54 protein-coding genes (2 of these 54 running past the window's edge) are annotated in these 56,758 nt (G+C 71.3%); 40 read left to right on the forward strand and 14 right to left on the reverse strand.

The genetic code is table 11. The features are described from left to right. Both ACFXOM_RS11510 and ACFXOM_RS11515 read right to left on the reverse strand, forming a co-directional pair. On the reverse strand, positions 1–274 hold the 5' end (the start) of the coding sequence (locus tag ACFXOM_RS11510) for a response regulator (protein WP_384936071.1). Its footprint begins 398 nt before the window's first position; only the first 274 of its 672 coding nucleotides appear in the window; its start codon is at positions 272–274; its stop codon lies beyond the left edge, outside the window. A gap of 142 nt (positions 275–416) precedes the next feature. Then, positions 417–1,226: a RecB family exonuclease gene (locus ACFXOM_RS11515; protein ID WP_385037872.1), complete on the reverse strand. Its 810-nt coding sequence runs from the start codon at positions 1,224–1,226 to the stop codon at positions 417–419. A gap of 233 nt (positions 1,227–1,459) precedes the next feature. On the opposite strand from ACFXOM_RS11515, the gene ACFXOM_RS11520 reads away from it, so the two are divergent. The 3 genes from ACFXOM_RS11520 (at position 1,460) to ACFXOM_RS11530 (ending at position 4,384) form a co-directional block, all read left to right on the forward strand. Further along, positions 1,460–2,710 (forward strand): site-2 protease family protein, encoded by a 1,251-nt coding sequence (locus ACFXOM_RS11520; RefSeq protein WP_384936068.1) that lies wholly within the window; start codon positions 1,460–1,462, stop codon positions 2,708–2,710. 18 nt (positions 2,711–2,728) lie between these two features. Beyond that, on the forward strand, positions 2,729–3,616 hold the full coding sequence (locus ACFXOM_RS11525) for a tRNA (adenine-N1)-methyltransferase (RefSeq protein WP_384936066.1): 888 nt from the start codon (positions 2,729–2,731) through the stop codon (positions 3,614–3,616). Between the two features lie 195 nt (positions 3,617–3,811). After that, positions 3,812–4,384, forward strand: a complete 573-nt coding sequence (locus ACFXOM_RS11530; RefSeq protein WP_385037759.1) for a hypothetical protein — start codon at positions 3,812–3,814, stop codon at positions 4,382–4,384. Positions 4,385–4,399: 15 nt separating this feature from the next. Here ACFXOM_RS11530 and ACFXOM_RS11535 read toward each other — a convergent pair whose 3' ends face one another. Next, positions 4,400–4,678 carry a ferredoxin gene (locus ACFXOM_RS11535; protein ID WP_384936059.1) on the reverse strand — a complete coding sequence of 93 codons (279 nt, stop codon included), beginning with the start codon at positions 4,676–4,678 and terminating at the stop codon, positions 4,400–4,402. Positions 4,679–4,934: 256 nt separating this feature from the next. Here ACFXOM_RS11535 and arc point away from each other — a divergent pair, with 256 nt between their 5' ends. The 5 genes from arc to prcA all read left to right on the forward strand — a co-directional run bounded on the left by arc (position 4,935) and on the right by prcA (position 10,663). Beyond that, positions 4,935–6,701: a proteasome ATPase gene (gene arc, locus ACFXOM_RS11540; protein WP_384936057.1), complete on the forward strand. Its 1,767-nt coding sequence runs from the start codon at positions 4,935–4,937 to the stop codon at positions 6,699–6,701. 247 nt (positions 6,702–6,948) lie between these two features. After that, positions 6,949–8,460 carry a depupylase/deamidase Dop gene (gene dop, locus ACFXOM_RS11545; protein WP_384936054.1) on the forward strand — a complete coding sequence of 504 codons (1,512 nt, stop codon included), beginning with the start codon at positions 6,949–6,951 and terminating at the stop codon, positions 8,458–8,460. Between the two features lie 135 nt (positions 8,461–8,595). Next, positions 8,596–8,814, forward strand: coding sequence for a ubiquitin-like protein Pup (locus tag ACFXOM_RS11550; RefSeq protein WP_011027899.1), 219 nt, complete (start codon positions 8,596–8,598; stop codon positions 8,812–8,814). Positions 8,815–8,987: 173 nt separating this feature from the next. Then, entirely contained in the window at positions 8,988–9,833 is an 846-nt protein-coding gene (gene prcB / locus ACFXOM_RS11555; RefSeq protein ID WP_384936051.1) for a proteasome subunit beta, read from the forward strand. A gap of 65 nt (positions 9,834–9,898) precedes the next feature. Then, positions 9,899–10,663: a proteasome subunit alpha gene (gene prcA / locus ACFXOM_RS11560; protein ID WP_384936049.1), complete on the forward strand. Its 765-nt coding sequence runs from the start codon at positions 9,899–9,901 to the stop codon at positions 10,661–10,663. A 695-nt stretch (positions 10,664–11,358) separates the two neighbouring features. Here prcA and ACFXOM_RS11565 read toward each other — a convergent pair. Continuing rightward, complete coding sequence (locus ACFXOM_RS11565; protein WP_384936046.1) at positions 11,359–12,384, reverse strand: LacI family DNA-binding transcriptional regulator; 1,026 nt, start codon at positions 12,382–12,384, stop codon at positions 11,359–11,361. 126 nt (positions 12,385–12,510) lie between these two features. Here ACFXOM_RS11565 and ACFXOM_RS11570 point away from each other — a divergent pair, with 126 nt between their 5' ends. The 11 genes from ACFXOM_RS11570 (at position 12,511) to ACFXOM_RS11620 (ending at position 23,747) form a co-directional block, all read left to right on the forward strand. Further along, complete coding sequence (locus tag ACFXOM_RS11570; RefSeq protein ID WP_384936044.1) at positions 12,511–13,782, forward strand: MFS transporter; 1,272 nt, start codon at positions 12,511–12,513, stop codon at positions 13,780–13,782. A gap of 9 nt (positions 13,783–13,791) precedes the next feature. Continuing rightward, entirely contained in the window at positions 13,792–15,153 is a 1,362-nt protein-coding gene (gene pafA / locus ACFXOM_RS11575; RefSeq protein WP_384936041.1) for a Pup--protein ligase, read from the forward strand. Between the two features lie 103 nt (positions 15,154–15,256). Next, entirely contained in the window at positions 15,257–16,189 is a 933-nt protein-coding gene (locus tag ACFXOM_RS11580) for an FKBP-type peptidyl-prolyl cis-trans isomerase (protein WP_385037762.1), read from the forward strand. 43 nt (positions 16,190–16,232) lie between these two features. After that, positions 16,233–16,607 carry an FKBP-type peptidyl-prolyl cis-trans isomerase gene (locus ACFXOM_RS11585; RefSeq protein ID WP_384936036.1) on the forward strand — a complete coding sequence of 125 codons (375 nt, stop codon included), beginning with the start codon at positions 16,233–16,235 and terminating at the stop codon, positions 16,605–16,607. Between the two features lie 153 nt (positions 16,608–16,760). Further along, complete coding sequence (locus ACFXOM_RS11590; protein WP_384936032.1) at positions 16,761–17,717, forward strand: helix-turn-helix transcriptional regulator; 957 nt, start codon at positions 16,761–16,763, stop codon at positions 17,715–17,717. A 16-nt stretch (positions 17,718–17,733) separates the two neighbouring features. Further along, on the forward strand, positions 17,734–18,690 hold the full coding sequence (locus ACFXOM_RS11595; RefSeq protein WP_384936030.1) for a helix-turn-helix transcriptional regulator: 957 nt from the start codon (positions 17,734–17,736) through the stop codon (positions 18,688–18,690). 58 nt (positions 18,691–18,748) lie between these two features. Further along, the gene (locus ACFXOM_RS11600) at positions 18,749–18,994 is read left to right on the forward strand and encodes a hypothetical protein (protein ID WP_384936027.1); all 246 of its coding nucleotides are present in this window, start codon (positions 18,749–18,751) and stop codon (positions 18,992–18,994) included. 16 nt (positions 18,995–19,010) lie between these two features. Further along, complete coding sequence (locus tag ACFXOM_RS11605; protein WP_384936025.1) at positions 19,011–19,208, forward strand: hypothetical protein; 198 nt, start codon at positions 19,011–19,013, stop codon at positions 19,206–19,208. A gap of 222 nt (positions 19,209–19,430) precedes the next feature. After that, positions 19,431–19,721 carry a Sec-independent protein translocase subunit TatA gene (gene tatA / locus ACFXOM_RS11610; RefSeq protein WP_384936022.1) on the forward strand — a complete coding sequence of 97 codons (291 nt, stop codon included), beginning with the start codon at positions 19,431–19,433 and terminating at the stop codon, positions 19,719–19,721. A 42-nt stretch (positions 19,722–19,763) separates the two neighbouring features. After that, entirely contained in the window at positions 19,764–20,714 is a 951-nt protein-coding gene (gene tatC / locus ACFXOM_RS11615) for a twin-arginine translocase subunit TatC (protein WP_384936020.1), read from the forward strand. A gap of 201 nt (positions 20,715–20,915) precedes the next feature. Further along, complete coding sequence (locus ACFXOM_RS11620) at positions 20,916–23,747, forward strand: DEAD/DEAH box helicase (protein WP_385037765.1); 2,832 nt, start codon at positions 20,916–20,918, stop codon at positions 23,745–23,747. Between the two features lie 193 nt (positions 23,748–23,940). On the opposite strand, the gene ACFXOM_RS11625 is transcribed toward ACFXOM_RS11620, so the two are convergent. The 5 genes from ACFXOM_RS11625 to ACFXOM_RS11645 all read right to left on the reverse strand — a co-directional run bounded on the left by ACFXOM_RS11625 (position 23,941) and on the right by ACFXOM_RS11645 (position 27,726). Continuing rightward, entirely contained in the window at positions 23,941–24,129 is a 189-nt protein-coding gene (locus tag ACFXOM_RS11625) for a hypothetical protein (RefSeq protein WP_384936015.1), read from the reverse strand. A 93-nt stretch (positions 24,130–24,222) separates the two neighbouring features. Next, positions 24,223–25,041 carry an anti-sigma factor domain-containing protein gene (locus tag ACFXOM_RS11630; RefSeq protein ID WP_384936012.1) on the reverse strand — a complete coding sequence of 273 codons (819 nt, stop codon included), beginning with the start codon at positions 25,039–25,041 and terminating at the stop codon, positions 24,223–24,225. Further along, positions 25,038–25,622 carry a sigma-70 family RNA polymerase sigma factor gene (locus tag ACFXOM_RS11635; protein ID WP_384936010.1) on the reverse strand — a complete coding sequence of 195 codons (585 nt, stop codon included), beginning with the start codon at positions 25,620–25,622 and terminating at the stop codon, positions 25,038–25,040. The genes ACFXOM_RS11630 and ACFXOM_RS11635 overlap by 4 nt, the downstream gene beginning before the upstream one ends. 293 nt (positions 25,623–25,915) lie before the next feature. Then, complete coding sequence (locus ACFXOM_RS11640) at positions 25,916–26,758, reverse strand: siderophore-interacting protein (RefSeq protein WP_384936008.1); 843 nt, start codon at positions 26,756–26,758, stop codon at positions 25,916–25,918. Positions 26,759–26,805: 47 nt separating this feature from the next. Beyond that, positions 26,806–27,726 carry a 5'-3' exonuclease H3TH domain-containing protein gene (locus ACFXOM_RS11645; RefSeq protein ID WP_384936255.1) on the reverse strand — a complete coding sequence of 307 codons (921 nt, stop codon included), beginning with the start codon at positions 27,724–27,726 and terminating at the stop codon, positions 26,806–26,808. 254 nt (positions 27,727–27,980) lie between these two features. Between ACFXOM_RS11645 and ACFXOM_RS11650 the strand changes: the two genes are divergently transcribed. The 4 genes from ACFXOM_RS11650 (at position 27,981) to ACFXOM_RS11665 (ending at position 32,293) form a co-directional block, all read left to right on the forward strand. Next, positions 27,981–29,066: a glycine betaine/L-proline ABC transporter ATP-binding protein gene (locus ACFXOM_RS11650; RefSeq protein ID WP_384936005.1), complete on the forward strand. Its 1,086-nt coding sequence runs from the start codon at positions 27,981–27,983 to the stop codon at positions 29,064–29,066. Further along, the gene (locus ACFXOM_RS11655; protein WP_384936002.1) at positions 29,059–30,879 is read left to right on the forward strand and encodes an ABC transporter permease/substrate binding protein; all 1,821 of its coding nucleotides are present in this window, start codon (positions 29,059–29,061) and stop codon (positions 30,877–30,879) included. The genes ACFXOM_RS11650 and ACFXOM_RS11655 overlap by 8 nt, the downstream gene beginning before the upstream one ends. Before the next feature lie 140 nt (positions 30,880–31,019). Further along, entirely contained in the window at positions 31,020–31,571 is a 552-nt protein-coding gene (locus tag ACFXOM_RS11660; protein WP_384935999.1) for a helix-turn-helix domain-containing protein, read from the forward strand. Next, a complete protein-coding gene (locus ACFXOM_RS11665; protein ID WP_384935996.1) occupies positions 31,568–32,293 on the forward strand; it encodes a helical backbone metal receptor in 726 nt (241 codons plus the stop codon). The genes ACFXOM_RS11660 and ACFXOM_RS11665 overlap by 4 nt, the downstream gene beginning before the upstream one ends. Here the strand turns inward: ACFXOM_RS11665 and ACFXOM_RS11670 are convergent. Continuing rightward, positions 32,232–33,368 carry a TDT family transporter gene (locus ACFXOM_RS11670; RefSeq protein ID WP_384935993.1) on the reverse strand — a complete coding sequence of 379 codons (1,137 nt, stop codon included), beginning with the start codon at positions 33,366–33,368 and terminating at the stop codon, positions 32,232–32,234. The genes ACFXOM_RS11665 and ACFXOM_RS11670 overlap by 62 nt on opposite strands. Before the next feature lie 70 nt (positions 33,369–33,438). Between ACFXOM_RS11670 and ACFXOM_RS11675 the strand changes: the two genes are divergently transcribed. Next, complete coding sequence (locus ACFXOM_RS11675) at positions 33,439–34,362, forward strand: LysR family transcriptional regulator (protein ID WP_384935990.1); 924 nt, start codon at positions 33,439–33,441, stop codon at positions 34,360–34,362. Positions 34,363–34,444: 82 nt separating this feature from the next. Here ACFXOM_RS11675 and ACFXOM_RS11680 read toward each other — a convergent pair whose 3' ends face one another. From ACFXOM_RS11680 to ACFXOM_RS11690, 3 genes are all read right to left on the reverse strand, one after another. Beyond that, the gene (locus ACFXOM_RS11680) at positions 34,445–35,122 is read right to left on the reverse strand and encodes a gamma-glutamyl-gamma-aminobutyrate hydrolase family protein (protein WP_384935988.1); all 678 of its coding nucleotides are present in this window, start codon (positions 35,120–35,122) and stop codon (positions 34,445–34,447) included. A gap of 31 nt (positions 35,123–35,153) precedes the next feature. Further along, positions 35,154–36,599: an ethanolamine permease gene (eat, locus tag ACFXOM_RS11685; RefSeq protein WP_385037768.1), complete on the reverse strand. Its 1,446-nt coding sequence runs from the start codon at positions 36,597–36,599 to the stop codon at positions 35,154–35,156. A gap of 90 nt (positions 36,600–36,689) precedes the next feature. After that, entirely contained in the window at positions 36,690–37,418 is a 729-nt protein-coding gene (locus tag ACFXOM_RS11690; protein WP_384935982.1) for a FadR/GntR family transcriptional regulator, read from the reverse strand. A gap of 78 nt (positions 37,419–37,496) precedes the next feature. Between ACFXOM_RS11690 and ACFXOM_RS11695 the strand changes: the two genes are divergently transcribed. From ACFXOM_RS11695 to ACFXOM_RS11710, 4 genes are read left to right on the forward strand one after another with little or no spacing between them, the layout of a single operon-like run. Continuing rightward, entirely contained in the window at positions 37,497–38,858 is a 1,362-nt protein-coding gene (locus tag ACFXOM_RS11695; protein WP_384935979.1) for a glutamine synthetase family protein, read from the forward strand. Positions 38,859–38,866: 8 nt separating this feature from the next. Then, on the forward strand, positions 38,867–40,237 hold the full coding sequence (locus ACFXOM_RS11700; RefSeq protein ID WP_384935976.1) for an aldehyde dehydrogenase family protein: 1,371 nt from the start codon (positions 38,867–38,869) through the stop codon (positions 40,235–40,237). A gap of 5 nt (positions 40,238–40,242) precedes the next feature. After that, complete coding sequence (locus ACFXOM_RS11705) at positions 40,243–41,028, forward strand: 3-oxoacyl-ACP reductase (protein WP_384935974.1); 786 nt, start codon at positions 40,243–40,245, stop codon at positions 41,026–41,028. 31 nt (positions 41,029–41,059) lie between these two features. Further along, complete coding sequence (locus ACFXOM_RS11710) at positions 41,060–41,962, forward strand: DUF2510 domain-containing protein (protein WP_384935971.1); 903 nt, start codon at positions 41,060–41,062, stop codon at positions 41,960–41,962. A gap of 214 nt (positions 41,963–42,176) precedes the next feature. Here ACFXOM_RS11710 and ACFXOM_RS11715 read toward each other — a convergent pair whose 3' ends face one another. Next, positions 42,177–43,379, reverse strand: coding sequence for an amino acid deaminase/aldolase (locus ACFXOM_RS11715; protein ID WP_384935969.1), 1,203 nt, complete (start codon positions 43,377–43,379; stop codon positions 42,177–42,179). 1,147 nt (positions 43,380–44,526) lie between these two features. Here ACFXOM_RS11715 and ACFXOM_RS11720 point away from each other — a divergent pair. The 12 genes from ACFXOM_RS11720 to ACFXOM_RS11775 all read left to right on the forward strand — a co-directional run. Continuing rightward, entirely contained in the window at positions 44,527–45,366 is an 840-nt protein-coding gene (locus tag ACFXOM_RS11720) for a hypothetical protein (protein WP_385037771.1), read from the forward strand. After that, positions 45,363–46,589: a type VII secretion-associated serine protease mycosin gene (gene mycP, locus ACFXOM_RS11725; RefSeq protein ID WP_384935964.1), complete on the forward strand. Its 1,227-nt coding sequence runs from the start codon at positions 45,363–45,365 to the stop codon at positions 46,587–46,589. The genes ACFXOM_RS11720 and mycP overlap by 4 nt, the downstream gene beginning before the upstream one ends. Before the next feature lie 144 nt (positions 46,590–46,733). Continuing rightward, on the forward strand, positions 46,734–47,465 hold the full coding sequence (locus ACFXOM_RS11730) for an SseB family protein (protein ID WP_385037774.1): 732 nt from the start codon (positions 46,734–46,736) through the stop codon (positions 47,463–47,465). Positions 47,466–47,489: 24 nt separating this feature from the next. Then, positions 47,490–47,876, forward strand: coding sequence for a DUF1844 domain-containing protein (locus tag ACFXOM_RS11735; protein WP_384935959.1), 387 nt, complete (start codon positions 47,490–47,492; stop codon positions 47,874–47,876). Positions 47,877–48,194: 318 nt separating this feature from the next. After that, positions 48,195–48,860: a translation initiation factor IF-3 gene (infC, locus tag ACFXOM_RS11740; RefSeq protein ID WP_384935956.1), complete on the forward strand. Its 666-nt coding sequence runs from the start codon at positions 48,195–48,197 to the stop codon at positions 48,858–48,860. 103 nt (positions 48,861–48,963) lie between these two features. Beyond that, positions 48,964–49,158, forward strand: coding sequence for a 50S ribosomal protein L35 (rpmI, locus tag ACFXOM_RS11745; RefSeq protein WP_017945471.1), 195 nt, complete (start codon positions 48,964–48,966; stop codon positions 49,156–49,158). A 105-nt stretch (positions 49,159–49,263) separates the two neighbouring features. Next, positions 49,264–49,650 (forward strand): 50S ribosomal protein L20, encoded by a 387-nt coding sequence (rplT, locus tag ACFXOM_RS11750; RefSeq protein ID WP_066950970.1) that lies wholly within the window; start codon positions 49,264–49,266, stop codon positions 49,648–49,650. Positions 49,651–49,812: 162 nt separating this feature from the next. Next, positions 49,813–50,661 carry a TrmH family RNA methyltransferase gene (locus tag ACFXOM_RS11755; RefSeq protein WP_384935953.1) on the forward strand — a complete coding sequence of 283 codons (849 nt, stop codon included), beginning with the start codon at positions 49,813–49,815 and terminating at the stop codon, positions 50,659–50,661. 96 nt (positions 50,662–50,757) lie between these two features. Next, on the forward strand, positions 50,758–51,876 hold the full coding sequence (locus ACFXOM_RS11760) for an ATP-binding protein (RefSeq protein WP_384935950.1): 1,119 nt from the start codon (positions 50,758–50,760) through the stop codon (positions 51,874–51,876). A 125-nt stretch (positions 51,877–52,001) separates the two neighbouring features. Next, positions 52,002–53,123, forward strand: coding sequence for a phenylalanine--tRNA ligase subunit alpha (gene pheS, locus ACFXOM_RS11765; protein WP_384935947.1), 1,122 nt, complete (start codon positions 52,002–52,004; stop codon positions 53,121–53,123). After that, positions 53,123–55,699, forward strand: a complete 2,577-nt coding sequence (pheT, locus tag ACFXOM_RS11770; protein ID WP_384935945.1) for a phenylalanine--tRNA ligase subunit beta — start codon at positions 53,123–53,125, stop codon at positions 55,697–55,699. The genes pheS and pheT overlap by 1 nt, the downstream gene beginning before the upstream one ends. A 609-nt stretch (positions 55,700–56,308) precedes the next feature. Next, a protein-coding gene (locus tag ACFXOM_RS11775) for a transcriptional regulator (RefSeq protein ID WP_384935943.1) crosses the window boundary here: on the forward strand, positions 56,309–56,758 show its start. The gene runs 891 nt beyond the window's last position; the window shows 450 of its 1,341 coding nt (coding positions 1–450); it begins with the start codon at positions 56,309–56,311; the stop codon falls past the right edge of the window.

Below are 56,758 nucleotides of genomic sequence, written 5' to 3' on the forward strand. Positions count from 1 at the left end.
ACTCGTCGAGGTCGAAGGTGGTCAGCACCAGCACCTTCGCCGGGCCGTCCCGCTCGGGGCCGGTGATCTGCCGGGTCGCTTCGACGCCGTCCATCCGGGGCATCCGGATGTCCATCAGCACCACGTCGGGCTGTAGCGCCCGCACCTGGTCCAGCGCCTGGAGGCCGTCCCCGGCCTCACCCACCACCGCGATGTCCTGCTCCGCCTCCAGGATCATCCGGAAGCCGGTGCGCAGCAGTGGTTGGTCGTCGACCAGAAGGACGCGGATCGTCACGGGATCTCCTCAAGAGTCTGGGCCGGCCCCATTCTGCCCTGACCGCCCGGAGCTCCGGCCGGGAGCACCCGTGGCGTCCGGGGCGCACCGGCGTCCCGTCCGGGTGCGGCCGCTCGGCCGGCAGCCCCGCTGGGCACACGCCCTACTCCGGCCGCGGCGGAACCACCGGCAGGGGATACACAGGAGGCGTGCCGCCGAACTCGGGGCACACCGATTGGTGGTCGCACCAACCGCAGAGCTTCGTCGGGCGGGGCCGCCATTCCCCCGTCCGCGTCGCCTGCGAGATCGCCTCCCACAGGGCCAGCAGCTTGCGCTCGACCCGGGCCAGGTCGGCCTCGACCGGGTCGTACGTCAGGACCTCCCCGCTGCCGAGGTAGACCAGCTGCAGCCGGCGCGGCACCACGCCCTTGAGCCGCCACACCACCAGCGCGTAGAAGGTCATCTGGAACAGCGCGCCCTCGCTGTACTCGGGGCGGGGTGCCTTGCCCGTCTTGTAGTCGACGATCCGCACCTCGCCGGTCGGCGCCACGTCCACCCGGTCGATCACCCCGCGCAGCCGCAGTCCGGACTCCAGCTCCGTCTCCACGAGCAGCTCGCGCTCCGCGGGCTCCAGCCGCGTCGGGTCCTCCAGCGAGAACCACCGCTCGACGAGCTGCTCCGCCTCGGACAGCCAGCGGGCCAGCCGCTCGCCGTCCCCGTCCTGTGCGAACAGCTCGCCCAACTCGGGCTTCGACTCCAACAGCCGATCCCACTGCCGGGGAACCAGCGCCTTCGCCCGGGGCGGCGTCCGCTCGGCGGCCGGGGCGTCGAAAAGCCGCTCCAGCACGGCGTGCACGAGCGTGCCCCGCGTGGCGGCCTCGCTCGGCTTCTCCGGGAGCCTGTCGATCACCCGGAAGCGGTAAAGCAGGGGGCACTGCATGAAGTCACTGGCACGCGAGGGCGACAGGGACATGGGGGGTCGCCCGTCCGAGGGGGACGCCACGCCGTCCTGCGGGGGCGGACGGCCGTCCGCGGCGGCGGGCAGGTCACCGGAAGCGGGCGGTGGGCCTTCCGGAACGGGCGGCTGACTCGTACTCATGACTCAGACCCTACGACCCGCCACTGACAGCGAGCGGCATACCATCGAGGTCAGATCCTCTCGCACTGCACGAACGAGTCAGCCAGCCCCGGCGATGAAGGGAACCCGTGAACAAGGACGACGAGAGCGGCGAGCGTACGACGCGGCCGCAGTCCGGCGCGGGGGGGACGGACCCCGGAAAGGGCAAGCCGCAGGGCTCCGCCGAGCCCGGTGGCGGCATTCTCATGGGGCGGCCCTTCGGCGTGCCCGTGTACGTCGCCCCGAGCTGGTTCCTGGTCGCCGCCCTCATCACGTGGGTCTTCGGCGGACAACTCGAACGGGTGCTGCCCGAGCTCGGCGGTGCCCGCTACCTGGTCTCGCTGTTCTTCGCGGTGGCCTTCTACGCTTCGGTGCTGGTGCACGAACTGGCCCACACGGTCGCCGCACTCCGCTACAAGCTGCCCGTGCGCCGCATCCAGCTCCAGTTCTTCGGCGGCGTCTCGGAGATCGAAAAGGAGGCCGAGACCCCAGGCCGTGAATTCGTCCTGGCCTTCGTCGGCCCGCTCCTGTCGCTCGTCCTGGCGGGGGTCTTCTACCTGGCCATGTACACCGTCGAGCCCGGCACCGTGCCCGGTGTCCTGCTCGCCGGGCTGATGATCTCCAACCTCATCGTCGCCGCGTTCAACCTGTTGCCCGGACTGCCCCTCGACGGCGGCCGGATGCTGCGCGCGGTGGTCTGGAAGCTCACCGGCAAGCCGATGAGCGGCACCGTCGCTGCCGCCTGGGTCGGCCGGGCGCTGGCGGTCACCGTCCTCGTCGGACTCCCCCTGCTCACCCACACCGGTGCCCTCGGCAATGCGACCGAGGACATCAGCGGCATGGACACCGTCACCGACGCCCTGCTCGCCGCGATCCTCGCCGCGATCATCTGGACCGGCGCCGGCAACAGCCTGCGCATGGCCAGACTCCGGGAACACCTTCCGGAGCTGCAGGCCCGCACGCTCACCCGGAGGGCCGTCCCCGTCGAGTCCGCAACACCCCTGTCCGAGGCCCTGCGGCGGGCCAACGAAGTCGGTGCCCGAGCGCTCGTGGTGGTCGACGGCCACGGCGATCCGACGGCCCTGGTGCGCGAGAGCGCCATCGTCGGCGTTCCGGAACACCGCCGTCCGTGGGTCGCCGTCAGCGGACTCGCGCAGGAGCTCACCGAGGGCATGAAGGTCCCCGCCGAGCTCGTCGGAGAGGCCCTTCTCGACCGCCTCCGCGCGACCCCCGCGACGGAGTACCTGGTCGTCGAGGAGTCGGGCGAGATCTACGGGGTGCTGTCCACGGCGGACGTCGAGCGGGCCTTCGTCCAGGCCATGGCACGACCGTCCTCGTAACCCCGGTACTCTGGTCACATGTCCGAACCGACCGGTGCCGCCCGCCGTCGCGGGCCCTTCAAGGTCGGGGACCAGGTCCAGCTCACCGACCCCAAGGGACGCCACTACACGTTCACGCTCGAGGCCGGGAAGAACTTCCACACCCACAAGGGTTCCTTCCCGCACGACGAGCTGATCGGTGCTCCCGAGGGCAGTGTTGTCCGTACCACGGGAAACGTCGCCTACCTCGCGCTGCGCCCCCTGCTCCCCGACTACGTCCTGTCCATGCCCCGCGGTGCCGCCGTGGTCTACCCCAAGGACGCGGGGCAGATCCTGGCGTTCGCCGACATCTTCCCCGGCGCCCGCGTCGTCGAGGCCGGGGTCGGGTCGGGCTCGCTCAGCAGCTTCCTGCTCCGCGCGATCGGCGACGAGGGCATGCTGCACTCGTACGAGCGGCGCGAGGACTTCGCGGAGATCGCCCAGGGCAACGTGGAGCGCTACTTCGGCGGTCCGCACCCCGCGTGGACCCTCACCGTCGGTGATCTCCAGGACAACCTCTCGGACACCGACGTCGACCGGGTCATCCTCGACATGCTCGCCCCCTGGGAGTGCCTGGAGGCCGTCTCCAAGGCGCTCGTTCCCGGTGGCATCCTCTGCGCCTACGTGGCCACCACCACGCAGCTCGCGAGGACCGTGGAGTCGATCCGGGAGATCGGCTGCTACGCCGAGCCGCAGCCCTGGGAGTCCATGATCCGCAACTGGCACGTCGAGGGCCTGGCCGTCCGGCCGGACCATCGCATGATCGGCCACACGGGCTTCCTGGTCACCGCACGCCGACTCGCGGACGGCGTGGAGCCCCCGATGCGCCGGCGCCGGCCCGCCAAGGGCGCCTACGGTGAGGACTACGAGGGCCCCAACAAGGGCTGACCCGTCATCAGGGCCGAGGCCCCCACAACACGGTGGTGCCGTCACGGAGTTCCCGCAGGACAAAACGGAACTCTGTGGCGGCATCTTTGCGTTGGTGCACCGCGCGGAGGTTCGCACCCTGCTGTTCCCGCACGCTGTGACGTGTGGCACCATGCGGGACACCCCCCAGCACCGCTGTTCACAGGAGACGCCTCAGTGCAGACCTCCGCCGTCCCGGAACTCGCGCACACCCACGCCCGACCGGTCCACTGGCTCGCCACCGCGACGGCGATGGCCGCGGTCGTCGCCGGGGCCGGGCTGTTCCAGCCGGACCCCGCCAAGGCCAGCCAGTCCGGGGCCGGCATCACCACGGCCGCGGCGCCCGCGCCCGACGCGGGAGCCGTCGAGCTGCCGCTGGAATGCGGTGCGGTGCCCGTCCAGGTGGTCAGGAAGGCCTCGGGGGACCTCGACGGGGACGGCAGTGCGGAGACGGTCGTGGTGGCCCGCTGCGAGGCCGGCATGGGGACCCCGCCCAGCGGCGTGTACGTGCTCGCCCGGTCGACGGCGGGCGCCCCCCGGGTCGTCGCGGCCCTCGTGGAACCCGCCCAGAAGCTGAGCGTCGGGGACCTCGCCGTACGTGACGGGGTCGTCACGGCGACGCTCCTCGGTTACTCGTCGCCCGACGTGCCGCGGTGCTGCCCGGATCGGCGGGACGCGGTCAAGTGGCAGTGGCGCGGTGGGAAGTTCGTACAGACCGACCAGGGCGCCGCGGGTGCGGGGAGTGCGTGACCGGTCACCTTGCGTCTACTCGGCGTCGGGGCCGTAGACCTCGACCTTGTCCGCGACCCGGCGCACGTGGATGCAGTCGCCCGGGCACTCCTTGGCCGAGTCGATGACGTCGGTCAGCAGCGGCAGCGGCACGGCCGTTGTGGCGCCGGGCTGCTGCAGCAGCTCGTCGTCCGGGCTCTTCACGTAGGCCAGCCCGTCGATGTCGAGTTCGAAGACCTCGGGGGCGTACTGGGCGCAGATTCCGTCGCCGGTGCAGAGGTCCTGATCGATCCAGACTTCGAGAGCCTCGTCCATGTCGCCGTCCGTTCCTGCGCGGTGTGCATCAAGGGGTGTGCATCAATAAGTGCCACCCTTGACGGGTGTTGACCGGTCCGACCTTACAACCGCCCGCTTTCCGATGTTGATGGGTGGGTATTCACCTGGCGTGAGGGAGGGCGCAAGGGTGAAGATCGGACACACCCCTTCCGTCTTTGTGATCTAGGGGTTTCAATCACCACCCACCCAGGTAGGGTCAGGAAGCGTCCAGCTCCCCTTGGAGGAGGTGAGGACCGTGGCAGCCCACGACGACGACAACAACCGCGGCTTCCGGCCGGGGCGGGGGTCTGAAGACCCTGCCGGCCAGGTTGCCTATCTTGAGCAGGAGATCGCCGTCCTGCGCCGCAAGCTCGCCGACTCTCCGCGTCATACGAGGATTCTCGAGGAGCGGATCGTCGAGCTGCAGACAAACCTGGCCGGCGTGTCCGCTCAGAACGAACGACTGGCGAACACGCTCCGTGAGGCCCGCGACCAGATCGTGGCCCTCAAGGAAGAAGTCGACCGGCTCGCCCAGCCGCCGGCCGGCTTCGGTGTCTTCCTGCAGGCCAACGAGGACGGCACCGTCGACATCTTCACCGGGGGCCGCAAGCTCCGGGTGAACGTCAGCCCCAGCGTCGAGCCGGACGAGCTCAGGCGCGGCCAGGAAGTGATGCTCAACGAGGCCCTCAACGTGGTCGAGGCCATGGAGTTCGAGCGCGCCGGGGACATCGTCACCCTCAAGGAGGTCCTCGAGGACGGCGAGCGCGCCCTGGTGATCGGGCACACCGACGAGGAACGGGTGGTGCGGCTCGCGGACTCGCTGCTGGACGCCACCATCCGCCCCGGCGACGCCCTGCTGCTCGAGCCCCGCTCCGGATACGTCTACGAGGTGATCCCGAAGAGCGAGGTCGAGGAACTGGTCCTCGAAGAGGTCCCGGACGTCGATTACGACAAGATCGGCGGCCTCGGCGGCCAGATCGAAATGATCCGGGACGCCGTCGAGCTCCCGTACCTCCACCCGGACCTCTTCAAGGAGCACGAACTGCGGCCCCCGAAGGGCATCCTGCTCTACGGTCCGCCCGGCTGCGGCAAGACGCTGATCGCCAAGGCCGTCGCCAACTCCCTTGCCAAGAAGGTCGCCGAGGTGACCGGTCAGCCCGCGGGGAAGAGCTACTTCCTCAACATCAAGGGCCCCGAGCTCCTCAACAAGTACGTCGGTGAGACCGAGCGGCACATCCGTCTCGTCTTCCAGCGGGCCAGGGAGAAGGCGAGCGAGGGCACGCCCGTCATCGTCTTCTTCGACGAGATGGAGTCCCTGTTCCGCACCCGCGGATCAGGGGTCAGCTCGGACGTCGAGAACACGATCGTTCCGCAGCTGCTCGCGGAGATCGACGGTGTGGAGGGTCTCGAGAACGTCATCGTGATCGGTGCCTCCAACCGGGAGGACATGATCGACCCCGCAATCCTGCGGCCCGGCCGGCTCGACGTCAAGATCAAGATCGAGCGTCCGGACGCGGAGGCCGCGAAGGACATCTTCGCGAAGTACCTGACGCCTTCGCTCCCGCTGCACGCGGACGACCTGTCCGAGCACACCGGCTCCAAGGAGGCGGCGGTCCACGGCATGATCCAGTCGGTCGTGGAGCAGATGTACGCGGAGAGCGAGGAGAACCGGTTCCTCGAGGTCACGTACGCCAACGGGGACAAGGAAGTCCTGTATTTCAAGGACTTCAACTCCGGCGCCATGATCCAGAACATCGTGGACCGGGCCAAGAAGATGGCCATCAAGGCCTTCCTCGACCACGACCAGAAGGGGCTCCGCGTCTCCCACCTCCTCCAGGCATGCGTGGACGAGTTCAAGGAGAACGAGGACCTGCCCAACACCACCAACCCGGACGACTGGGCCCGCATCTCCGGCAAGAAGGGCGAGCGGATCGTGTTCATCCGCACGCTCGTCACCGGAAAGCAGGGCGCGGACACCGGGCGCTCCATCGACACGGTGGCGAACACCGGGCAGTACCTGTAGATCGCGGACCGGCTGCGGATGTCCGGAGGGCATCCGCAGCCGCCTGCTTTCCGAGGCTCCCGGACGGGTAATCCCACCACACAGAGCAATGACCGGATTGATCTCCCCACCTCGCGCAGAGGCGTTCTAGGCTCTTGGATACCGCCGAGTCGCGCAGTGCGGGGACGGGCACCGCACACGCATCGGGGAACGAGCGGTACTTGAGCGCCGCAACCGAAGGGGAGCGCCGCCGGGCAAGGAGGGCCGCATGACCGTACGGCGAGTAATGGGTATCGAGACGGAGTACGGGATCTCCGTCCCCGGCCACCCGAACGCCAATGCCATGCTCACCTCGTCCCAGATCGTCAACGCGTACGCGGCGGCGATGCACCGGGCGCGACGTGCCCGCTGGGACTTCGAGGAGGAGAATCCGCTGCGGGACGCCCGCGGCTTCGACCTCGCCCGCGAGGCCGCCGATTCCAGCCAGCTCACGGACGAGGACATCGGTCTGGCGAACGTGATCCTCACCAACGGGGCCAGGCTCTACGTCGACCACGCCCACCCCGAGTACAGTGCCCCCGAGGTCACCAATCCGCGTGACGCCGTGCTCTGGGACAAGGCGGGCGAGCGGATCATGGCGGAGGCGGCCGAGCGGGCCGCCCAGCTCCCCGGCGCCCAGCCCATCCACCTGTACAAGAACAACACCGACAACAAGGGCGCGTCCTACGGCACGCACGAGAACTACCTGATGAAGCGGGACACCCCCTTCTCGGACATCGTGCGGCACCTCACCCCGTTCTTCGTGTCCCGCCAGGTGGTGACCGGCGCCGGTCGCGTCGGCATCGGCCAGGACGGCCACGAGCACGGGTTCCAGATCAGCCAGCGGGCGGACTACTTCGAGGTCGAGGTCGGGCTGGAGACCACGCTGAAGCGCCCCATCATCAACACCAGGGACGAACCCCACGCGGACGCGGAGAAGTACCGCAGACTGCACGTGATCATCGGCGACGCGAACCTGTCGGAGATCTCGACGTACCTGAAGCTCGGTACGACCGCCCTGGTGCTGTCCATGATCGAGGACGGCTTCATCAACGTGGACCTCGCCGTCGACCAGCCGGTGCGCACGCTGCACCAGGTCTCCCACGACCCGACGCTCCAACACCTGATCACGCTGCGCAGCGGTCGGACGCTCACCGCGGTCCAACTGCAGATGGAGTACTTCGAGCTGGCCCGTAAGTACGTGGAGGAGCGCTTCGGAGCGGACGCGGACGAGCAGACCAAGGACGTGCTGGTCCGCTGGGAAGACACCCTCAACCGGCTGGAGGGTGATCTGATGAGTCTCTCCGGGGAGCTCGACTGGGTCGCGAAGCGGGAGATCCTCGAGGGGTACCGGCGCAGGGACGGCCTGGGCTGGGACGCCGCCAGGTTGCACCTCGTGGACCTCCAGTACGCGGACGTGCGCCCCGAGAAGGGCCTGTACAACCGTCTGGCGGCCCGGGGCAAGATGAAGCGGCTCCTGGACGAGACCGACGTCGAACGGGCCGAGAGCAAGCCCCCTGAGGATACGAGGGCGTATTTCCGCGGCCGCTGCCTGGAGCAGTACGCGGACGACGTCGCTGCGGCCTCCTGGGACTCCGTGATCTTCGATCTGCCCGGACGTGACTCTCTGCAACGGGTGCCCACGCTGGAACCGCTGCGTGGTACACGCAACCATGTGAAAGAGCTGCTGGACCGGTGCCGTACCGCGGAAGAACTGGTCCGCGTCCTGTCCGGGGGCTGAAATGGCCCGCGTCCGGGAATCATGAAGATGGCCGCCGGACGTTGAGCAAAGTGCGGGGCCGATGTCGGACCCTGCTTGTAGGGTCTGATCTTGAGTGAGCCGAACCAAACGGGCAAACCGAGCGGGGTGAGGGATATGGCGACCAAGGACACCGGCGGCGGACAGCAGAAGGCCACGCGCTCCACGGAGGAGGTCGAGGAGCAGGCGCAGGACGCGCAGGCTTCTGAGGACCTCAAGGAGCGTCAGGAGAAGCTCTCGGACGACGTCGACTCCGTGCTCGACGAGATCGACGACGTCCTCGAGGAGAACGCAGAGGACTTCGTCCGGTCATTTGTCCAAAAGGGCGGCGAGTAGCGGCCCCAACTTCGCTCAGCGCACCACCCGTTGTCCGTTCCGGTCCCGCCGTCCCCAGGGGCGGCGGGCGCCGGAGCGGATGACCGGCGACGGCACGGGTAAGGTCCGTGCAATGCATGCAAGATCGGCCCGCGGCCCCTCAAGCGGGCCGCCGCCTATTCGGAAGGAATCGCGTGGAAGCCAATCCTCGTAGCACCGGGCGTCTGCCGGCAGCCTTCCTGACGCCCGGCTCGTCGTCGTTCATGGACTTCCTGGGCGAGCACTCGCCGGAGCTGCTCCCGGGCAAGCGCGTCCTACCGCCCGTCCAGGGCGCCGTCGAAGCACCGCACGGTACGACGATCGTCTCCGTCTCGTTCCCCGGTGGCGTGGTGCTCGCCGGTGACCGCCGCGCGACCATGGGCAACGTCATCGCCCAGCGCGACATCGAGAAGGTGTTCCCCGCCGACGAGTATTCGGCCGTGGGCATCGCCGGCACGGCCGGTCTCGCCGTGGAGATGGTGAAGCTGTTCCAGTTGGAGCTGGAGCACTTCGAGAAGGTGGAAGGCGCCCAGCTCTCCCTCGAGGGCAAGGCGAACCGTCTCTCCACGATGATCCGCAGCAACCTCGGCATGGCGATGCAGGGCCTCGCCGTGGTCCCCCTCTTCGCGGGCTGGGACGTCGACCGCGAGAAGGGGCGCATCTTCTCGTACGACGTCACGGGAGGACGTTCCGAGGAGCACGGCTACGCGGCCACCGGCTCCGGTTCGCTCTTCGCCCGGGGGGCGATGAAGAAGCTCTACCGCAACGACCTGACGGAGGAGCAGGCCGTCACGCTCGTCGTGCAGGCGCTGTACGACGCCGCCGACGATGACTCCGCGACGGGCGGGCCGGACATGGCCCGCCGCATCTATCCGATCGTCACCGTCATCACGGACGAGGGCTTCCGGAAGCTGACCGACGCCGAGTCCTCCGAGGTCGCCCGCGCGATCCTGGAGCGCCGCCTGGAGCAGCCCGACGGCCCTCGTGCCGCGCTGCTGTGATGTCTCCCCAGCCACCACCGCAGGGCGGTGCCCCCACGCCACTGACAGAAAGGGACGGATAGCCGGTGTCGACGCCGTTTTACGTCTCACCCCAGCAGGCCATGGCCGACCGGGCCGAGTACGCCCGCAAGGGCATCGCCCGCGGCCGCAGCCTGGTCGTCCTCCAGTACGCCGACGGCATCGTCTTCGTCGGTGAGAACCCGTCCCGGGCGCTGCACAAGTTCAGCGAGATCTACGACCGGATCGGTTTCGCTGCGGCCGGAAAGTACAACGAGTACGAGAACCTCCGGATCGGCGGCGTCCGTTACGCCGATCTGCGTGGATACACCTACGACCGCGATGATGTGACGGCCCGTGGGTTGGCCAACGTCTACGCGCAGACGCTGGGCACGATCTTCTCCAGCGCCGGCGAGAAGCCCTACGAAGTGGAGCTGGTCGTCGCCGAGGTCGGTACCTCACCCGAGGGCGACCAGATCTACCGCCTCCCGCACGACGGGTCGATCGTGGACGAGCACGGCTCGGTCGCGGTCGGCGGTAATGCGGAGCAGATCAGCAGCTTCCTCGACCAGCGGCACAGGGACGGGATGTCGCTCGCCGAGGCGTTGAAGCTCGCCGTGCAGGCGCTCTCCCGTGACACCAACGGTAGCGAGCGGGAGATCCCCGCCGAGCGGCTCGAGGTCGCCGTTCTGGACCGCACGCGCCCGCAGCAGCGCAAGTTCAAGCGCATCGTGGGACGGCAGCTGTCGCGGCTGCTCCAGGCCGACGACGCCGCCTCCACGCCCACGGAGGTGCCGTCCGACACGGAGGAGAACGAGGCGGAGGAGAAGTAACCGCTCGCGTTCCGCGGAACTGCGACCGGGGCGCGTCGGTGGACCGGGGCGCAGACGTGTGCGGGAGTCGGCCGTCGCACCCTTCGGGGACCGCGGGCCCGTGCAGCTGGTGCTCCGTCCAGCTTCCGTGCGGGAGCGGCGCGCCCGGTGCGTGCAGCTCAGCCGGTGCGTGCCGGCCGGTGGGAGGCGCCCTCGAGGTCGTCGCCCGGTCGGCCGCGCACGGCTTCCAGGGCCGCCGTGCGCGCCAGCCGGTCTCCCGTGCCGTCCGCCGGGCAATCCGGCGGACGTGCCGTCCGTTCGCCCGGCGCCGGACCGCCCGCCACCCGCTTCCCCTGCGGGACGGTCCACCGGCCGGGGCGGGTGCCGAGCGGACGGGCGCGTCCGCCGGTAGCGGTGCGCCACGGGAAAGGCCACGGAGCCCGTGCCGGCGCGCTGTGCGGGCCGTGGCGGGGCTCGAACCGTTCGTAGCCGACAGCACGGCGCGGGCCCGATTCAGGAGGCCGAGCGGGGAGAGCACCTGCTGACCGGGGTCGTGACGCCGGCCGCCCCGTGGGACCGGCACGCAGCCCCTGCGATCCACGCAGCGGAACCGGGGCGCACCGGCCCGTCGCGCGGGCCACCGTGGGGCACCCGCCCTCCCTACGCGCCGCGCGGGGTCCTCCGGGTGGCAGGGCCGCTCCCGCCGCGGGCCGGTGTCAGGACGCGACGGGTCCCGTGGTCCCCCGGGGGACCAGGGTCACCGGGAGGTCGCCCGGCGTCGGGGTGCGGCCTTCCAGCACCGCGAGGAGCGCCGACATTCCCGTCTCGCCGATGCGTTCCGCCGGCAGCCGGACCGTGGTGAGTTCCGGCTCCAGCGCCGTAGCGAGGGCCAGGTCGTCGAAGCCGGTCACCGAGATGTCTTCGGGGACCCGCAGGCCGAGACGGCGGACGGCCTTGCACGCACCCGCCGCGAGGACGTCGTCGTCGCAGACCAGGGCGGTCGGGCGGGCGCCCGGTGCGGTCAGGGCGCGCTCGGCGGACTCCCGGGCGCTGCCCACGTCGAGGGGTGTCGGGACCGTGCGCAACCGCGCACCCGGCACCGCGCGCAACGCCGCGCCCAGGGCTTGCGCCCGTACCTCGAAGGTCCAGGACGGAACCGCCGAGGCGAGGTGGACGAAGTCGCGGTGTCCCAGGCCGAGCAGATGGTCCGTCACCTGCCGCATCCCGTCGGCGATGTCGAGGTTCACCTGGGCCGCGGACACGGGGTCCGACGGGTCGCTGTCGAGCATCACGAGCGGCAGGTCGGAGCCGCGGATCGCGTCGAGCGCCCCGGCGGCCATCGAGGAGGCGATCACCCCGTCCAGCGCGGCGCGGGCGGAGGCGAAGGGGTCCTTGGCCGGTCCTACGCCTTCGGGGGAGGGGTACAGGACCACCCCGAAGCCGTGTTCGGCGGCCACGGCGGCCGCGCCCGCGTACACGCGCGCGAAGAACTCGTTGGACAGTGCGGGCACCACGAGCAGCGCCGTACGGGTCCGGCCCAGCCGTAGGTTGCGGGCGGCGAGGTTCGGTCGGTACCCCAGGTCCTTCGCGGCCTCGCGCACCAGTCCCGCCGTGCGCTCGGACACCCGCCCCTGCCACTTGTCGCCCAGCACCAGTGACACCGTGGCCTGTGAGACCCCGGCCGCACGTGCGACGTCCCTGCTGGTCGGCCGCGCACCACCGGCCGGCTCCCGGGTTTGCACACTCGCCTCCGCGTCGGGTTTCCGCGTACCGCGGGAGTGGACTCGCGGTCTGGAGACATGGTACGTATAACTGAGTTAGTTATACGTACAACTGCCCGTGGCGGGCCGAACGAACGAGGCGGATCGATGGGCGCCGGACTCTCCGGTTACGCGGACATCCTCAAGGCACCGCACGCGGCGAGGCTGCTCGCGGGCACGCTCGTGGGGCGCCTGCCCAATGCCACCGCGCACATCGCGATCGTGCTCTTCACCCGTGCGCAGGGCGGCAGCTACACCCTGGCCGGTGCCCTCGCAGCCGTCTACGGCCTGGCCACCGCCGTCGGCCAGCCGCTCCTCGGCCGGGCCGTCGACCTGCACGGCCAGCCCCGCGTCCAGCTCCCGGCAGCCGTCGTGTCCGCGCTGGGCATGGCGCTGTTCGCGGTCGTCGGCATCGGCCACCTCCCGCCGGCCTACGCGGCCGTCGCCGTCGCCGGGTTCTTCACACCGCCCCTCGAAGGCGGTCTGCGCGCCTTGTGGCCCAGCGTCCTCGGGCGACAGGAGGAGCGGGTGCACCGCGCCTACGCCATGGACGCGGTCGCCCAGGAAGTGATGTTCACCGTCGGTCCGTTGCTGGTGACGCTGCTCGTCTGGCTCTGGTCGCCCGGTGCCGCGCTGCTCGTCATCAACGCCGTCGGCGTCCTGGGGGCGCTGTCCGTGGTGCTCTCCGGTCCTTCCCGTGCCTGGCGTTCCGCGCCCCGGGCGGCCCACTGGCTCGGCGCCCTCCGCTCGCCCGGCCTGCTCGCACTGCTCGGCTCGTTCTTCTTCGTCGGCCTCGCCCTCGGGTCCATCACGGTCGCGGGCGTCGCCTACGCCGACGACCACGGCCGTGCGTCCGTGTACGGCTGGCTGATGGCCGCCCTCGGTCTGGGCGCCCTCGTCGGGGGCGTCGGCTACGGCGCGCGCCAGTGGGTCGGGGCACCCGAGCGGCGGCTGACCGCCATCGTGGGCCTGCTCGCCCTGGGCTACCTGCCGCTCGTCCTCACGCCCGGGGTGCCGGCCATGACGGCGCTGGCCGCCGTCGCGGGTGTGTTCCTGGCGCCGGCGATCGCCTGCGCCTTCATCGTGGTCGACCGGCACGCGCCCTCCGGCACCGTCACCGAGGCCTTCTCCTGGCTGGTGACCACGTTCGGCGTCGGGGCGGCCGTCGGTACCGCCGCCGCAGGACCGGCCGTGGAACTCGGCGGGACCACCGCGGGCTTCGCCGTCGCCGCCGCCGGCGGGGTGGCCGCGCTCCTGGTGCTCCTGGCGACCGGACGGGTCATCGCGGCTCCCGTGCGCAGGGCTCATATCGCGTCGACGGACGAAAATGATCGAAGCGGTGCTGCCGAACCCGGTTTCAGCTCAGGCCATCGGGCGTAATGTTCCTTCATGGACCGCCGCATTTTCGGGCTGGAGAACGAGTACGGCGTCACGTGCACGTTCAGGGGACAGCGCCGACTGTCTCCTGACGAAGTGGCGCGCTACCTCTTCCGCCGAGTTGTGTCATGGGGCCGCAGCAGCAACGTCTTCCTGCGCAACGGCGCCCGCCTCTACCTCGACGTGGGTTCGCATCCGGAATACGCAACGCCCGAGTGCGACAACGTGACCGAACTGGTCACGCACGACAAGGCGGGCGAGCGCATCCTCGAAGGCCTGCTCGTCGATGCCGAACGCCGCCTGCACGAGGAGGGAATCGCGGGCGACGTCTACCTCTTCAAGAACAACACCGATTCGGCGGGAAACTCCTACGGCTGCCACGAGAACTACCTCGTCGCGCGCCACGGAGAGTTCTCCCGGCTCGCGGACATCCTCATCCCGTTCCTCGTCACCCGCCAGCTGCTCTGTGGTGCGGGCAAGGTGCTGCAGACGCCTCGCGGGGCGGTGTACTGCGTCAGCCAGCGCGCCGAGCACATCTGGGAGGGCGTCAGCTCCGCCACGACCCGCTCCCGGCCCATCATCAACACCCGGGACGAACCGCACGCGGACGCCGAGCGCTACCGCCGCCTGCACGTCATCGTCGGCGACTCGAACATGTCCGAGACGACGATGCTGCTCAAGGTCGGTGCCACCGACCTGGTCCTGCGCATGATCGAGGCGGGCACGGTCATGCGCGACCTGACCCTGGAGAACCCGATCAGGGCCATCCGCGAGGTCAGCCACGACATCACGGGACAGCGCAAGGTGCGGCTGGCCAGCGGGCGCGAGGCATCGGCCCTGGAGGTGCAGCGCGAGTACTACGAAAAGGCCGTCGACTTCGTCGACCGCCGCGGTATCCGCACCGGCACGGTCGCCCAGGTCCTGGAGCTGTGGGGTCGCACACTCGACGCGGTCGAGCAGGAGGACCTCGACCGGATCGCCACCGAAATCGACTGGGTGATGAAGTACAAGCTCATCGAGCGGTACCGGGCGAAGCACAACATGACGATGTCCCATCCGCGGGTCGCGCAGATAGACCTCGCCTACCACGACATCCACCGCCGCCGGGGCCTCTACTACCTGCTGGAGAAGAAGGGCCAGGCCGCCCGGATCTGCAACGACCTGAAGATCTTCGAGGGCAAGTCAGTGCCCCCGCAGACCACCAGGGCGCGGTTGCGCGGCGACTTCATCCGCCGCGCCCAGGAGCAGCGGCGCGACTTCACGGTCGACTGGGTGCACCTCAAACTCAATGACCAGGCCCAGCGCACCGTGTTGTGCAAGGACCCCTTCCGATCCGTCGACGACCGCGTGGAGAAGCTGATCGCCGGAATGTAGCTTTCCGCAGGAGTGGAACGGGCCCCGTACGTTCTCGTGCGGGGCCCGTGGCACGGCCTAGAGTGTCGAGCGACCGATGTGCCGTCTGAGATCTGAGGAACACGTGCGCCGACTTGCCGGCCTTCTCGTCGTCCCCCTGCTGCTGCTCACCGCCGTGGCGTGCGGGGACGACAAGGCCTCCGATTCCGCCTCGTCCTCGAACGGACTCCCCGCCATCAGTGCGGGGGAGAAGTTCGGGGAGAAGCCCACCCTCGCCAAGGGCGAGGGCAACCCGCCCAAGGACCTCAAGATCAAGGTCATCAGCGAGGGCAAGGGCCAGCAGCTCAAGAAGGGCGACCAGGCCCAGGTGGACTACCTCGGGCAGGTGTGGGACGGGGACAAGCCCTTCGACAACAGCTTCGACCGTGGCGAGCCGTTCGCGGTGACCATCGGTGGCGGCGGTGTCATCGAGGGCTGGCAGAAGGCGCTCGACGGCCAGAAGGTCGGCAGCCGCCTGGAGGTGTCGATCCCGCCGACCCTCGGCTACGGAGCGCAGGGCCAGGGCGACATCCCGCCCAACGCCACGCTCGTGTTCGTCATGGACATCGTCAAAGGTGTGACCATCCCGACGGCGGCCAAGGGGACCCCGGTCGCCCAGGACAACATCAACCTGCCGAAGGTGGGGACGAACACGGACGGCAAGGCCCCGTCCGTCACGGTGCCCAAGAAGCCGGCCCCGACCAAGCTCGTCTCGAACTACATCATCGAGGGCACCGGCCCCGTGGTGAAGGCCGGTGACACGGTCTCCGTTCAGTACAAGGGCGTGCTGTGGAAGGACGGCAAGGAGTTCGACAGCAGCTACTCCAAGGGCGCGCCGGTGACGTTCCCGCTCGCCAACGTGATCCCTGGGTGGCAGAAGGGCCTGGAGGGCAAGAAGGTCGGCAGCAGGGTGCTGCTCGTCGTGCCGCCGGACATGGGCTACGGCGACCAGGGTCAGGGCCCCATCCCGCCGAAGTCCACGTTGGTCTTCTCCGTCGACATCCTCGCGGTTCTGTAAGACTGTCCCGGTTGACTCGCACAAGGAACGCAAGGAGCAACACGTGAGCATCGACAAGCCCGAGATCGACTTCCCGGGCGGCGAGCCGCCGGCCGACCTGGAGATCAAGGACATCTGGGAGGGCGACGGTCGCGAGGCCAAGGCGGGCGACACCGTCTCCGTCCACTACGTGGGTGTGGCCTTCTCGACCGGCGAGGAGTTCGACGCGTCCTGGAACCGCGGCACTCCGCTGCAGTTCCAGCTTGGTGTCGGCCAGGTCATTCCGGGCTGGGACAAGGGCGTGCAGGGCATGAAGGTCGGCGGGCGCCGCCAGCTGACCATCCCGGCGCACCTCGCGTACGGCGACCGCGGCGCCGGTGGCGGCCGGATCAAGCCGGGCGAGACGCTGATCTTCGTCTGCGACCTGGTCGCCATCTGATCGCAACCGGTCGGAACGGGGCCCGTGCTCCCCCGGACTGCGTCCGGGGGTTCCTCCAGTGGGGGGCGCGGGCCCCGCGCTTTTGTCCTGACACGCCGTAGCGGTAGGTTCGACGACCAGAAGGACTGCGAGGGAAGGGCGGGAAGGTCGTCGATGGCGATTGCCAAGGCCGAGCGGCTGATGAACCTGGCGCTGTGTCTGCTCGGGACACGGCGGCCGCTCAGCAAGCGGGAGCTGCGCGGCTCCATCGAGGCCTACCTGGAAGCGAGCTCGGACGACTCCTTCAACCGGATGTTCGAGCGCGACAAGGACGATCTGCGGGAACTCGGCCTGGTCATCGCAACCGTGGAGAACATCGAGGGCGAGACGGGCTACCTGGCCCGCCGCGACTCCAACCGGCTGCCGCCCATCACCCTCGACGCCGAGGAGGCCGCCGCGCTCGGACTCGCCGCCAAGGTGTGGCAGTCGGCCCGGCTGGCCGGGGCCGCGAGCGGCGCGCTGCAGAAGCTGCGGGCGGCCGGCATGCCCGAAGCCGAGGACGCGTTCGAAACGCAGCAGAGCGCTCTCGAACCGCGCATCCCCGTCCACGAAGCCGCATTCGAGCCGCTGATGCTCGCCTGCCGGGACCGTCGGCCCGTCACCTTCGACTACCGCAAGTCGAATGCCGTGCGCCCGGAGACCCGCCACGTGGAGCCGTGGACGCTGGAGTGCTGGCGCGGACACTGGTACCTCGCCGGCTGGGACCGTGACCGGGGGGCCGAACGCGTCTTCCGGCTCTCGAGGATCACGGGCAAGGTCCGGTCCCGCGCGGGAAGCTTCACCGCGCCGGTGCCCGACGTGGTGACCGTGCGGGAGACCGTGGAGAGCTGGGCGGGGGAGACCGCGACCCGTTCGGCGTTGATCAGGCTCAGGTCGGGAGCCGGCTACCCGCTCCGCGCCCGCGCCTCCGCCGTCCGGGAACTCGGCGACGGCTGGGACGAGTTGGAGATTCCGTACGGCCACGGCCTCGATGCCTGGCTCGTCGAGTTCGGCCCGGACGTCGTGGTGCTGGAGCCCGCCGACCTGCGGGCCGACGTGGTGGACCGGCTGCGTGCCGTGGCCAAGGGCTGAGGGGATGCGGAGGACCATGGCCGCGAACGCCATCGACCAGACCCGGCGGATGCTTTCGCTGGTGACCTATCTGCGTGAGCGCCCCGGTGCGCGCGTGGGGGACGTCGCCCGCGCCTTCGGGATCACCGAGGACGAGCTGATCTCCGACCTCGACGTGCTGCCCATGTGCGGGACCAGTTTCCGCGGCGGCGACCTGCTCGACATCGACACCGACGGCGACCGCATCTGGTGGCACAACCCCGATGACGTCGCCGAGCCGCTCCGGCTCGCGGCCGACGAGGCGACGGCGCTGCTCGTCGCGGCACGTGCCGTCGCCACCCTGCCGGGGCTGCGCAAGGGCGACCGGGAGGCCCTGCTGCGGGCCACCGCCAAGCTGGAGGCGGCCGCCGGCGAGGCGGCGGGCGCCAGCGCCCGCCTGTCGGTCACCTTCGAGTCCGAGGGCGGGGTCTTCGCCGAGGTGGACCGGGCGATCTCCGAGCGCCGCAGACTGTGGCTGCGCTACTACTCCCCGGCACGGGACGAGCTCACCGAGCGTGAGGTCGACCCGATCCGGCTGTTCGCCGTGGGCCACACGTACATGGAGGCGTGGTGCTACCTCAGCGAGGCGCGCCGTACCTTCCGTCTCGACCGGGTGGCCGAGATCCAGCTGCTGGACGAACCGTCCGCGCCGCCGGAGATCGAGCTGCGCGATCTGTCGGAGGGGCTGGTGCAGCCCTCGGCGGGGGATCCGCAGGTCGTGGTCGAGGTGGGGCCCGGCGGCCGCTGGGTCGCCGAGTACTACCCGCACGACAGTGCGCAGGAGCTGCCCGACGGCGGCCTGCGCATCACCCTTCGCACGCCCGACCCCGCGTCCCTGCGGCGGCTCGCGCTGCGACTCGGCCGCGACGGTCGCATCGTCGCACCCCAGGACCTCGCGGAAAACGCACGGCAGGCGGCGCGTGAGGCGCTCGCCGCGTACGACGGCCAGGACTGACGACGATGGGGAGCACCCAGGCGATGACCGCGATCCGAGACATACCGGGGGCGCATCGATGGTGACCGGTACACCGCTGTCCACGGTCCCCGTGCTGTTCAAGGCCGCCTGCCCGGACTGCCGCGCCCGCTTCGAGCTGTCGGCGAACGCCCTGCGCCTGGCGATCGGGGCGAGCAGGCGCACCACGTTCTACTCCTTCACCTGCCCGGAGTGCGGGGCCGCCGTCCGCAAGCCCGCCGGGGAGCGGATCGTGGAGCTCCTCACGGGCGGCGGTGTGCGGACGCTGCGCCTCCACTCCCTCTGACCCGAAGGCTCGCACCATGCTCTGGCCCATGCTCGCCATCGCCCTGGGATTTCTGGGCATCGCCGTCCTCGGCGTCCTCGGGATCCGGGTCTTCCTGGAGGCCGAGCGACTCGGCCGCCAGGTGGCCAGGACCACGGACCGGGTCAACCGCGCCGCGGAGGACTTGGAGCGGGCGGCTGCCGACCTGGCGCGCACCGGCGAGGCGCTGCGGTAGCGCACCGCGCGGAGAGCGCGGTCTCCTGTCGTCGTGGCCCGAGGGGTACCCTGCGGGTAACGGCCCAGACAGTGACGTACGGGCCGCAATCGTGAGTACGCTCCGGCATTGCCCTGCGTTTACTCCGGCGGGTTACGATCGCATTCAAGCTGGTGATCGGACGCCTGTCCGACCGACAGAGCAGCCCGCCCCACAGCCGCCTCAGTGAGAAGGAAGTCGCACATGATCGGCAATCTGAAGCCCCTTGAGATCCTTCTGATCATCGTGGTGATCCTGTTGCTGTTCGGTGCCAAGAAGCTGCCCGACATGGCCCGTTCCCTCGGCAAGTCCGCTCGCATCCTGAAGAGCGAGGCCAAGGCGATGAAGAAGGACGACGAGCCGGCTGCCGGTTCCGGGACGCCCAACGGGCAGACGGCGCAGCAGGACGCCGCCCCCCGTACGATCCAAGCCGCGCCCGGTGACGTGACCAGCAGCCGTCCGGTCTCGGAGCCGAACCGCACGACGCAGAGCTGACCTGGTTCCCCGACGGTTTTTCGTACGAGACGAGGAAGTGGGTTGCTCAAGTCTGCCCGCAAGCAGGAGAAGGACGCCGAGGGGCGGATGTCTCTCGGCGAGCACCTGCGTGAGCTGCGCAACAGGCTGCTGAAGTCGGTCCTGGCCATCGCCGTGGTCACGGTCGCCGCCGCCTTCTTCCAGAAGGAAATCTTCCACTTTCTGATGCAGCCGATCCTGGAGTCGGTCGGTTGCGTCGACGGCGCAGAGGTCATGCGCAACGGCAGGCCCTGCGCCGAGATGACCACCCAGGGCCTGCTCTCCCCGTTCACCATCGCGCTCAAGGTGGCGCTGACGGCGGGTGTGCTGGCGTCCTCCCCGATCTGGCTCTACCAGCTGTGGGCGTTCGTCGCCCCGGGCCTGCACGCGCACGAGAAGCGCTACGCACTGAGCTTCGTGGCCGCCGGCGTCCCGCTCTTCCTCGGCGGCGCCTACCTGGCGTACACGATCCTCCCGCAGACGGCGGAGATCATGCTCGGCTTCACGCCGGAAGGCGCGAAGAACCTCTTGCCGCTCGACGACTACCTGGACTTGATCACCCGCATGGTGATCGTCTTCGGCCTCGCGTTCGAGCTGCCGCTCTTGCTCATCCTGCTCAACCTGACCGGCGTGCTCAGCGGACGACGGATGCTCGGCTGGTGGCGCGGGATGATCGTCGGGCTCACCGCCTTCGCGGCCATCGCCACCCCCGGTGGCGACCCGATCTCCATGCTGCTGCTGACCGGGCCGCTCGCCGTGCTGTACTTCCTGGCCGTCGGCCTCTCCCTCGCCAACGACGCACGTCGCGGGCGGCGGAACCCGGACGCGGGCCTGGGCGACGACGAGGCCTCGAAGCTGGACCTCACGCCCGAGGACATCGGCTCCGTCGAGACGATCCCCGCCGCACGGGTACTGCCCGAGCAGGCGAGTGGGCCCGATCGGGACCGGATCAACGGCTACGACGACATCACCTGATCACGTGGCGGGGCGCTCACGGCACGGTCCCGGGGACCGTACTGACGGCGGGTGCCGCTGAGGGGCGGACGGGAGCCCACGGCGGGTTCCCGTAGGTGACGGAGCGCCAGTGGCCGGCGACCTGCACGCCCCGGCCACTGGCGCTCCGTTGAACAAAGATCGCGCCCCTTGTCAGAGGGGGCGGGTAGTCTCGACAGCAAGATGACACAGGACCTCTCCCCAGCTGAGCGCTACGCCGCTGCCCGGATCCGCGCCGCCGAGCAGGCCACCGCGTTCGCCCCCTTCCGCGACATGTACGAGTTCGATCTGGACCCCTTCCAGGTCGAGGCCTGCCGCGCCCTGGAGGCCGGCAAGGGCGTGCTCGTCGCGGCGCCAACCGGGTCGGGCAAGACCATCGTGGGCGAGTTCGCCGTGCACCTCGCGCTGACGCAGGGGCGCAAGTGCTTCTACACGACCCCGATCAAGGCGCTGTCCAACCAGAAGTACTCGGACCTCGTGAAGCGGTACGGTCCGGAGAAGGTCGGACTGCTCACGGGCGACAACAGCGTCAATTCCGAGGCGCCGGTCGTCGTGATGACCACCGAGGTCCTGCGGAACATGCTGTACGCCGGCTCGCAATCGTTGCGCGGCCTCGGGTACGTGGTCATGGACGAGGTGCACTACCTCTCGGACCGCTTTCGCGGAGCCGTCTGGGAGGAAGTGATCATCCACCTCCCGGAGTCCGTGACCTTGGTGTCCCTGTCCGCCACCGTCTCCAACGCGGAGGAGTTCGGTGACTGGTTGGACACGGTGCGTGGCGACACCGAAGTGATCGTCTCCGAGTCCCGGCCCGTCCCGCTGTGGCAGCACGTCCTCGCCGGGCGCCGGATGTACGACCTGTTCGAGGAGGAGACCGACCACGGCGGACGCGGTGCCGCCCGGCGCGAGGTCAACCCCGATCTGGTCCGGCTGGCCCGCATGGAGAACTCCCGGACGTACAACCCCCGCGACCGCCGCCGGGGCAAGGTGGTGCGCGAGGCCGACCGCGAGCGGGAGCGCCGTCAGCGCAGCCGCATCTGGACGCCCGGCCGCCCCGAGGTCATCGAGCGGCTCGACGCGGAAGGGCTGCTGCCCGCGATCACCTTCATCTTCAGCCGGGCCGCCTGCGAAGCCGCCGTACAGCAGTGCCTGTACGCCGGTCTCCGGCTCAACGACGAGGAAGCACGCCAGCGGGTCCGCACGCTCGTCGAGGAGCGCACGGCCACCATCCCGGGTGAGGACCTGCATGTCCTCGGCTACTACGAGTGGCTGGAGGGTCTGGAGCGCGGCATAGCCGCCCATCACGCCGGCATGCTCCCGACCTTCAAGGAGGTCGTGGAGGAGCTCTTCGTCCGGGGGCTGGTGAAGGCCGTCTTCGCCACCGAGACCCTCGCGCTCGGCATCAACATGCCGGCCAGGTCGGTGGTCCTGGAGAAGCTCGTCAAGTGGAACGGCGAGCAGCACGCCGACATCACCCCCGGCGAGTACACGCAGTTGACCGGTCGGGCCGGCCGGCGGGGCATCGACGTCGAGGGCCACGCGGTCGTGCTGTGGCAGCGCGGAATGGACCCGGGAGCGCTCGCGGGCCTCGCCGGGACGCGGACGTACCCGCTCCGCTCCAGCTTCAGACCGTCGTACAACATGGCCGTGAACCTGGTTTCGCAGTTCGGGCGGCACCGCTCGCGCGAGTTGCTGGAGACGTCCTTCGCCCAGTTCCAGGCCGACAAGTCGGTCGTGGGCATTTCGCGGCAGGTGCAGCGCAACGAGGAGGGACTCACGGGTTACCGCGAGGGCATGACGTGCCACCTCGGTGACTTCGAGGAGTACGCGGGGCTGCGCCGCGACCTCAAGGACCGCGAAACCGAGCTGGCCAAGCAGGGCGCCGCGCAGCGTCGTGCCGCCGCCGCGGACTCGCTGGAAAAGCTCAAGCCGGGCGATGTCATCCACGTGCCGACCGGCAAGTTCGCCGGCCTGGCGCTGGTGCTCGACCCGGGACTGCCGGCCGGCCGGGCGGGCGGTCACCGCGGCGGGTACGAGTACCACGACGGCCCCCGTCCGCTGGTGCTGACCGCCGAGCGTCAGGTGAAGCGACTCGCGTCGATCGACTTCCCGGTGCCGGTCGAGCCCTTGGAGCGTATGAGGATCCCCAAGTCCTTCAACCCCCGTTCCCCGCAGTCACGTCGTGACCTCGCGTCCGCGCTGCGGACGAAGGCGGGTCACATCGTGCCCGAGCGGCACCGCAAGCCGCGGTCCTCCGCTGCGGACGACCGAGAGATCGCCGGGCTCCGCAAGGAGTTGCGAGCGCACCCCTGCCACGGTTGTGACGAGCGGGAGGACCACGCCCGTTGGGCCGAGCGCTACCACCGGCTGCAGCGCGACACCCGCCAGTTGGAGCGTCGTATCGAAGGCCGGACGAACACGATCGCCCGCACCTTCGACCGCATCGTCGCGCTGCTGACCGAGATGGACTACCTCCGCGGTGACGAGGTCACCGAGCACGGCAAGCGGCTCGCGCGGCTCTACGGCGAGTTGGACCTGTTGGCGAGCGAGTGCTTGCGCGACGGAGTGTGGGAGGGTCTCAGCCCGGCCGAACTGGCTGCCTGCGTATCCGCGTTGGTGTACGAGGCGAGGCAGGCCGACGACGCGGTCGCGCCGAAGCTCCCGTCGGGGAAGGCGAAGGCCGCCCTCGGTGAGATGGTGCGCATCTGGGGCCGGCTCGACGCCCTGGAGGAGGAGTTCCGCATCAACCAGGCGGAAGGCGTGGGACAACGCGAGCCGGACCTCGGATTCGCCTGGGTCGCGTACCAGTGGGCGTCGGGCAAGGGCCTCGACGAGGTCCTGCGCGAGGCGGAGATGCCCGCCGGGGACTTCGTGCGCTGGTGCAAGCAGGTCATCGACGTGCTGGGGCAGATCTCGGCCGCCGCTCCTCCCGAGGGATCCACGGTGGCCCGCAACGCCCGCAAGGCCGTGGACGCGCTGCTCAGGGGTGTCGTCGCGTACAGCTCGGTCGGCTGAGTGCCCCACCGGCGGGCAATGCGCACGGCCTGCGCGCACGGCGCCCGTGGCCCGACGACGCAGGCCCGATGGATCCGGACGGCGCACGTGCCCCCGGCACCCCACCGTGACGGGCCCGTCCGCATGCCGACGTGGAGACACTCCTCGCCGGCAAGGAGACGGGGGCGGCCGACCGGTGTCGCGCCCGGGCCGGTCAGAGGGTCAGATCCTCGACCAGGGACGCCAGTTCGGCCGCCCGTAGGGCTACCCGGTAGGGCAGCGGCGCGGAGGGGTCACGCACGACCGGCGCACCGCGGACCCATGTCCGTGCGGACCCCGGGGCGCCGAGCCCCGGCCGTGGCGCGCCGAGCCGGGACGACAGCCGTGCGTCGCCGCCGGCCACGGCCGGTGTTCCGTCGTGGCGGAGCCGGGAGCGGACCAGGGCCGTCCCCGGCCCACCCGCGCACGCTGGGGAACGCCGCGACGACCTGACCCGCTAGCCGTTCTGTCCCGGCAGACTGACCAGTGCCAGCGGCTTGGACGTCGGCGAGGGCGAGCCGCCGGCCGGTTCGACCGTGACGCCCATGGCCGTCGCCCGCCCCACCGGACCGTCCATCAGCAGTGCCTCCGCCGACCCCTTCGAGCCCAGCAGGCCGGCCGGTCGCATCGTCCCGTGGTCGGCGAACCACAGCTGGTACACCTTGCCGCCGGCCGGTTCCGGCAGTCCGGACGCCACGAACACCGCCTTGTCCCGGCTGTGTGAGAGGGCGACCGTGCCCGTCGCCCCCCGGCCCAGGGCGGTGCTCGTCGTCCGCACGTCGGGTGCCGTCAATACCGACGCGAGCGCTTCGGTCTGTTCCCTGGCCTGCCGTACCGCGCCCCGTGCCTCGGTACGGGCCTCCTCGGCGACGCGCTGCTGCCACACCGTGGTGCCGCCGAGCGTCGCCGCGGCCACGAAGCACGCGGCGAGGACGAACCCGGAGAGCCGGCGCCGGCCGGCCGCTCGGGCGCGGCGACCCGGAGGTTGCAGGAGGCGGGTCTCCGGCAGCACCACCTTCGGCGGTTCCTGCCGCACCGCCGCGATCTGTCCCAGCACGTGCGCCTTCATGCCGGGCGGTGGCGTCTCGGAGACGGCGAGTCCCAGGCGTCCCGCCGTGGCGCTCAGCTCCCGTACTTCCTGGGCGCATGCCGCGCAGACCTCCATGTGCCGCTCGAACCGGGCGCGTTCGCGGTCCCCGAGTGCGTGCAGCGCGTACGCGCCCGTCAGCGTGTGCAACTCCGCGTCCCGTCCCGGTCCCTTCCCTGCGGTGCTCATGCGTTCACCCCCAGGCAGTCGCGCAGCCGTATCAGCCCGTCGCGCATGCGGGTCTTCACCGTGCCCAGCGGTACCGACAGCAATTCCGCGACCTCGCGGTAGGCGAGCCCCCGGTAGTAGGCGAGCGTCACCGACTGGCGCTGGAGTTCGGTCAGCGTGCGCAGGCAGCGGCGCACCTGTTCCCGTTCGAGCCGCGCCTCCACCTGCTCCACGACGTTGTCGAACGCCGGCGTCCCGCCGAGTCGGGCGGCCTTCTGCTCGCGTTCGGTGGCCGCCTGCACGGAGCGCACCCGGTCCACCGCGCGACGGTGTGCGAGCGTCAGGGTCCAGGTCAGGGCCGATCCGCGGGAGGGTTGGTAGCGCGCCGCCGTGCGCCACAGCTCGACCAGCACCTCCTGCGTCACCTCCTCCGACTGGGCCGGGTCGCGCAGCACGCTGCGGACCACGCCGAGCACGGGTCCGCACACCGCGTCGTACACCCGGGAGAAGGCCTCCTGGTCGCCGCGAGCGACCCGTACGAGCAACTCGTCCAACCCCGGACCCGCCGGCGGTGCTCCGGTGATGTGTACGGCTTCCCTCACGCGCTCTCCCCTCGCCCTGGCTCCTTCCCATATACGGAGCCGGAGCGTGCCTTGACTGCTGTGCGGAGCATATTTTTTCGCGCGGTTCTCCGGCGGGCGGCGGGGGGCCGTCGGGTGCGGGGGAGCGGTGCCGGCGCAGACCACCGGTTCGACGCGGGAACAGCTGCTGCAACGTGGGGAGTTACCGTTCGCCCAGCGGGGGATGCTGGTGCCGGGGGTCGAGCGGACCCGCAGGCGGAGCCCGGGTGGAGGTGGGCGGCCGGCCCGGGTGCGGGCCGGCCACTCCGAGCGGATCAGCCCTGCGCCTCCTGCTCGCGCTCCACCTCTGCGTTCCACTCGCGCTTGATCGCGCGCCACGCCTCGTCGGACTTGCCGAGCCGCCAGTAGCCCGAGATGGAGAGCCGCTCCAGCGGAACGCCGCGCTCCACCCGCAGATGGCGGCGCAGCTCCTTCACCACGCCCGCCTCGCCGTGGACGAAGGCGTGTACGGCGCCCTCGGGGAACGCCAGTGCACGGACGGCGGCGACCAGGGCCGCGCCGACCGGCTGGTCACCGCGGTGCAGCCAGGCGACGGTGATGCCGTCCGGAGTCGCGATCTTCTGTTCCTCTTCGGGGCCGGCCACCTCCACGAAGGCGTGGACGGCCGCGCCGGGCCGCATCTGCTCCAGCGACGCCGCAATCGCGGGAAGCGCGCTCTCGTCGCCCACCAGGAGGTGCCAGTCCGCCTCGGGGGCGGGTGCGTATCCGCCGCCGGGGCCGATCAGCCACACCGTTTCGCCCGGCTGTACCCGGGCGGCCCAGGGTCCCGCGAGGCCTTCGTCGCCGTGCACCACGAAGTCGATCACCAGCTCGCGGTGGACCGGGTCCCACGCCCGCACCGTGTAGGTGCGGTTGCTGGGCCACTGCTCGCGCGGGAGCTCCTCGCGGATGCGGGCCATGTCGAACGGTTCGGGGTACGTCACTCCGGGCACCGGGAAGACGATCTTGACGTAGTGATCGGTGAACCCGTCCGTGGCGAAGGCGGAGAGCCCGTCACCGCCCATGACGAGGCGCACCATGTGCGGAGTGAGCCGCTCCGTGCGCAGGACCCGTGCCTGATGGACCTGTGGTGCCCTGCGGGCCGGTGTCTCCGCCATGACGATCTCCCCTGTGTGTGACTGCTTAGGCTTGCCTAAGCTAACACTCAGGGGGTGGATCCCGCGGCGCCGAGTTCCACCTGGAGCCGGTGGACGGCGCGCCCCAGGCCCCAGTGCAGTGCCAGCTCCTCCAGTCGGCCCGGATCGCGCGGTTGCTTCGGCAGGGCGGGGTCGAACGCGGGGAGCGGCACGTCCCCGGCGACCCGTACGACCTTGGGGGCGACGGCCACGTAGGCGCGCGAGTCGTCCAGCCGCTTGCGCTGCGACGGGGTCAGCTTGGACGCCGGATCGTCGACGGCCGCCATGATCCCGGCGAGGTCGCCGAATGCGTCCAGCAGCTTCGCGGCCGTCTTCTCGCCGATCCCGGGCACCCCCGGCAGTCCGTCGCTCGGGTCCCCGCGCAGCAGTGCCAGATCGGCGTAGCCGGGGCCGTCCACCCCGTACTTCTCCCGGAGCACGGCCTCGTCGGTGGTCTGCATCATGCCGACGCCCTTCAGCGGGTAGAGCACGCGCACCCCGCGGGCGTCGTCGACCAGTTGGTAGAGGTCCCGGTCGCCCGTGACGATGTCCACCGGGCCCGGTGCCCTGCCCGCCAGGGTGCCGATGACGTCGTCCGCTTCGTACCCCGCGACCCCGATCCGGGCGATGCCGAACGCGTCCAGTACGTCCTCGATGATCGGGACCTGCGGGGAGAGCGTGTCAGGGACCTCCTCCTCGTCCGGGCCCGCGTCGGTCTCGACCGCCACCCGGTGCGCCTTGTACGACGGGATCAACTCGACCCGCCAGTGCGGTCGCCAGTCCGCGTCCATGCAGGCGACCAGCTCGTCGGGGCGGTGGTCCTGGATGAGCCGGGTGATGAATTCCAGCAGTCCGCGCACCGCGTTGACCGGCGTACCGTCCGGGGCGCGCACGGAATCCGGTACCCCGAAGTAGGCGCGGAAGTAGAGGGAAGCGGTGTCGAGCAGCATCAGTCGTCGGGTCACGTTCCGCATGATGCCGCACCCCACCGACATCGGCCGGGTCGCCGTCGCCGGATGGTGGTGTGCGTGAGTTGGGTCACGTGTGCGTTTGTGTCCGGAGGTGTCGGGGCAGACGCGATCCCGGAGCGGGCCCCCATGTCTGCCTAATTCGGGCAAACCGGGGGAAGCGGGCCGAACCCGTCCGCTCCACGGTCCGTCGGCGGGGGCGCGGGCCGTTTTTCGGTTCAACGCGTGAGGTGTATGTGTCCAGGCTTCAGGCCGAACACGTGTACAAGGTGTTCGGTGGACGATCCGATGAGGCGGTGAGCAGGCTCGAAAGCGGAGCGAGCCGCGACGAGCTGCGTGCGGACGGGACGACCGCAGCGGTGATCGACGCCTCGTTCGGTGTCGAGCCCGGCCAGATCTTCGTCGTCATGGGTCTTTCCGGTTCCGGTAAGTCCACGTTGTTGCGCATGCTCAACGGCTTGCTGGAGCCGACGGCCGGACGCGTCCTGTTCGACGGTCAGGACCTCACCGCCCTGAGTGCGCGTGACCTCCGCCAGGTGCGCGCCCACCGGATCAGCATGGTCTTCCAGCACTTCGCGCTGTTCCCCCACCGCAACGTGCTGGAGAACGCGGCCTACGGGCTCGAGGTCCAGGGCGTCGCCCGTGCCGTGCGGGAGGAGCGCGCCGCCGAGGCCCTGGATCTGGTCGGCCTGGCCGGCTGGGAGCAGTCCTGGCCCGACGAGCTCTCCGGCGGCATGCAGCAGCGCGTGGGCCTCGCCCGCGCGCTCGCCACCGACGCGGATCTGTTGCTGATGGACGAGTCCTTCAGCGCCCTCGACCCGCTGATCCGCCGCGACATGCAGGACCAACTGCTCGAGCTGCAGAAGCGGCTGAAGAAGACGATCGTCTTCATCACCCACGACCTCAACGAGGCGATGCGGCTCGGCGACCGGATCGCGGTGATGCGCGACGGGCGCATCGTGCAGCTCGGCACCGCCGAGGACATCCTCGTGCGTCCCTCCGACGACTACGTGGCCTCGTTCATCCAGGACGTGGACCGCTCCCGCGTGCTCACCGCCGAGGCCGTGATGACCGGGCCCGAGGGGCCCGGTGCGCACGAATGCGGCTGCGAAACCGTCACTCCCGACACCTTCGTCGCGGAGCTGTGCGCCGTCAGTGCACGCGTTCCGCATCCGGTGGTCGTGAAGGACACCGACGGCAGGGTCGTCGGCGTCGTACCGCAGTCCAGGCTGATCGGCTTCGTCGGGGACGAGCCGGGCGGGCCGGTGGCCTGCGTGCCCCGGACGGGTGAGGAGACGAAGGCGGTGACCACCCATGCCTAGGCTCCACCTCGGCGACTGGGTCGACAGCGGAGTCGACTGGCTCCAGTCCCACCTCTCCTGGCTGTTCGACGTCATCAGTTCCGTCGTCACCGGTATGTACGACGGCATCGACGCGGTGCTCTCCGCGCCCGAGCCGCTGCTCTTCGCGGGCGTCCTCGCCATCGTCGCCTGGTGGCTCCGCGGGCTGCTCGCGGGCGTACTGGCGTTCGGGGGATTTGCCTTGATCGACTCCATCGAGCTGTGGGGCGACGCCATGTCGACCCTCTCGCTCGTGCTCGTCGCGACGATCGTCACCCTCGTGATCGCGGTGCCGCTGGGCATCTGGGCGTCCCGCTCCCAGGCGGTCAGCGCCGTCACCAGGCCCGTCCTCGACTTCATGCAGACGATGCCGGCCATGGTGTACCTGATCCCCGGCATCATCTTCTTCGGGGTCGGCGTCGTGCCCGGCATCATCGCGACCATCGTCTTCGCCTTGCCGCCGGGCGTCCGCATGACGGAACTCGGCATCCGTCAGGTGGACGACGAGCTGGTGGAGGCGGCCGAGGCCTTCGGCACCACCCCGCGCAACACCCTGGTCCGCGTCCAGCTGCCGCTGGCGCTTCCCACCATCATGGCCGGCATCAACCAGGTCATCATGCTGGGCCTGTCCATGGTGGTCATCGCCGGCATGGTCGGCGGTGGCGGTCTCGGTGGCGCCGTCTACCGCGCCATCGGCAACGTCGACATCGGCCTCGGCTTCGAGGCGGGCATCTCCATCGTCATCCTGGCCATGTACCTGGACCGGATGACCGGGGCGCTGGGCCGCCAGGTCTCGCCGCTGGGCCGTCGTGCGCTGGCCAAGGCGAAGACCGCGGCCGGTGGCCTGAAGCTCTGGAACCACCGCCCGCAGCCCGTCGTGGCCGTCGCGGGTGTCGTCGTCCTCGCGCTCGTCGCGGGCGCCGTGGGAGTGTTCGGCGGGCCCACGTCCGGTGCCTCCGCGGCGGGCAAGGTCGGCGACGGAAGGAAGATCTCCTTGGGGTACATCCCCTGGGACGAGGGCATCGCCTCCACGTTCCTGTGGAAGGAGCTGCTGGAGCGGCGCGGCTTCGAGGTCGATACCAAACAGCTGGAGGCGGGCTCGCTCTACACCGGTCTCGCCGGTGGTCAGATCGACTTCCAGACGGATGCGTGGCTCCCCGTCACGCACGCCCAGTACTGGGAGAAGTACCGGAACAAGCTGGAGGACCTGGGCTCCTGGTACGGGCCGACGTCGCTGGAGCTGTCCGTGCCGTCCTACGTGAAGGGCGTCGACTCCCTGGCGGACCTGAAGGGGAAGGCCGGCCAGTTCAAGGGACGGATCGTCGGTATCGAGCCGAGCGCCGGAATGATGGCCATCCTCAAGGACAAGGTCCTCAAGGAGTACGGCCTGGAAGGCGAGTACCAGGTCGTGGACGGTTCCACGCCGGGCATGCTCGCCGAACTGAAGCGCGCCTACGACAAGAAGGAGCCCATCGTCACGACCCTGTGGTCGCCCCACTGGGCGTACAGCACCTTCGACCTGAAGAAGCTCAAGGACCCCAAGGGGACCTGGGGCAAGGGCGACGGTGTGCACACCCTGGCCCGCAAGGGGTTCTCCGAGGACAACCCGGAGGTCGGGAAGTGGCTCAAGGACTTCTCGATGACCGAAGCCCAGCTGACCGGCCTCGAAGCGGAGATCCAGGAGACCGGCAAGGGCAAGGAGCAGCAAGCCGTGCGCGCCTGGCTTGAGGAGAACCCCTCCTTCGCCGACAAGTGGACCCCGACGGGGAAGGCCGGCACGTCCGCCACTCCGTGACAGACCAACGGAATACCCCCACCGGTGAGGGCCCCGTCACATCCTGTGGCGGGGCCCTCACCGGTTACGGCTGGGGCAACCAGGGGTTGCCGGGCCCCGAACGTGCGTAAGGTACAGGGAGGAGGGAGGGAGCTCGAGTCATGGGTGACAAGGAAACACTCCGCGTGGGCTCCGCCGTGCGACGGCGGCGCAGGGCCCTGGACCTCACGCTGGCCGCCGTCGCCGGGCGCAGCGGCCTGTCCGTGCCCTTCCTCAGCCAGATCGAGAACGAGCGTGCCCGTCCCAGTAGGCGTTCGCTCCAGCGGGTCGCCGACGCCCTGGAGACGACGGCCGACGAGCTGCTCGCCGCTGCGGATTCGGCCCGCGTCGTCGCCGTGGCCCGCGCGGTCGACGACGCTCCCGGCACGGGCGCGGGGGTGCGCAACCTGGTGCCGGGGCACCACCAGCTGCACGCCGTCGAGTTCGCGGGCGAGCAGGACACCGGAGGCGAGCATCAGCACAACAACGACGAGCTGTTGTACGTGGCCGACGGGGCCGCCGAGGTCGAGGCCGAGGGCCGGGCCTACCGCCTGGAGCGCGGTGACGGCCTCTTCCTGTCCGGGGGTGTGCGCCACCGCTGGCGGGCCACCATGCCGGGCACCCGCCTCCTCGTCGTCGCCGTGGCCGACCACATCGAGGCCACCGCGCCGTGAAGCAGTCCGGCCCTACGGTCCGGCGGGTCGTCTCGCTCGTGCCGTCCCTCACCGAGGCCGTCGCCGCCAGTGCTCCCGGGCTGCTGACCGGGGTCACCGACTGGTGCAGCCACCCCGGGGGACTGGACGCCCACCGCATCGGAGGCACCAAGAACCCCGACGTCGAGAAGGTCGTGGGGCTCCGGCCCGACCTCGTGATCGCCAACGAGGAGGAGAACCGCGGCCAGGACCTCGACGCCCTGCGCTCGGCGGGGCTCGACGTTCTGGTGACCGAGGTGAGGACGCTGCCCCAGGCCTTCGCCGAGCTCGAACGGGTACTGGGGGCCTGCGGGATGCCCCGGCCCCGCTGGCTGGACGAGGCGGAGGCGGCCTGGGAAGAGGTCGAGCCGGGGCGACGGCGGCGGGCCGTGGTGCCGGTGTGGCGGCGGCCCTGGATGGTCCTCGGGAGGGACACCTTCGCCGGAGACGTGCTCGCACGTCTCGGCGTCGACAACGTGTACGCCACCCATCCCGACCGCTATCCCCGCGTCCCGCTGGACGAGCTGAACGCCGTGGGCGCGGACGTCGTCGTCCTGCCCGACGAGCCGTACCGCTTCACCGCGGAGGACGGCCCCGAGGCCTTCCCCACCCTCCCCGCTGCGCTCGTGGACGGCCGGATGCTCACCTGGTACGGGCCGTCGCTGGCCGTGGCGCCCCGGGCGCTGCGAGCAGCTCTCCGTTGAGCAGGCCGCGCAGCGTTCCGGTCGCGGCCGCGATCCACGCCGTCACCAGCAGCGCGTACAGCGCGAACGCCAGCCACTCCAGGGCCACGAGACCGGTGTGGGCCGCCAGGCCCGCGGACGCGGTGACGCAGGTGCCGACCGGAAAGGTGAACGCCCACCACGTCATCGAGAACGGCATCCCCTTGCGGGCGGCGCGCCCCACCATGACGCCGGCGAGCGTCAGCCACAGCAGGGCGAACCCGAGCACGGGAACGCCGTAGACCACGGCGAACACCGCGAAGCCGGTCGCGTACGAGGCCTGGACGGCGGACGGCGCCACGTCGGCCAACCGGTTCACGGCCGTCGTGGACTGGCCCAGCGGGCCGAGGACGAGGAACAGCGTCGGGGTGAGCGCGAGCGGCAACGGGCCGTGGTGCAGGAGCCGCCCGAAGAGCACCGGCAGGATCAGCAGCACGGCCAGCAGGCTCAGCCCGAACATCGCGTAGCAGGCGAGCAGCATCGCCTCCCGCCATTGACCGGCGGGCAGCCGGGGCACCAGTTGCGCCCCCAGCGTGGCGGCGACCATCGGGGCGACCACGGGCAGCAGCCACACCGGCGAGGCGGTGCCACGGGCCACGCTGTGGTGGGTGATCATCAGGTACGGGACCGCCACCGCGGCCGCGAGACCGGTGGCCGTCCCGATGGCGAAGAGGGCCGCGCCCGCGACCGTCGCCCACTGTTCCCCGACGAGGTCTCCACCGAGCGCGAGGGCGCCGATCCCGACCGCGAGGAACGCCATCGACAGACAGCCGTAGAACGGGGCGACGGACGGGTCGAGCACATGGGCCCGGGCTTGGTCACGGTGGTGGATCCAGTGCGCGGCGCGCGCCGTCACCAGGACGGTCAGCATCATCGCGGACAGCACCCACACGGCCGTGCAGACCGTGCGGAGGCCCGGTGGCTGCCCCGGCAGTGCGGAACCCGCGGTCGCGACGATCGCGGTGCCCATGACCGTCGCGTACCAGTTCGGCCCGAGGTCGCGGAGCGAGGGGCGACGCAGGGCAGCAGCAGGGCGGGGGCGGACGGCGGTGACCATGGCCCAACTCTCCGTCGCCGGAGCACCGGCCGCCAGAGATCCCGTACCTATGTCCCCATAAGCTGGATTTATGAGCGAAGGAGAACGAGGGCCGATCGCCCATCGAGTGCCGGACCTGGCCGCGCTGGAGCTGCTGCTCGCCGTCGCCCGGCACGGCAGCCTCGGGCGGGCGGCGCGAGAACTCGGCATCACCCAGCCCGCGGCCAGCAGCCGCATCCGGTCCATGGAGCAACAACTCGGCGTGGCCCTCGTGGACAGGTCGCCGCGTGGTTCCCGGCTCACCGACGCGGGCGCGCTCGTCACCGACTGGGCGCGGCGGATCGTGGAAGCGGCCGAGGCCTTCGACGCGGGTGCGCAGGCGCTGCGCCACCGCCGTGACTCGCGGCTGCGGGTGGCCGCCAGCATGACGATCGCGGAATACCTGCTGCCCGGCTGGCTCATCGCCCTGCGCCAGGAACGCCCCGGTACGGCCGTCTCCCTGCTCGCGGGCAACTCGGCGGCGGTCGCCGAACGACTCCTGGGCGGCGAGGCCGACCTGGGCTTCGTCGAGGGCCTGTCCGTACCGCAGGGTCTCGACGGAGCGGTCATCGGTCACGACCGGCTCGTCCTGGTGGCCGCGCCCGGCCACGCCTGGGCCAGGCGCAGCTCCCCGCTGCCGCCGGAGGAGCTGGCGGCGACGCCCCTCGTGCTGCGCGAACGCGGCTCCGGCACCAGACAGGTGTTGGACTCGGCCCTCGCCGCGCACGGCGGGCTGGCCGAACCGCTCCTGGAACTGGCTTCCACCACGGCGGTCAAGGCCGCGGCCGTCAGCGGGGCGGGCCCCGCGGTGCTCAGCGAACTCGCGGTGACCGAGGAGCTGGCCTCGCGGCGGCTGGTCCGCATCCCCCTCGACGCGGTTCGGCTGCGGCGGGACCTGCGCGCGGTGTGGCCCCACGGCCGCCGCCCGGTGGGCCCGGCGCGCGACCTGCTGTCGCTGACGCGCTCCACCGCCTGACCGCTGCTTCCGGTAGCCGGAGCCCGGAGGCGGGGACCGGCCCGCCCCGCCGGGGTCGTCGGCGGGGCGGGCCGGCTACCGGTCAGGACGCCGCGCGCACCAGGCCGGCCATGACCCGGACGTCCTCGCCCATCTCGGGGTGCCACTGGACGCCCAGCACCCAGGACGTGCCGGGGAGCTCGACGGCCTCCACCGTCGCGTCCCCGGCGTGCGCCGACACCACGAGCCCCTCGCCGAGACGGTCGACGGCCTGGTGGTGGTACGTCGGCACGGACGACTCCTCCGGCACCAAGGAGGCGTACAGCGTCCCCGGCACCGGGATCACCGCGTGCTCCCCGAAGACCCCGACGGCCTTCGCATGCCCGTCGAGGTGCTGGACGAGGGTCCCGCCGAGGGCCACGTTCAGCAGCTGCATGCCCCGGCAGATGCCGAGCAGCGGCGTCCCCGACTCCAGCGCGGCGCCTATCAGGGCGAGTTCCCAGCCGTCCCGCTCGCGGGCCGCGGGACCGGTGCGCGGATCGGGCTCGGCGCCGTACCGCACGGGTTCCACGTCGGGGCCGCCCGCGACGACCAGTCCGTCCAGCCTGGCGACCACTGACGCGGCACGCGCGGGGTCGTCGGGCGGGAGCATTGCGGCGAGGCCCCCCGCCCGCTGGACCAGGCGCGGGTACCCCTCGGGGAGCAGGGCGGCAGGCAGCTGCCACACTCCCCAGGAAGCCCGGTCGAGGTAGGTGCTGACGCCGATGAGCGGCTGGGTCACGGCTTGTCCGTTCCTTGGGTCGAGGGGGGAGTCAGTCGCGTTCGAGCTCGGCCTCGGCCTCGGCGAGTGCCGCGAACTCCTCCTCCGGCGCGCTGGCCACGAGGTGGTGCCGACTGTAGAACGCGAAGTAGGCGAGGGCGACGCCGTACACGACGAGGGCGATGAGGGCCGCGTCCTTGTCCACCAGGAACGTCGCCACCAGGGCCGACAGGGCGAGGACGAAGGCCACGGACGAGGTGAGCACGCCGCCCGGGGTGCGGTACGGCCGCGGCAGCTCCGGCTCGCGGCGGCGCAGCACGATGTGGGACAGCGCCATCAGGGCGTAGCTGATGGTGGCGCCGAACACCGCGATGTTCAGCATCCGGGCGCCGTCCCCGGTGCCCGCGGCGAGCGCGAAACCGATCGCCCCGGGGATCAGCAGCCCCAGGTACGGCGACTTGCGCCGGCTGGTCAGGGAGAGGAAGCGGGGCAGGTACCCGGCCCTGGACAGGGCGAACAGCTGTCGCGATCCGGCGTAGATGAGCGAGAAGAACGACGCGACGAGGCCCGCGAGTCCGGCGTAGTTGACGAAGCGGCTCAGGGCGGTCGCCTCGCCGTCCCCTTGCAGGGCCACGACCAGCGGGTTCCCGGCTTCCTGGATGGCGGCGGAGCCGCGTGCCCCGGTGGACGCGAAGAACGTCAGCGCTGCCAGCAGCACCAGGATGCCCATGGAGATGGAGAGCGCCTTCGGCATGGACCGGACCGGGTCCTTCGCCTCCTCGGCGGCGAGCGGCACGCCCTCCACGCCGAGGAAGAACCACATGCCGAACGGGAACGCCGCCCAGATGCCGAGCAGTCCGAACGGGAGCCAGGAGTTGGAGCCCAGTGCGTGCTTGTCGACCGGGATGTCGTCGAGGCCGCTCACGTGGAAGTCGGTGAACGCGCCGAAGGCGAAGATGAGCAGCGCGGCCACGGCGATGGCCGTCACGACCAGGCTGAAGCGCAGTGCCTCGCCCACGCCCCACAGGTGGATGCCGATGAAGATCGCGAAGCAGGCGAAGTAGACGGGCCAGCCGGACTCCAGACCGAACAGTCCCAGGGATTCGACGTAGTCCCCGATGAAGATGGAGATCGCGGCGGGCGCGAGGATGTACTCGATGAGGATCGCGGTGCCGGTGAGGAAACCGCCCCAGGTGCCGAGGGCACGGCGCGCGAAGCCGTAGCCGCCGCCCGCCGTCGGCAGGATGGCGGAGAGCTCCGCGAGGGCGAAGACGAGGCAGGCGTACATCAGCCCCATGAGCACGGTCGCCGCGGCGAGACCGCCGAAGCCGCCCTTGGACAGGCCGATGTTCCAGCCGGAGAAGTCTCCGGAGACGACGTAGGCGACGCCGAGCCCGGTGAGCAGCAGCCAGCCCGCGCTGCCGCGCCGCAGGGTCCGGCGTTCGAGGTAGTTGTCCGATGGTGGGGTGTTGCTCCCGGTGGTGTCTTCCAGCGTCATGGTAGAGCTCCCGCGTCGGGCCCAATGGAATGGAGCCATACCTTTGCGGTGGCGGCAGGGGAAATGCAAGACCCTTGCGTTACGTTCGGATTACGTGAGGAAGCCGCGCAGGAGCGCCGCCGTGCCCGCGCAGTGCTCGCGCATCACCTCGCGCGCCGCGTCCGCGTCCCCGTCGAGGACCGCGTCCACCAGCGCCACGTGCTGCTGCTGGGAGTGCTCCAGGTTCCGCACGAGCAGCGGGATGCAGTCCAGTAGGTCGTTCACCGTCGCCCGAACGGCCGCGTACTGCGTGGTGAGGGTCGGGGACCCGGACAGCTCGGCCAGTGTGAGGTGCAGCAGCGTGTCGCACCGCCGGTAGTCGTCCAGCGGGGCGTCGTGGGTCGCCGTCAATGCCGTGCGCAACCGTGCAGCACCCTCCGCAGCGAGCCCGTGGGTGGCGCACAGTCCGGCGGCCCCGACCTCCAGCACCTCCCGGAAGCGCAGTGTGTCCTCGACGTCGATCGCTGCGATGCGGCGGCGCAGCTCGTCCTCGCTCTCGGTGCGCTGCCGGTGCATGACGAACGTTCCGCCGTAGCGTCCGCGGCGGCTCTCCACCAGGCCCTCTTCCTGGAGGACCTTCAGCACTTCGCGCAGGGTGACCCGGCTGATCCCCATCCGCTCGGCGAGCTCGCGTTCGGCCGGCAGCCGCTCGCCGCCGGGCACCAGCCCGAGCCGCACGACCTGGAGGATCTGCTCCAACGCCTCTTCGAAGCCGTTGCCCCCGCGCACGGGCCGCAGCACGGACGTCAGTCGGTCCGCAGACTCGCTCTTCTCCGTCACGTTGCGGTTTCCCCTTCCCAAGCAATGGTCTTCGGCAATACCTTATGGCTCTCCGGCTGACCTTAGGAGGCAGATCCCGTGGCAGACCGCACACCCCCGCTGACCGTCGAGGAGCTGAGGGCTCTCGTCGCGAGCGGTGAGATCGATACCGTAGTCCTGGCCTTCCCCGATATGCAGGGCCGGCTACAGGGCAAGCGGTTCGCCGCGCCGTTCTTCCTCGACGAGGTCCTGGAACACGGCACGGAGGGCTGCAACTACCTCCTCGCCGTCGACACCGAGATGAACACCGTCGACGGCTACGAGATGTCCTCGTGGGACCGCGGCTACGGCGACTTCGCGATGCACCCCGACCTCGCCACCCTGCGCCGCGTCCCGTGGAACGACGGCACCGCGATGTTGATCGCGGACCTCGCCTGGAACGACGGCAGTCCCGTCGTCGCCGCGCCCCGGCAGATCCTGCGCCGCCAGCTCGAGCGCCTCGCCGCCCACGGCTACAACGCCCAGGTGGGCACGGAGCTGGAGTTCATCGTCTTCAAGGACACTTACGAGCAGGCCTGGGACCGTGACTACCGAGGCCTGACCCCCGCCAACCAGTACAACATCGACTACTCGGTGCTCGGCACCGGCCGCATCGAGCCGCTGCTGCGCCGCATCCGCAACGAGATGGCCGGTGCCGGACTGACCGTCGAGTCCGCCAAGGGCGAGTGCAACCCGGGCCAGCACGAGATCGCCTTCCGCTACGACGAGGCCCTCGTGACCTGCGACCAGCACGCCGTCTACAAGACCGGCGCCAAGGAGATCGCCGCACAGGAAGGCGTCTCGCTCACCTTCATGGCGAAGTACAACGAGCGCGAGGGCAATTCCTGCCACATCCACCTCTCGCTCACCGACGCCGACGGCCACAACGCGATGGCCGACGGCAACCACGGGATGTCCCCGGTCATGCGGCACTTCCTGGCCGGCCAGCTCGCAGCGCTGCGCGACTTCTCCCTGCTGTACGCGCCGAACATCAACTCCTACAAGCGCTTCCAGCCGGGTTCCTTCGCCCCCACCGCCGTCGCCTGGGGCTACGACAACCGCACCTGTGCGCTGCGCGTCGTCGGCCACGGACGTTCGATGCGCTTCGAGAACCGGCTCCCCGGCGGCGACGTCAATCCGCACCTTGCCGTCGCCGGTCTGGTCGCCGCCGGACTGTACGGCATCGAGAACCGGCTGGAGCTGCCGGAGGTCTGCGCCGGCAACGCCTACAGCGGTGACTACGCACATGTCCCGACCACCCTCCGGGAGGCCGCGGAGCTCTGGGAGAACAGCCCCATTGCGAAGGCCGCCTTCGGGGACGAAGTCGTCGCCCACTACCGCAACATGGCGCGCGTCGAACTGGAAGCCTTCGACGCCGCGGTGACCGACTGGGAGCTGCGCCGCTCCTTCGAACGCATGTGAGGCACCCCTTGTCACAACCGTACGAACTCGATGTGCTGAACCCGGCCACCGAGGAAGTCATCGCCACCGTCCCCGGTGCCGTCGCACGGGACGTTGACGCCGCCGTGGCCAGGGCCGCCCGGGCCCAGCGCTCCTGGGCCGCGGCGTCACCGGCGGACCGCGCCCGGCACCTGCGCCGGTTCGCCTCCGTCGTCGACGCCCACGTGGAGGAACTCGCGCAGCTTGAGGTGCGCGAGGCGGGGCACACCATCGGCAATGCCCGCTGGGAGGCAGGCAACGTCCGTGATCTCCTCGACTACTCCGCCGGGGGAGTCGAACGGCTCACCGGCCGCCAGATCCCCGTACCGGGCGGGATGAACTTCACCATCCTCGAACCGCTCGGCGTCGTCGGCGTGATCGCCCCGTGGAACTTCCCCATGCCGATCGCGGCATGGGGCACCGCCCCCGCCCTCGCCGCCGGCAACGCCGTCATCCTCAAGCCGGCCGAGACCACACCGCTGACCGCGCTGCGGCTCGCCGAGCTCGCCCTGGAGGCAGGTCTCCCCGAGGACCTCTTCCAGGTGCTGCCGGGCCGCGGCGACGTCGCGGGGGACGCCCTCGTGCGCCACCCGGGCGTCGCGAAGATCGTGTTCACCGGCTCCACCCGGATCGGCAAGCAGATCATGTCGATCTGCGCGGACCGCGTGAAACGGGTGACCCTCGAGCTCGGCGGCAAGAGCCCCAACATCGTCTTCGCCGACGCCGACCTCGAGACCGCAGCGGCGGCCGCTCCCATGTCCTTCCTCGACAACAGCGGCCAGGACTGCTGCGCCCGTACCCGCATCCTCGTACAGGCACCGGTATACGAGCGGTTCGTCGAGCTGCTCGCCCCGGCCGTCGAGTCCGTCGTCGTCGGCGACCCGGCGAACGAGAACACCCAGATGGGCCCGCTGATCTCCAAGACCCAACTGGAAAGGGTGCGTTCGTACGTACCCGATGACCTGCCCGGCATCCGCGGGACCGCCCCCACCGGTCCCGGCTTCTGGTTCCCGCCGACCGTCCTCACCGGCCTCGAGCCGCAGGCGCCGGCCGCCGTGGAAGAAGTCTTCGGGCCGGTCGCCGTCGTCCTCCCGTTCGACGACGAGGACGATGCCGTCCGCCTCGCCAACGCCACCGAGTACGGCCTCTCCGGTTCCATCTGGACCCGGGACGTCGGCCGAGCGCTACGCGTTTCCGGAGCCGTCGCCGCCGGGAACCTGTCGGTCAACTCCCACTCCAGCGTCCGCTACTGGACCCCGTTCGGCGGCTACCAGCAGTCCGGCCTCGGCCGCGAGCTCGGCCCCGACGCCCTCACCGCATTCACCGAGACCAAGAACGTCTTCATCAGCACGGAGGCCTGAACGCCATGACCACCGAAACCCCTGTGTGCCGTCGTCTCGTCGGCCGTACCGCCGTCATCACCGGCGCCGGCAGCGGCATCGGGCTCGCCACCGCGCGCCGCCTCGCCTCCGAGGGGGCGAACGTCGTCTGCGGCGACATCGACGAGATCGCGGGCAAGTCCGCGGCCGAGGAGGTCGGCGGTACCTTCGTGAAGGTCGACGTGACCGACGCCGAGCAGGTTGAAGCCCTGTTCAAGACCGCCTTCGACACCTACGGCAGCGTCGACATCGCCTTCAACAACGCGGGCATCTCGCCACCCGACGACGACTCGATCCTGGAAACCGGCCTGGAGGCGTGGAAGCGGGTCCAGGAGGTCAACCTGACCTCCGTGTACCTGTGCTGCAAGGCGGCCATCCCCTACATGCAGCGGCAGGGCAGGGGGTCCATCATCAACACCGCGTCGTTCGTCGCACGGATGGGCGCCGCCACCTCCCAGATCTCGTACACCGCGTCCAAGGGCGGTGTCCTCGCGATGTCCCGCGAGCTCGGTGTGCAGTTCGCCCGCGAGGGCATCCGGGTCAACGCGCTGTGCCCGGGGCCGGTCAACACCCCGCTGCTCCAGGAACTGTTCGCCAAGGACCCCGAGCGGGCCGCACGGCGCTTGGTGCACATCCCGCTCGGCCGGTTCGCGGACGCGGAGGAGATCGCCGCCGCCGTGGCGTTCCTCGCCAGTGACGACTCGTCGTTCGTCAACGCCACGGACTTCCTCGTCGACGGCGGCATCTCGGGTGCGTACGTCACCCCTCTGTAGGAGGTGCGGAGGCCGCCCCTAGGGTGGCCGCATGAGCATGACGACCCCGCCCGGCTGGTACCAGGACCCCGGCACACCGACCGTCGAACGCTGGTGGGACGGCACGGCCTGGACCGGGCACATCCGGCCCGCCGGCACGGCCCGGCCGCCCGCGCCCGTTGCCGAACCGGGGGGCGGAAACAGTGTCGGCAAGGGCGGGCTCGTCGCGCTCGTCACCGCCGCGACGGTCCTGGCCGGTGCGATCGTCACCGGTGTGGTCCTGCTCGGGCGCGACGAGCAGGGGGGACGGCCGCAGTCCGCGGGCAGCGCCTCCGCTGCGGCGCCGGGACCCGCCGGGACCCGCCGGGACCCCACTCCGACAGCGGGCGGGGGCCCCGGCGTCCTCGTCGACCAGCTCAACGGCATCACCCTGCCCATTCCGGACGGCTGGGAGAAATCCGACTCCTCCATGGACACCGTACCCACCATGGTGACCGCGGAGGCCTACAAGTGCCCAGGGGATTCCGCCCAGTTCTGCCGGCACGGCACGGTGTCCTCGCGCACCGCCACCGACACCAACGAGAAGTCGCCGGAGAAGCTCGCCACCCAGGACGTCGGCGTCGCGGCCGACTGGGCCTACGACAACGACAGGGTCGGCAACCGCATCCACGGCGGCATCAAGAGCCACCAACTGGTGGCCTCGAAGGCGGTGGCCGTGGCCGGGCGGACCGGGCACCTCGTGCGCTGGCGCGTGAAGACGGGCGCGGGGGCCGGCGGCTACGTCCAGTCGCTGGTCTTCCCCTCGGCCGTCGGGTCCGAGTCGCTGATCGTCGTCAGGTTCGCCTTCGACGCGAGCGCCGGGTCCCCGCCGCTCACCGAGATGGACCGGATCACCAGCGGGATCAGGCCCATCGGCGACGTCAGCGGAGGAGTCGGTTCCACGATCGGCCCGTGAGCCCCGGCCCGCCCGGCCACCTGCCGGGCCGTCCTGCAGCCGTGCCGCCACGCCGGGAGCAACGGGCAAGCGGTGGACGGCGGGCGACGGAGGAGGGTGTACGGAACGGGCACGCCCCGAACGCGCCCACGGGACCCGATGGACGTCCGGTACCGACGCGCACCCGCACCCGCACGGCCCGCAGCTTGCCGGCACGGGAACGCGCCCGTCGGCATCACAGGAACGTGCGTCCCTCCCCGCGGTACGTGGGCACGGTAGCCGTCACCCGGTCGCCCTCGACCAGGTGCAGCGCGTCGAACCGTTCGCACAGCTCACCGGCCTTCGCGTGGCGGAACCACACCTTGTCCCCGATCAGCAGGTCGTCGGCGGCCGGACCCAGCAGCGGGGTCTGCACCTCGCCCGCGCCCTCCACGGGGTCGTACCGCAGCCCCTCCGGCAGGTACGGCACCGGCAGCCGGTCCCGTCCGGCCGCTCCCGACGCGGGGTAGCCGCCACCGAGCACCGTCACCGCACCCACGCCGGGACGACGCACCACGGGCTGGGCGAAGAGGGCGGCGGGCCGCCCCGTGAACGACGTGTAGTCGTCGAACAGACGCGGCACGTAGAGCCCCGAACCGGCCGCGACCTCCGTGACCGCCTCCTCCGCCGCCGTGTGCTGCACGCTGCCCGTGCCGCCGCCGTTGACGAACTCGAGGTCGGGGGCCACCTCCCGTACGGCACGGACCACGGCCGCGCGGCGCCCGGCCAGTTCTCGACGTGCCGCCGTCTGCATCAGCCGGATCGCGCGCGAGCGGACCGGGCGCCCCTGCACGGCGTCCCCGACGCCTGCGACGTGCCCCTCGTAGGCCATCAGCCCGACCAGCCGGAAACCGGGGCGGTCCACCACCGCCCGGGCCAACGCGCCGAGCTCGGCCGGTCGCCGCAGTGGCGAGCGTCGCGCCCCGACCCGCATCCGGCCGCCCAGCAGGTGCCACGAGGTGTCCAGTTCGAGGCACACCCGGATCTCCTCCCGGCCGCCGTCCCGGGCCCGGTCGACCAGCTCCAACTGTGCGGGGTCGTCGACCGTCACGGTCACGGTGGCGGCGAGCTTCGCGTCCGATGCCAGCTCGGCGAATCCCGCGCGGTCGGCGGAGGGGTAGGCGAGGAAGACGTCGGCAAATCCGGCGCGCGCCAGCCAAATCGATTCGTCCAGCGTGAACGACATGATCCCGGCGAACCCCTGCATGGCCAGGACGCGTTCCAGGAGCGCACGGCAGCGCACCGACTTGCTCGCCACCCGGATCGGCTTGCCACCGGCCCGCCGGACCAGATCGGCCGCGTTTGCGTCGAACGCCGCCAGATCCACGAGGGCGAGCGGCGCGTCGAGATGGGCGGTCGCCCGGTCGTACCGGGTTCGGTCAGCGGCACGGGAAGTCATGGCCCGAGAGCCTGCCAGAACGGTCTATCGGAGGGTAGGGGGACGTTCTGCGCAGATCGCCCCAGCGGGTCGAGGTCCCGTTGCCGTGCGACGTGGTCGAGCCCGTAGAGTGACGGACACGCTGGCGAACGGGCCTGCCCCGAAAGGTGATCCGGCGCAAGCACCAGGCACGGAAAGCGGGGGGCGGATGAGCACCGAGGCGCAGCGTCCGCCGGTCCCGCCCCGCCCGTCCCGCATCTCCGACGCATGGATCCCCCCTGACGTCACGTCGCCGGACGGCCCCTCCGAGACGACGCGCCGCCTGCGCCCCCGCGCCGCCTCCGACGGGGAACCTCAGGGCACGCCCCCGGCGCCCGACACGATCACCCCCGCCGCGGTCCCGTCGCCGCGCGGTGCCCGCGCGGAGCCCGACCTGCCGGGCCGGAGGTACCCGGGTCCCGGCACCGGCGAGGGCGGCCGCGCGCCGCGGGCGGATGCCGGGGGAAAGCCGTCCGACCCGTCGTCCGAGGGCGGAGTTCCACCGCGGGACGGTGGTGCAGGCGCCACCGGGCGCCCGCCCGCCCGGACGTACGGGCGCCCGGTGCAGCCGGCACCCGTCGGCGGCACTGCCGGGCACTCCGCGCCGACGGCCCGGGAAGGCACCCCGCCGGGCCCTGCCCGGACCGTGCCGCCGCGGCGGTCGGACCCGCCGCGTACCGGCACCCCGGCGGTGCGCACGCGTCCGGCGGGTGGCCCTGCCGTGCCGCCCCCGTCCGGAAGCGGCCCCGCCCCGGAGGCAGCGAGCCCCGCGGCCGCCGAAGGGCCGCGCACCGGGCCGGCGGAGGGGGCCCCGATGGTGCCGCGTCCCGCGCGCGGGGCGCCAGGCGCCCAGCCGTCACCGGCGCGGGGAGCCCGTCCGGCCCCTGCCGTGCCGCGTCCGGGAACTGCTTCGGCGGGGGGCCCTGCCGTGCCGCGTCCGTCGGGGGCCGCCCCGGGGCCGGGTGGGCCCGCCCGGCCCCGCGGGACGCAGGGGGCGCCGTCCTCCGGCGCCGTCGTGCCGCCTCCGCCCGGGCACGCACCGGGCGCCGAGGGCGCGGGGCAGACCGGTGGCTGGACGCCACCCGGCATCGCGACGCCGCCCCACGCGGCGCCCGGACCCTACCCCGGCGTGCCCCCACCCCCCTGGCCGAGCACCCTCCCCTTCCCGGAAGCTCCCGCGGAGACCACCACCCGCCTGCGCCCCGTCCGTACCCGCCACCCCGCGCGGACGGCCGCGGCCGTGGCCTGCGTCGTCCTCGGGCTCGGACTGCTCGGGGGTGCCGCCACGGGGACATGGCTGGCCGGCGAGTCCCCCACCGCGCCCACCGCCCGCACCGGCTACGCCGACGTGCACTCCCTGTGGCACAGCGCCCCCGTCGACACCCTGTTCCCGCGCACCCTCCGGGGCGACGGTGCGGGTCCCGGCGGCGCCGACCGCATCTGGACGAGGCTCGCCGTCGCGCCCGACGGCCCGTGCACCGGTGCCCTCGACCCGTTGCTGGTGAAGGCGCTGCAGCCGGTCGGCTGCCTGCGTGCGCTCCGGGCCACGTACACCGACGCCACCGCCTCCAGCGTGACCACCGTCGGTTTGGTCTTCACCGAGGGGGACCGCACCTCGATGGCCGCACTGAGGACCCGGTTCTCCCAACAGGGTCTCGGCGAGCGCACCGACCTGATGCCGCGCCCCTACGCCGCCCCGGGGACCGCTGCCGCGGGCTTCGGGGACGGACAGCGCGCCAGTTGGGACGTGAACGTCCTCACGGACGCGCCGGTCGTCGTCTTCGCCGTCTCCGGTTTCGCCGACGGCCGTACGGTCACCGACCCGCAGCCCGCCACGGAGGCCATGGCCTCCGGCGCCACCTCCGCACCCGCACAGGCGGGCCTCGGCCACGAGGCCGCGGGCATCGCGGACCGCATCGAACGCGCCTTGCGCACGTCCGTCGACCCGGCCACGGAGCGCCCCCGATGACCCCGCACCCTTCCGCCGTCACGGCGACCCCGCACCGCGCATGGGCACGCCCCCGGAACACCACGCGCCGCAGCCGGCTCTCCGGCGCGTTCGCCGCCGCCCTCACGCTGTCGTTCGTCGCCGCCGCGCCCGCCCAGGCCGACGGGATCCGAGCTCGCCAGTGGGCTCTCGACGCCCTGCACACCGAAGAGGCGTGGCGAACGACGAAGGGCACGGGCATCACCGTCGCGGTGCTGGACACCGGTGTCGACGACAGCCATCCGGACCTGTCGGGCCAGGTGCTGCCCACGAAAGACCTCATCGGCTTCGGGGCGGAGCGCGGAGACCGCTCCTGGGCACGGCACGGCACCGCGATGGCCGGGATCATTGCGGGACACGGCCACGGCGCCGACCGCGGGGACGGCGTCCTCGGCATCGCACCGGGGGTGAAGATCCTCCCCGTCCGGGTCATCCTCGAAGGCACCGACCCGGCCCGCGCCAAGGCCCGCAGCACCCGTGGCACCGCCCTCGCCCAGGGCATCCGCTGGGCCGCCGACCACGGCGCCGACGTCATCAACCTCTCCCTCGGCGACGACAGCGAGTCCGCCCACCCCGACGCGGGGGAGGACGCCGCGGTCCAGTACGCGCTCGCCAAGGGCGCCGTGGTGGTGGCGTCCGCGGGCAACGGTGGTGAGAAGGGCGATCACATCTCCTACCCCGCCGCCTACCCCGGCGTCATCGCGGTCGCCGCCGTCGACCGCTACGGGACCCACGCCGCCTTCTCCACCCGCCGCTGGTACGCGACGGTGAGCGCGCCCGGCGTCGACGTCGTCATCGCCGACCCGGACCGGCGGTACTACGAGGGCTGGGGGACCAGCGCCGCCTCCGCGTTCGTGTCGGGAGCCGTCGCGCTCGTCCGGGCCGCACACCCGGACCTCAGCCCCGCCCAGATCAAGAAGCTCCTCGCGGACACCGCGCGCGGCGGGCCGAAGGGCGGCCGGGACGACGCCAAGGGGTACGGCATCGTCGACCCGGCCGCAGCGATCAAGAAAGGCGGCGCTCCGGCGCCGGGCGCGCCCCGGGCCGCGGCGCCCCCCGGCTACCGCGAACGGTACTTCGGCCGAGGGCCGGACGCCCCGGCGGCCGACCACCCGGGCGGCTGGGTCGCCCCCGTCGCCGGCGGGCTCGGCGCGCTGCTGCTGGCCGGAGCGGTCGTGCTGTGGCGAGCGGGCCGCCGGGCCTGAGGGGTTGTTTCCCCGGAGCCCCGGCACCCGGCGATCCGCCCGTTCGCCCGTTCGCCCGTTCGCCCGTTCGCCCGGGCGGCCGTGCGCGTCGGCCGGCCCCGGGCCCCAGGCGGCCCGGCCCCCGGCAGCCGCTAGGCTCGTCGCGTGGCGCTCAAGAACATCCCCGATCCCGGTTTCTCCGACGACGACGGCTCCGCCGACCCGGCCCTCACGACGGCGCTCGCCGCCTGGGCCGAGGACCGGACCAGGGAGCAGCCCGTCCTCGAAGCCCTGAAGGATGCCCGGCTCCTCGTCCCGGTCGTCGCCGTGCTCGGAGAGGTCGAGGAGGACGAGAACGGGTTGCGCCGCGAGAAGACCAGCGACATGGCCGTGCCCACGCTGACGGCGGGGGACCGTCGGGCCCTCCCCGCGTTCACGTCGACCGCCGCACTCGCTCTCTGGGACCCACAGGCGAGGCCCGTCGCGGTCCCCCTGCACCAGGCCCTGCAGGCGGCCGCCCACGAGAAGGCGGACACCCTGCTGCTCGACCTCGCCGGTCCCGTCACGTACCAGCTGACCGGTCGCGCCCTGCTCGCCCTCGCGGAGGGCCGCACCAGCACCGATCCCCTGGTGGACCCCGCCGTCACGGATGCGGTGCGGGCCGCGGTCGCCGCCGACGCCGCGGTGCTGCGGGCACACCTCGGGCCGGGCCGCGCCGACGGGACGCTCGCCCTCGTGCTCGCGCCGGACGTCGATCCCGGTGAGGCGGCGCAGCGCGTGGCGAGTGCGCTGGCGGCTGACGAGACGCTGAGGGCCCGCCTTGTCCGGGGTCTCGACCTGGCGTTGCTGCCGCCGGGGGCCGTGCCCCCGGGCGAGCCCCTGTACGTACGGTCGTGAGTGCCACCGCATATCGTGTACCCCATGAGTGACGCGACCCCCACCCCCGAGACCCCCGGCGAAGCGAATCCCGAGGCTCCCGACTTCGACGCCATGACCCGCGACATCGCGGAGGTCCCCGCCGTCGAGGTGATCGTCACGGTCGCGGTCAACCTGATGAGCGCCGCTGCGGTGAAGCTCGGCCTGACCGAGGACGGCGAGAAGCACAAGGACCTCGACGAGGCCCGGAAGCTGGTGCACGCGCTGGCCGGGCTGCTCGACGCCGGCGCCACGGAGATCAGCTCCTTCCACGCAGCCCCGTTGCGCGACGGCCTGAAGTCGCTGCAACTGGCGTTCCGCGAGGCGTCGATCGTGCCCGACGAGCCGGGTCAGGGCCCCGGTGAGAAGTACACGGGCCCGGTCTACGGCTGACGCCCCGCCGGGGCGGCCGGCCCCTTCCGCCCGCCGGTTAGCCGCATCGGGCGGGAGCTGCTAACCTTGTGTAACGACCGGTCGGACACGCATGTGCCCGACCCACAAGTGGAGGCTCCGATTCTCCCACCTGACCGCCCTCTCGGGCGGCGGGTCACCGGTCAGACGGCGCCCATCGTTCCGTACGGACGATGGAGCCGTCCGAGCAGCGCCCCGCGGTGACCGCGGCGGTGCTCCGGTAGTTGAGGAGCTCCGCGCGTGGACCGTCGGGGCATTTTTCATGTGCCGGCGCGGTTGGTCCAAAGAAACAGACGTTGCGTGGCTGTCCGCCAGACCGCCGCGTGGTGCTACCGAGGAGGATCCATCAGCGCCGAGCCCCGCATCAACGACCGGATTCGCGTACCCGAGGTGCGACTTGTCGGTCCCAGCGGCGAGCAGGTCGGAATCGTTCCGCTCGCCAAGGCCCTGGAGCTTGCCCAGGAGTACGACCTCGACCTGGTCGAGGTCGCGGCGAACGCCCGTCCGCCCGTGTGCAAGCTCATGGACTACGGGAAGTTCAAGTACGAGTCGGCCATGAAGGCCCGTGAGGCGCGCAAGAACCAGGCGCACACGGTCATCAAGGAGATGAAGCTCCGGCCGAAGATCGACCCGCACGACTACGACACCAAGAAGGGTCACGTCGTCCGGTTCCTCAAGCAGGGCGACAAGGTCAAGATCACGATCATGTTCCGTGGTCGCGAGCAGTCCAGGCCGGAGCTCGGCTACCGACTGCTGCAGCGCCTCGCGGAGGACGTCCAGGACCTCGGTTTCGTGGAGTCGAACCCGAAGCAGGACGGCCGAAACATGATCATGGTTCTCGGTCCGCACAAGAAGAAGACCGAGGCGATGGCCGAGGCCCGCGAGGCGCAGGCCGCCCGCAAGGCGGAGCGCCAGGGGCAGTCCGCTCAGCCGGCGGACTCCGCCGAGGAGCCCGCCGAGGCCTGATTCCGGACAACGGCTCCGGACATCAACCGATACACCTGACGCTTTCGCCTGCCGGTTTACGGATCGGCGACGGAAGCGCCACTGACGAGGAGAGAACGGCGCGATGCCGAAGAACAAGACGCACAGCGGTGCCAAGAAGCGCTTCAAGATCACCGGCTCCGGCAAGGTGCTGCGTGAGCGCGCCGGCAAGCGCCACCTGCTCGAGCGCAAGTCGTCCAAGCTGACGCGTCGCCTCACCGGCAACGCCGAGATGGCCCCGGGTGACGCCGCCAAGATCAAGAAGATGCTGGGCATCTGATTGACCTCGCGCCCCCGGACGCCGGGGGCCTCCGGGCAAGACCGGGACCCAATCGTTTCCGGGCCGTGTGAGGACCACCACGGCCCCGCTACAAGGAGTTAACAAGTGGCACGCGTCAAGCGGGCAGTCAACGCCCACAAGAAGCGCCGGGCGATCCTCGAGCAGGCCAGCGGCTACCGCGGCCAGCGTTCGCGCCTGTACCGCAAGGCGAAGGAGCAGGTCACCCACTCCCTCGTCTACAACTACAACGACCGCAAGAAGCGCAAGGGCGACTTCCGTCAGCTGTGGATCCAGCGCATCAACGCCGCTGCCCGCGCCAACGGCATCACCTACAACCGCTTCATCCAGGGTCTGAAGGCCGCCAACGTCGAGGTGGACCGCAAGATCCTGGCCGAGCTCGCGGTCAACGACGCCGGCGCCTTCGCCGCGCTCGTCGAGGTCGCCCAGAAGGCGCTCCCGAGCGACGTCAACGCCCCGAAGGCCGCGGCCTGACGGTCGCGTCCCACCGGACTGCCCGGACCCGCAGGCCCTCGGCCTGCGGGTCCGCGTTCTTCGGGGCCACGCCGGTGACCGTGCCGGGGGGCCGGTGCCCGGCGGCCCGCAACACCAGAACGTGCGCCGCCGAGCGCCACGAGGGAAGTGAGAATGCGCCCCATGGGCACCCCCGAGCTGATCTCACCGCGGTCGCCGCGCGTCGCCGCCGCACGACGGCTGGCCAAGCGGAACTTCCGCTCGAAGGACCGGCTGTTCATCGCCGAGGGGCCGCAGGCCGTACGGGAGGCCGTGGCGCACCGGTCCGGGGACGGCCCGCCGACGCTGGTCGAGCTCTTCACCACGGTCGAGGCCGCTGAGCGATACGCGGACATCGTCGGGGCCGCACGCGCGGCCGGGGCCCGGATCCACTACGCGTCCGACGCCGTGCTGGCGGACGTCTCGCAGACCGTGACCCCCCAGGGGATCGTCGGCGTGTGCCGCTTCCTGGACCTGCCGTTCCAGGAGGTCCTCGCCGCCCGGCCGCGGCTCGTGGCGGTCCTCGCGCACGTGCGCGACCCCGGGAACGCCGGAACCGTGCTGCGTTGCGCCGACGCCGCGGGAGCCGACGCCGTCGTGCTCACCGACGCCTCCGTCGACCTCTACAACCCCAAGTCCGTCCGAGCGTCGGTGGGTTCCCTGTTCCACCTGCCCGTGGCCGTCGGCGTCCCCGTCGAGCAGGCCGTGAGCGGATTGAAGGGCGCGGGTGTGCGGATCCTCGCCGCGGACGGCGCGGGCGACGACGACCTCGACGACGAGCTCGACGCCGGCACCATGGGCGGCCCCACGGCATGGGTCTTCGGCAACGAGGCCTGGGGGCTGCCCGAGGAGACCCGCGCGCTCGCGGACGCGGTCGTCCGCGTGCCGATCCACGGCAAGGCGGAGAGCCTGAACCTGGCAACGGCCGCCGCCGTATGCCTGTACGCCTCCGCGCGCGCCCAGCGCACGCCGGGAGGCTGCCGAGCGGTGTGACCGCGGGGTGCGGCAGGCTGTCGCTCCGTCACCGTCGCCTAGTAGGGTGACGCACTCGGGGACCCACTGCACTGGTTCGAGAGGTGGGGTACGGGGATGGCTGTCGGCACCAGGAGGCCGTCGGGGGCGCACGATGCCTCCGCATGCCCGTCGGCGGCGGAAGGCGTCGGCCTCGACCCCGATGACCTGCCGGACGGCCTCGTCATCGCCGATGAGAGCGGACGGGTGATCTGCTTCAACGCAGCAGCCGTCCGGATCACGGCGACCCCCAGCGGAGAAGCCCTCGGCAGGCCACTCGAACTCGCGTTGCCCCTTGAGGACCTCAAAGGCCGCCGCTGGTGGCCGTTGACCGATCCCTACGGCGGCCTCGCCACCCGCGTGGGTCAGCCCGAGCGGAACCTGCTGCTCCCCGGAGGACGGGAAGTCCTCGTCTCCGCCCGGTACGTGCGTGACGCACCCTCCGGCCCGGTCAGCCGGGTGGTGATCAGCCTGCGCGGCACCGAGGCGAGGAGGCGCAACGAGCGCAGCCACGCCGAGCTGATCGCCACCGTCGCCCACGAGCTGCGCTCCCCGCTGACCTCCGTGAAGGGCTTCACCGCCACCCTCCTCGCCAAGTGGGAGCGCTTCACCGACGACCAGAAGCGGCTCATGCTGGAGACCGTCGATGCCGACGCCAACCGCGTCACCCGGCTCATCGCCGAGCTGCTCGACATCTCCCGCATCGACTCGGGGCGCCTCGAGGTGCGCCGCCAGCCCGTCGACATCGTTGCCGCCATCGGCCGCCACATCCAGTCGCACACCGCCGGGGGACAGCCGCCGGACCGCTTCTTCGTCCGCGTCCACCACACGCTGCCGGACCTGTGGGCCGACCCCGACAAGATCGACCAGGTCCTTGGCAACCTGTTGGAAAATGCGGTGCGCCACGGGGAGGGAACCGTCACCATCGAGGTGGCACCTGCGCCCGGCGAGAACGACGAGAAGGGAACGGCCGTCACCGTGAGCGACGAAGGCCCCGGCATCCCCGAGGAGTCGATGGGCCGTGTCTTCACCCGTTTCTGGCGGGGGAGCAAACGTGGTGGCACCGGTCTCGGTCTGTACATCGTCAAGGGAATCGTCGAGGCCCACGGCGGGACGATCAGCGTCGGTCGCGGACCCGGCGGCGGCGCTGAGTTCCGATTTACGTTGCCCGTGGGCACCCCCGCGTACCTCACCTGACGAGTCGCCGGGCAGCCCACGGGCTCAATCGCCTCCCCCCACCCCGCTAGACTCGACCTTTGGCACCTTTGCGTCCTCGGTCGTCGAGCGGGGGCCCAGCCACCCCATCGGAAGCACGGGAAGAGATGTCGGCACCCAACAAGTCGTACGACCCTGTCGAGGTCGAGGCACTGAAACCGGAAGAGATCGAGCGCATGCGGGGCGAGGCGCTCGCCGCCTTCGCCGCCGCTGGCGACCTCGACGCGCTCCACGAGGCGAAGATCGCGCACACCGGCCCCACATCGCCGCTCGCACTCGCCAACCGGGAGATCGGCGCGCTGCCGCCGCACGCCAAGGCCGATGCCGGCAAGCGCGTGGGCCAGGCCCGCGGGGCGGTGAACAAGGCCCTGGCAGCCCGCCAGGCCGAGCTGGAAGCGGAGCGTGACGCCCGCGTGCTGGTCGAGGAGGCGGTGGACGTCACCCTGCCGTACGACCGCACCCCGCCAGGAGCCCGCCACCCCCTGACCACCCTCTCGGAGCGCATCGAGGACGTCTTCGTCGCCATGGGCTACGAGGTCGCCGAAGGCCCTGAGGTCGAGTCCGAATGGCTCAACTTCGACGCGCTGAACATCGCGGCCGACCATCCGGCCCGCGGTGAGCAGGACACCTTCTTCGTCGCCGGTGCCGATGGAGCGGCTTCGGGCGTCGTGCTGCGCACCCACACCTCGCCCGTCCAGGTCCGCTCGATGCTCGATCGCGAGCCGCCGCTGTACGTGGTGTGCCCGGGCCGGGTGTACCGCACGGACGAGCTGGACGCCACGCACACGCCGGTCTTCCACCAGGTCGAGCTGCTCGCCGTCGACGAGGGCCTGACCATGGCCGACCTCAAGGGCACCCTGGACCACATGGTGCAGGCGCTCTTCGGCGGCGAGGGCATGAAGACCCGGCTCCGGCCGAACTTCTTCCCGTTCACCGAGCCGTCCGCCGAGATGGACATGGTCTGCTACGTGTGCCGCGGTGAGTCCGTCGGCAATCCGGAGCGCCCCTGTCGCACCTGCTCCAACGAGGGCTGGATCGAGCTCGGCGGCTGCGGGATGGTCAACCCCAAGGTGCTCACCGCCTGCGGCGTCGACCCCGAGAAGTACAGCGGTTTCGCCTTCGGTTTCGGCATCGAGCGACTGCTGATGTTCCGCCACAACGTCGAAGACATGCGAGACATGGTCGAGGGTGACGTCCGGTTCACCCGGCCCTTCGGGATGGAGATCTGATGCGGGTCCCGCTTTCATGGCTGCGGGAGTACGTCGACCTGCCGGCGACGGAGACCGGCCGTGACGTACAGACCAAACTCATTGCCGCGGGCCTCGAGGTCGAGACCGTGGAGCAGCTCGGCGCGGGCCTCACGGGCCCCCTCGTCGTGGGCCAGGTGCTCACCATCGAGGAGCTGACCGAGTTCAAGAAGCCGATCCGCTTCTGCACCGTCGACGTCGGCAGGGCCGGGAGCGCCTCCCCGGCGGAAGGTTCTGAGGGAGGCACCGGCGCGCCCCAGGAGATCATCTGCGGTGCCCGCAACTTCGCCGTCGGTGACAAGGTCGTCGTCGCCCTGCCCGGCGCCGTTCTTCCGGGTGACTTCCGGATCGCCGAGCGCAAGACGTACGGCCGGGTGTCCCGCGGCATGATCTGCTCCAGTGACGAGCTCGGCATGGGCGACTGGGAGGCTCCCCAGGCCGGAGGCTCGCACGGCATTGTCGTGCTGCCGCCGGAGGTCGAGATCGGTTCCGACGCCACCGAGCTGCTGGAGCTGTACGACGAGGTCCTGGACATCGCCGTCACGCCCGACCGCGGCTACTGCCTGTCGATGCGCGGCGTCGCCCGCGAGGCCGCCATCGCCTACGGGCTGCCGCTGCGCGACCCGGCACTACTGGACGTCCCCGCGCCGAACTCGTACGGCTACCCCGCGCAGGTCTCCGACCCGATCGGCTGCGACCGCTTCACCGCGCGCACCGTGGTCGGGCTCGATCCCGAGGCCCACTCCCCGATCTGGCTGAAGCGCCGCCTCCAGAAGGCGGGCATGCGTCCCATCTCCCTCGCGGTGGACATCACCAACTACGTGATGCTGGAGCTCGGCCAGCCACTGCACGCCTACGACCGCACCCTCGTCCAGGGCACGATCGGCGTGCGCAGGGCGGAGCAGGGCGAGAAGTTCACCACCCTCGACGGCACCAAGCGCGTCCTCGACCCCGAGGACCTGGTCATCATCGACGAGCGCGGGCCCATCGGCCTCGCGGGCGTGATGGGCGGAGCCAACACCGAGATCGCCGACTCCGTCACCGACCCGGAGACGGGCGAGGTCCGTGGCACCACCGAGGTCGTCATCGAGGCCGCGCACTTCGATCCGGTCTCCGTCGCCCGCACCGCCCGCCGCCACAAGCTGTCCTCCGAAGCGTCCCGGCGCTTCGAGCGAGGCGTCGACCCGCAGGCCGCGGCAGCCGCGGCACAGCGGACGGTCGACCTGCTGGTGCTGCTCGCCGGTGGCACCGCGGAGGCCGGCGTCACCGAGATCGCCGCGCAGTCCGCGCCGCGTACGGTGACCATGCGCGCCGACCACCCCGACCGGGTCGCCGGCGTCGCCTACGGCCGCGAGACCGTCGTGCGCCGCCTCCAGGAGGTCGGCTGCGACGTCTACGGCCAGGACGAACTGGTCGTCTCGGTCCCGTCCTGGCGCCCCGACCTGCACCACCCGAACGACCTCGCCGAAGAGGTCATCAGGCTCGAGGGTTACGAGAACCTGCCGGCTACGCTGCCGCAGCCCCCGGCGGGGCGCGGGCTCACCGCCCGCCAGCGGCTGCACCGCCGCGTCGGCCGCGCGCTGGGCGGTGCTGGCTTCGTCGAGGCGCTGAACTACCCGTTCGTCGGTGCGGCCGTGTTCGACCAGCTCGGTCTGGAGGCCGACGACCCGCGTCGCAGCGTCGTCAGACTGGTCAACCCGCTGTCGGACGAGGAGCCGGCCCTGCGCACCACGCTGCTGCCCGGTCTGCTCGCCGCACTGCGGCGCAACGAAGGGCGCGGTTCGCACGATCTGGCGCTGTTCGAGACGGGACTGGTCTTCCGCCCGACGGGCGAGGGCGAACTCCCGGCCGGGCTGACTGTCGACCGCCGTCCCACCGAAGCGGAGATCGCCGCGCTGAACGGGGTGCTGCCGCGCCAGCCGCGCCGTGTGGCCGCCGTCCTCGCGGGTGCGCGCGAGCAGTCGGGATGGTGGGGTGCCGGCCGGCCGGCCGACTGGGCCGACGCGGTCGAGTCTGCGCGCACGGTCGCCCGGGAGGCAGGCGTGGACCTCGTCATCCGCGCGGACCAGCACGCGCCGTGGCACCCTGGCCGTTGCGCCGCGCTGTACGCCAGTGCGGACGGCCGGGAGACCCTCGTCGGGCACGCCGGGGAGCTGCACCCGCGGGTGACCAAGGCCCTCGGCCTGCCCGAGCGCACCTGCGCCATGGAGATGGAGCTGGACCTCCTCGAGGAGGCCGGCCGGGGTTCGGTCGAGGCGCCGCGCATCTCCACCTTCCCCGTCGCCACGCAGGACGTTGCGCTGGTCGTGTCCCACGAGGTCCCCACGGCGGAGGTCGAGAAGGCGCTCCGCGAGGGTGCCGGCGAACTCCTGGAGTCCATCAGGCTGTTCGACGTTTTCGCCGGGTCGCAGATCGGCGAGGGCAAGAAGTCGCTGGCGTACGCGCTGCGGTTCCGTGCCGCAGACCGCACGTTGACGGTCGAGGAGGCCTCGGCCGCTCGCGACGCCGCGGTCGCACTCGCCAGCGAGCGCACGGGAGCGGTGCTGCGCGGCGCCTGACGGCAGCCATCCGTTCCAGGGGCACCTCCGGGCACCGTCCGGGGGTGCCCCTCGGGCGTTGTGAGGCCACGCGGCGGCTGCCGAACCGGCGGCCGACACCAGTGCACGGTGCGCGCCTTCCCGCCCGGACCACGGTGCGCGCCTTCCCGTCCGGACCAGTGGGCGGACGACCCGGGGCGGAGCCCGACGCACGGGAAACACGGTGCGGGACGTGGCAGCCGGTGGCACGCACCGGAGGCCCTCGCCACGACCGCGCACGGGACCCTGCGTGGACAGCGGCGCCGGCACGTGCCGTTCCCGCTCCTCACCCTTCCCGCGTCATGACGGAACGTTCACCGGGACGGAACGGGAGTCGTGCGCGGCGCGCGCCGCCCGCCCTGCCGCGGAGTTGTCGGGCAGACCGGCAGGGGCGGGCGGCGCGGGTTGCGGGCCGCCGCACTGTACGAGGGGGAACCGGCGACCCGACCGCCTCTGCGAGAGGCAGTTCATTCAACTGGTGCGCCGGACGCGGCGACAACGTGCGCGGACCACCGTTACGGGGCGCTCGGTTCACACCCCGTGCGAATCGGACTCCACTAGGCTGGCCCCACCGAGCCAACGGAGGGCCAGATGCAGCCCAACACCCTGCTCGACGCCCTGCTCGACGAGGCGGGCATCTCCCACGCGGGCCTCGCCGCCCACGTCAACCAGGTCGGTAGCGCCAGAGGACTGGCACTGCGGTACGAACACACCGCCGTGGCGCGATGGCTGAAGGGCCAGCGGCCGCGCGGCCAGGTGCCCGACCTGATCTGCGAGGTGCTCGCGGCACGGCTGCACCGCACGGTCACCCTCGACGACGCCGGGCTGGGCGTACCCGGCGGGCCCACCGCCTCGCAGGGGTCGACGCTCTCGGGCTTCGTGGAGCGCGCCACCGCGCTCTGGCGCTCCGACGAACAGCAGCGCCCCCATGTCATCGGGGCGCCGGCGGTCACGGGGACGCCAGCGGTGATGCCGGTCTGGGAATGGGAGAACCCCCCGGAGGACTCCGACGTCTCGCGCAGTGGGCAGGCCCGGGTCGGC

It is taken from the genome of Streptomyces sp. NPDC059169 (genome assembly GCF_042755225.1).
Lineage (GTDB): Bacteria > Actinomycetota > Actinomycetes > Streptomycetales > Streptomycetaceae > Streptomyces.

What these genes read in the sequence shown, in the direction of transcription:
- ACFXOM_RS11660 (WP_384935999.1), top strand. Translation starts at nt 31,020, where the DNA reads ATGGGTGACAAGGAAACACTCCGCGTGGGCTCCGCCGTGCGACGGCGG.
- dop (WP_384936054.1), top strand. Translation starts at nt 6,949, where the DNA reads ATGACCGTACGGCGAGTAATGGGTATCGAGACGGAGTACGGGATCTCC.
- mycP (WP_384935964.1), top strand. Translation starts at nt 45,363, where the DNA reads ATGACCCCGCACCCTTCCGCCGTCACGGCGACCCCGCACCGCGCATGG.
- ACFXOM_RS11570 (WP_384936044.1), top strand. Translation starts at nt 12,511, where the DNA reads ATGGGCGCCGGACTCTCCGGTTACGCGGACATCCTCAAGGCACCGCAC.
- eat (WP_385037768.1), bottom strand. Translation starts at nt 36,599, where the DNA reads ATGACGCTGGAAGACACCACCGGGAGCAACACCCCACCATCGGACAAC.
- ACFXOM_RS11620 (WP_385037765.1), top strand. Translation starts at nt 20,916, where the DNA reads ATGACACAGGACCTCTCCCCAGCTGAGCGCTACGCCGCTGCCCGGATC.
- ACFXOM_RS11760 (WP_384935950.1), top strand. Translation starts at nt 50,758, where the DNA reads ATGGCTGTCGGCACCAGGAGGCCGTCGGGGGCGCACGATGCCTCCGCA.
- rpmI (WP_017945471.1), top strand. Translation starts at nt 48,964, where the DNA reads ATGCCGAAGAACAAGACGCACAGCGGTGCCAAGAAGCGCTTCAAGATC.
- ACFXOM_RS11675 (WP_384935990.1), top strand. Translation starts at nt 33,439, where the DNA reads ATGAGCGAAGGAGAACGAGGGCCGATCGCCCATCGAGTGCCGGACCTG.
- ACFXOM_RS11670 (WP_384935993.1), bottom strand. Translation starts at nt 33,368, where the DNA reads ATGGTCACCGCCGTCCGCCCCCGCCCTGCTGCTGCCCTGCGTCGCCCC.
- ACFXOM_RS11630 (WP_384936012.1), bottom strand. Translation starts at nt 25,041, where the DNA reads ATGAGCACCGCAGGGAAGGGACCGGGACGGGACGCGGAGTTGCACACG.
- ACFXOM_RS11605 (WP_384936025.1), top strand. Translation starts at nt 19,011, where the DNA reads ATGCTCTGGCCCATGCTCGCCATCGCCCTGGGATTTCTGGGCATCGCC.
- ACFXOM_RS11525 (WP_384936066.1), top strand. Translation starts at nt 2,729, where the DNA reads ATGTCCGAACCGACCGGTGCCGCCCGCCGTCGCGGGCCCTTCAAGGTC.
- tatA (WP_384936022.1), top strand. Translation starts at nt 19,431, where the DNA reads ATGATCGGCAATCTGAAGCCCCTTGAGATCCTTCTGATCATCGTGGTG.
- ACFXOM_RS11600 (WP_384936027.1), top strand. Translation starts at nt 18,749, where the DNA reads ATGGTGACCGGTACACCGCTGTCCACGGTCCCCGTGCTGTTCAAGGCC.
- ACFXOM_RS11535 (WP_384936059.1), bottom strand. Translation starts at nt 4,678, where the DNA reads ATGGACGAGGCTCTCGAAGTCTGGATCGATCAGGACCTCTGCACCGGC.
- ACFXOM_RS11705 (WP_384935974.1), top strand. Translation starts at nt 40,243, where the DNA reads ATGACCACCGAAACCCCTGTGTGCCGTCGTCTCGTCGGCCGTACCGCC.
- ACFXOM_RS11515 (WP_385037872.1), bottom strand. Translation starts at nt 1,226, where the DNA reads ATGTCCCTGTCGCCCTCGCGTGCCAGTGACTTCATGCAGTGCCCCCTG.
- ACFXOM_RS11735 (WP_384935959.1), top strand. Translation starts at nt 47,490, where the DNA reads ATGAGTGACGCGACCCCCACCCCCGAGACCCCCGGCGAAGCGAATCCC.
- ACFXOM_RS11710 (WP_384935971.1), top strand. Translation starts at nt 41,060, where the DNA reads ATGAGCATGACGACCCCGCCCGGCTGGTACCAGGACCCCGGCACACCG.
- ACFXOM_RS11590 (WP_384936032.1), top strand. Translation starts at nt 16,761, where the DNA reads ATGGCGATTGCCAAGGCCGAGCGGCTGATGAACCTGGCGCTGTGTCTG.
- ACFXOM_RS11755 (WP_384935953.1), top strand. Translation starts at nt 49,813, where the DNA reads ATGGGCACCCCCGAGCTGATCTCACCGCGGTCGCCGCGCGTCGCCGCC.
- pafA (WP_384936041.1), top strand. Translation starts at nt 13,792, where the DNA reads ATGGACCGCCGCATTTTCGGGCTGGAGAACGAGTACGGCGTCACGTGC.
- ACFXOM_RS11595 (WP_384936030.1), top strand. Translation starts at nt 17,734, where the DNA reads ATGGCCGCGAACGCCATCGACCAGACCCGGCGGATGCTTTCGCTGGTG.
- ACFXOM_RS11715 (WP_384935969.1), bottom strand. Translation starts at nt 43,379, where the DNA reads ATGACTTCCCGTGCCGCTGACCGAACCCGGTACGACCGGGCGACCGCC.
- pheS (WP_384935947.1), top strand. Translation starts at nt 52,002, where the DNA reads ATGTCGGCACCCAACAAGTCGTACGACCCTGTCGAGGTCGAGGCACTG.
- ACFXOM_RS11550 (WP_011027899.1), top strand. Translation starts at nt 8,596, where the DNA reads ATGGCGACCAAGGACACCGGCGGCGGACAGCAGAAGGCCACGCGCTCC.
- ACFXOM_RS11655 (WP_384936002.1), top strand. Translation starts at nt 29,059, where the DNA reads ATGCCTAGGCTCCACCTCGGCGACTGGGTCGACAGCGGAGTCGACTGG.
- pheT (WP_384935945.1), top strand. Translation starts at nt 53,123, where the DNA reads ATGCGGGTCCCGCTTTCATGGCTGCGGGAGTACGTCGACCTGCCGGCG.
- ACFXOM_RS11640 (WP_384936008.1), bottom strand. Translation starts at nt 26,758, where the DNA reads ATGGCGGAGACACCGGCCCGCAGGGCACCACAGGTCCATCAGGCACGG.
- ACFXOM_RS11645 (WP_384936255.1), bottom strand. Translation starts at nt 27,726, where the DNA reads ATGCTGCTCGACACCGCTTCCCTCTACTTCCGCGCCTACTTCGGGGTA.